At 70.8% G+C, this 53,929-nt stretch carries 60 protein-coding genes, 1 tRNA gene, 3 pseudogenes and 2 riboswitches (2 of these 66 running past the window's edge); of the genes and pseudogenes, 35 read left to right on the forward strand and 29 right to left on the reverse strand.

The features are described 5' to 3' along the window. Positions 1-30, forward strand: partial view of a LysE/ArgO family amino acid transporter gene (locus ACQ86L_RS06230; RefSeq protein WP_434318123.1) — the end only. 573 nt of this gene lie to the left of the window's left edge; 30 of the gene's 603 nt are visible here — the last part of the coding sequence; the start codon falls outside the window, past its left edge; it ends in the stop codon at positions 28-30. A gap of 57 nt (positions 31-87) precedes the next feature. On the opposite strand, the gene ACQ86L_RS06235 is transcribed toward ACQ86L_RS06230, so the two are convergent. The 4 genes and pseudogenes from ACQ86L_RS06235 to galU all read right to left on the reverse strand — a co-directional run bounded on the left by ACQ86L_RS06235 (position 88) and on the right by galU (position 3,089). Continuing rightward, a tRNA-Ala gene (locus ACQ86L_RS06235) sits at positions 88-160 on the reverse strand. Between the two features lie 58 nt (positions 161-218). Next, the gene (locus ACQ86L_RS06240) at positions 219-1,304 is read right to left on the reverse strand and encodes a hypothetical protein (RefSeq protein WP_434318124.1); all 1,086 of its coding nucleotides are present in this window, start codon (positions 1,302-1,304) and stop codon (positions 219-221) included. Positions 1,305-1,422: 118 nt separating this feature from the next. Continuing rightward, positions 1,423-2,084: pseudogene (locus ACQ86L_RS06245) on the reverse strand (GNAT family N-acetyltransferase). Positions 2,085-2,126: 42 nt separating this feature from the next. Further along, positions 2,127-3,089, reverse strand: coding sequence for a UTP--glucose-1-phosphate uridylyltransferase GalU (gene galU, locus ACQ86L_RS06250; RefSeq protein WP_434318125.1), 963 nt, complete (start codon positions 3,087-3,089; stop codon positions 2,127-2,129). A 59-nt stretch (positions 3,090-3,148) separates the two neighbouring features. Between galU and ACQ86L_RS06255 the strand changes: the two genes are divergently transcribed. From ACQ86L_RS06255 to mscL, 3 genes are all read left to right on the forward strand, one after another. Next, positions 3,149-3,733 carry a 5-formyltetrahydrofolate cyclo-ligase gene (locus ACQ86L_RS06255; RefSeq protein ID WP_434318126.1) on the forward strand — a complete coding sequence of 195 codons (585 nt, stop codon included), beginning with the start codon at positions 3,149-3,151 and terminating at the stop codon, positions 3,731-3,733. 23 nt (positions 3,734-3,756) lie between these two features. Next, the gene (locus ACQ86L_RS06260) at positions 3,757-4,089 is read left to right on the forward strand and encodes an FmdB family zinc ribbon protein (protein ID WP_434318127.1); all 333 of its coding nucleotides are present in this window, start codon (positions 3,757-3,759) and stop codon (positions 4,087-4,089) included. Positions 4,090-4,150: 61 nt separating this feature from the next. Further along, a complete protein-coding gene (gene mscL, locus ACQ86L_RS06265; protein WP_434318128.1) occupies positions 4,151-4,591 on the forward strand; it encodes a large conductance mechanosensitive channel protein MscL in 441 nt (146 codons plus the stop codon). Positions 4,592-4,600: 9 nt separating this feature from the next. On the opposite strand, the gene ACQ86L_RS06270 is transcribed toward mscL, so the two are convergent. From ACQ86L_RS06270 to ACQ86L_RS06300, 7 genes are all read right to left on the reverse strand, one after another. Continuing rightward, on the reverse strand, positions 4,601-4,771 hold the full coding sequence (locus tag ACQ86L_RS06270; RefSeq protein WP_434318129.1) for a hypothetical protein: 171 nt from the start codon (positions 4,769-4,771) through the stop codon (positions 4,601-4,603). Positions 4,772-4,790: 19 nt separating this feature from the next. Beyond that, positions 4,791-5,153, reverse strand: coding sequence for a type II toxin-antitoxin system PemK/MazF family toxin (locus ACQ86L_RS06275; protein ID WP_434318130.1), 363 nt, complete (start codon positions 5,151-5,153; stop codon positions 4,791-4,793). Continuing rightward, entirely contained in the window at positions 5,150-5,374 is a 225-nt protein-coding gene (locus ACQ86L_RS06280) for an antitoxin (RefSeq protein WP_434318131.1), read from the reverse strand. The genes ACQ86L_RS06275 and ACQ86L_RS06280 overlap by 4 nt, the downstream gene beginning before the upstream one ends. Before the next feature lie 94 nt (positions 5,375-5,468). Next, positions 5,469-9,233, reverse strand: coding sequence for an AAA family ATPase (locus ACQ86L_RS06285; protein ID WP_434318132.1), 3,765 nt, complete (start codon positions 9,231-9,233; stop codon positions 5,469-5,471). 79 nt (positions 9,234-9,312) lie between these two features. Then, complete coding sequence (locus ACQ86L_RS06290; RefSeq protein ID WP_434318133.1) at positions 9,313-9,567, reverse strand: hypothetical protein; 255 nt, start codon at positions 9,565-9,567, stop codon at positions 9,313-9,315. Then, entirely contained in the window at positions 9,528-10,583 is a 1,056-nt protein-coding gene (locus ACQ86L_RS06295; protein WP_434318134.1) for an MFS transporter, read from the reverse strand. The genes ACQ86L_RS06290 and ACQ86L_RS06295 overlap by 40 nt, the downstream gene beginning before the upstream one ends. Next, the gene (locus tag ACQ86L_RS06300; protein ID WP_434318135.1) at positions 10,580-11,194 is read right to left on the reverse strand and encodes an ArsR/SmtB family transcription factor; all 615 of its coding nucleotides are present in this window, start codon (positions 11,192-11,194) and stop codon (positions 10,580-10,582) included. Before ACQ86L_RS06300 ends, ACQ86L_RS06295 begins: the two co-directional genes overlap by 4 nt. 84 nt (positions 11,195-11,278) lie before the next feature. Between ACQ86L_RS06300 and ACQ86L_RS06305 the strand changes: the two genes are divergently transcribed. From ACQ86L_RS06305 to ACQ86L_RS06325, 5 genes are all read left to right on the forward strand, one after another. Beyond that, entirely contained in the window at positions 11,279-12,724 is a 1,446-nt protein-coding gene (locus ACQ86L_RS06305; RefSeq protein WP_434318136.1) for an MDR family MFS transporter, read from the forward strand. Positions 12,725-12,804: 80 nt separating this feature from the next. Next, positions 12,805-13,518 (forward strand): FadR/GntR family transcriptional regulator, encoded by a 714-nt coding sequence (locus ACQ86L_RS06310; RefSeq protein ID WP_434318137.1) that lies wholly within the window; start codon positions 12,805-12,807, stop codon positions 13,516-13,518. A 10-nt stretch (positions 13,519-13,528) separates the two neighbouring features. Next, entirely contained in the window at positions 13,529-14,785 is a 1,257-nt protein-coding gene (locus ACQ86L_RS06315) for an alpha-hydroxy acid oxidase (RefSeq protein WP_434318138.1), read from the forward strand. A gap of 162 nt (positions 14,786-14,947) precedes the next feature. Further along, positions 14,948-15,850 (forward strand): DsbA family protein, encoded by a 903-nt coding sequence (locus ACQ86L_RS06320; RefSeq protein WP_434318139.1) that lies wholly within the window; start codon positions 14,948-14,950, stop codon positions 15,848-15,850. Between the two features lie 85 nt (positions 15,851-15,935). Beyond that, on the forward strand, positions 15,936-16,265 hold the full coding sequence (locus ACQ86L_RS06325; RefSeq protein ID WP_434318140.1) for a hypothetical protein: 330 nt from the start codon (positions 15,936-15,938) through the stop codon (positions 16,263-16,265). Here the strand turns inward: ACQ86L_RS06325 and ACQ86L_RS06330 are convergent. Beyond that, positions 16,262-16,852: a TetR/AcrR family transcriptional regulator gene (locus ACQ86L_RS06330; RefSeq protein WP_345834326.1), complete on the reverse strand. Its 591-nt coding sequence runs from the start codon at positions 16,850-16,852 to the stop codon at positions 16,262-16,264. The two genes, ACQ86L_RS06325 and ACQ86L_RS06330, sit on opposite strands and share 4 nt — an antisense overlap. Before the next feature lie 165 nt (positions 16,853-17,017). Between ACQ86L_RS06330 and ACQ86L_RS06335 the strand changes: the two genes are divergently transcribed. Genes ACQ86L_RS06335 through ACQ86L_RS06345 form a run of 3 tightly spaced genes read left to right on the forward strand, consistent with a single transcriptional unit; the run spans position 17,018 to position 18,923 of the window. Beyond that, positions 17,018-17,614 carry a DUF6230 family protein gene (locus ACQ86L_RS06335; protein WP_434318141.1) on the forward strand — a complete coding sequence of 199 codons (597 nt, stop codon included), beginning with the start codon at positions 17,018-17,020 and terminating at the stop codon, positions 17,612-17,614. Continuing rightward, on the forward strand, positions 17,605-18,219 hold the full coding sequence (locus tag ACQ86L_RS06340) for a DUF6114 domain-containing protein (RefSeq protein ID WP_434318142.1): 615 nt from the start codon (positions 17,605-17,607) through the stop codon (positions 18,217-18,219). Before ACQ86L_RS06335 ends, ACQ86L_RS06340 begins: the two co-directional genes overlap by 10 nt. Beyond that, complete coding sequence (locus ACQ86L_RS06345) at positions 18,216-18,923, forward strand: hypothetical protein (RefSeq protein ID WP_434318143.1); 708 nt, start codon at positions 18,216-18,218, stop codon at positions 18,921-18,923. Before ACQ86L_RS06340 ends, ACQ86L_RS06345 begins: the two co-directional genes overlap by 4 nt. A 66-nt stretch (positions 18,924-18,989) precedes the next feature. On the opposite strand, the gene ACQ86L_RS06350 is transcribed toward ACQ86L_RS06345, so the two are convergent. After that, positions 18,990-19,589, reverse strand: a complete 600-nt coding sequence (locus ACQ86L_RS06350; RefSeq protein WP_434318144.1) for a DUF1992 domain-containing protein — start codon at positions 19,587-19,589, stop codon at positions 18,990-18,992. A 161-nt stretch (positions 19,590-19,750) separates the two neighbouring features. On the opposite strand from ACQ86L_RS06350, the gene ACQ86L_RS06355 reads away from it, so the two are divergent. Continuing rightward, positions 19,751-20,833: an epoxide hydrolase family protein gene (locus tag ACQ86L_RS06355; protein WP_434318145.1), complete on the forward strand. Its 1,083-nt coding sequence runs from the start codon at positions 19,751-19,753 to the stop codon at positions 20,831-20,833. Positions 20,834-21,030: 197 nt separating this feature from the next. Here the strand turns inward: ACQ86L_RS06355 and ACQ86L_RS06360 are convergent, their stop codons facing one another. Beyond that, positions 21,031-21,234: a cold-shock protein gene (locus ACQ86L_RS06360; protein WP_179605267.1), complete on the reverse strand. Its 204-nt coding sequence runs from the start codon at positions 21,232-21,234 to the stop codon at positions 21,031-21,033. 89 nt (positions 21,235-21,323) lie between these two features. Between ACQ86L_RS06360 and ACQ86L_RS06365 the strand changes: the two genes are divergently transcribed. Beyond that, positions 21,324-21,575, forward strand: coding sequence for a helix-turn-helix domain-containing protein (locus tag ACQ86L_RS06365; protein ID WP_434318146.1), 252 nt, complete (start codon positions 21,324-21,326; stop codon positions 21,573-21,575). 10 nt (positions 21,576-21,585) lie between these two features. On the opposite strand, the gene ACQ86L_RS06370 is transcribed toward ACQ86L_RS06365, so the two are convergent. The 8 genes and pseudogenes from ACQ86L_RS06370 to ACQ86L_RS06405 form a co-directional block, all read right to left on the reverse strand. Beyond that, positions 21,586-21,741: a hypothetical protein gene (locus ACQ86L_RS06370; protein WP_434318147.1), complete on the reverse strand. Its 156-nt coding sequence runs from the start codon at positions 21,739-21,741 to the stop codon at positions 21,586-21,588. 210 nt (positions 21,742-21,951) lie between these two features. Continuing rightward, positions 21,952-22,284: a hypothetical protein gene (locus ACQ86L_RS06375; RefSeq protein ID WP_434318148.1), complete on the reverse strand. Its 333-nt coding sequence runs from the start codon at positions 22,282-22,284 to the stop codon at positions 21,952-21,954. Between the two features lie 148 nt (positions 22,285-22,432). Further along, positions 22,433-22,774 carry a YciI family protein gene (locus ACQ86L_RS06380; RefSeq protein ID WP_382461028.1) on the reverse strand — a complete coding sequence of 114 codons (342 nt, stop codon included), beginning with the start codon at positions 22,772-22,774 and terminating at the stop codon, positions 22,433-22,435. Between the two features lie 53 nt (positions 22,775-22,827). Next, the gene (locus tag ACQ86L_RS06385) at positions 22,828-23,406 is read right to left on the reverse strand and encodes a hypothetical protein (protein ID WP_434318149.1); all 579 of its coding nucleotides are present in this window, start codon (positions 23,404-23,406) and stop codon (positions 22,828-22,830) included. A 103-nt stretch (positions 23,407-23,509) separates the two neighbouring features. Beyond that, positions 23,510-24,289 carry an SDR family NAD(P)-dependent oxidoreductase gene (locus ACQ86L_RS06390; RefSeq protein WP_434318150.1) on the reverse strand — a complete coding sequence of 260 codons (780 nt, stop codon included), beginning with the start codon at positions 24,287-24,289 and terminating at the stop codon, positions 23,510-23,512. A 73-nt stretch (positions 24,290-24,362) separates the two neighbouring features. Continuing rightward, positions 24,363-26,060, reverse strand: coding sequence for a cell wall-binding repeat-containing protein (locus ACQ86L_RS06395; RefSeq protein WP_434318151.1), 1,698 nt, complete (start codon positions 26,058-26,060; stop codon positions 24,363-24,365). Positions 26,061-26,198: 138 nt separating this feature from the next. Continuing rightward, positions 26,199-27,587, reverse strand: a complete 1,389-nt coding sequence (locus ACQ86L_RS06400; protein WP_434318852.1) for an FAD-dependent monooxygenase — start codon at positions 27,585-27,587, stop codon at positions 26,199-26,201. 59 nt (positions 27,588-27,646) lie between these two features. Further along, positions 27,647-28,563: pseudogene (locus ACQ86L_RS06405) on the reverse strand (patatin-like phospholipase family protein). A gap of 395 nt (positions 28,564-28,958) precedes the next feature. Here ACQ86L_RS06405 and ACQ86L_RS06410 point away from each other — a divergent pair. From ACQ86L_RS06410 to ACQ86L_RS06440, 7 genes are all read left to right on the forward strand, one after another. After that, positions 28,959-30,008, forward strand: a complete 1,050-nt coding sequence (locus tag ACQ86L_RS06410; protein ID WP_434318152.1) for a LacI family DNA-binding transcriptional regulator — start codon at positions 28,959-28,961, stop codon at positions 30,006-30,008. A gap of 137 nt (positions 30,009-30,145) precedes the next feature. Further along, on the forward strand, positions 30,146-31,411 hold the full coding sequence (locus tag ACQ86L_RS06415) for an ABC transporter substrate-binding protein (protein WP_434318153.1): 1,266 nt from the start codon (positions 30,146-30,148) through the stop codon (positions 31,409-31,411). Positions 31,412-31,490: 79 nt separating this feature from the next. After that, positions 31,491-32,396 carry a carbohydrate ABC transporter permease gene (locus ACQ86L_RS06420; RefSeq protein ID WP_434318154.1) on the forward strand — a complete coding sequence of 302 codons (906 nt, stop codon included), beginning with the start codon at positions 31,491-31,493 and terminating at the stop codon, positions 32,394-32,396. Next, a complete protein-coding gene (locus tag ACQ86L_RS06425; RefSeq protein WP_434318155.1) occupies positions 32,386-33,243 on the forward strand; it encodes a carbohydrate ABC transporter permease in 858 nt (285 codons plus the stop codon). The genes ACQ86L_RS06420 and ACQ86L_RS06425 overlap by 11 nt, the downstream gene beginning before the upstream one ends. After that, positions 33,240-34,598 carry a family 1 glycosylhydrolase gene (locus ACQ86L_RS06430; protein WP_434318156.1) on the forward strand — a complete coding sequence of 453 codons (1,359 nt, stop codon included), beginning with the start codon at positions 33,240-33,242 and terminating at the stop codon, positions 34,596-34,598. Before ACQ86L_RS06425 ends, ACQ86L_RS06430 begins: the two co-directional genes overlap by 4 nt. After that, positions 34,582-35,550 carry a glycoside hydrolase family 43 protein gene (locus ACQ86L_RS06435; RefSeq protein ID WP_434318157.1) on the forward strand — a complete coding sequence of 323 codons (969 nt, stop codon included), beginning with the start codon at positions 34,582-34,584 and terminating at the stop codon, positions 35,548-35,550. Before ACQ86L_RS06430 ends, ACQ86L_RS06435 begins: the two co-directional genes overlap by 17 nt. Then, positions 35,547-36,278, forward strand: a complete 732-nt coding sequence (locus ACQ86L_RS06440; protein ID WP_434318158.1) for an SDR family NAD(P)-dependent oxidoreductase — start codon at positions 35,547-35,549, stop codon at positions 36,276-36,278. The genes ACQ86L_RS06435 and ACQ86L_RS06440 overlap by 4 nt, the downstream gene beginning before the upstream one ends. 9 nt (positions 36,279-36,287) lie before the next feature. Here ACQ86L_RS06440 and ACQ86L_RS06445 read toward each other — a convergent pair whose 3' ends face one another. Further along, on the reverse strand, positions 36,288-36,464 hold the full coding sequence (locus ACQ86L_RS06445; protein WP_434318159.1) for a hypothetical protein: 177 nt from the start codon (positions 36,462-36,464) through the stop codon (positions 36,288-36,290). 252 nt (positions 36,465-36,716) lie between these two features. Between ACQ86L_RS06445 and ACQ86L_RS06450 the strand changes: the two genes are divergently transcribed. From ACQ86L_RS06450 to ACQ86L_RS06515, 14 genes are all read left to right on the forward strand, one after another. Next, positions 36,717-37,583: an alpha/beta fold hydrolase gene (locus tag ACQ86L_RS06450; protein WP_434318160.1), complete on the forward strand. Its 867-nt coding sequence runs from the start codon at positions 36,717-36,719 to the stop codon at positions 37,581-37,583. Then, complete coding sequence (locus ACQ86L_RS06455) at positions 37,580-37,774, forward strand: hypothetical protein (protein WP_434318161.1); 195 nt, start codon at positions 37,580-37,582, stop codon at positions 37,772-37,774. Before ACQ86L_RS06450 ends, ACQ86L_RS06455 begins: the two co-directional genes overlap by 4 nt. Before the next feature lie 4 nt (positions 37,775-37,778). After that, the gene (locus tag ACQ86L_RS06460) at positions 37,779-38,279 is read left to right on the forward strand and encodes a SixA phosphatase family protein (protein ID WP_434318162.1); all 501 of its coding nucleotides are present in this window, start codon (positions 37,779-37,781) and stop codon (positions 38,277-38,279) included. Positions 38,280-38,395: 116 nt separating this feature from the next. Further along, the gene (locus tag ACQ86L_RS06465; RefSeq protein ID WP_434318163.1) at positions 38,396-38,749 is read left to right on the forward strand and encodes an SPW repeat protein; all 354 of its coding nucleotides are present in this window, start codon (positions 38,396-38,398) and stop codon (positions 38,747-38,749) included. Between the two features lie 58 nt (positions 38,750-38,807). Continuing rightward, positions 38,808-39,275, forward strand: coding sequence for a TetR/AcrR family transcriptional regulator (locus tag ACQ86L_RS06470; RefSeq protein ID WP_434318164.1), 468 nt, complete (start codon positions 38,808-38,810; stop codon positions 39,273-39,275). 119 nt (positions 39,276-39,394) lie between these two features. Next, positions 39,395-40,762, forward strand: coding sequence for a hypothetical protein (locus tag ACQ86L_RS06475; RefSeq protein WP_434318165.1), 1,368 nt, complete (start codon positions 39,395-39,397; stop codon positions 40,760-40,762). A gap of 21 nt (positions 40,763-40,783) precedes the next feature. Further along, the gene (locus ACQ86L_RS06480) at positions 40,784-41,002 is read left to right on the forward strand and encodes a DUF1990 family protein (RefSeq protein ID WP_434318166.1); all 219 of its coding nucleotides are present in this window, start codon (positions 40,784-40,786) and stop codon (positions 41,000-41,002) included. Next, the gene (locus tag ACQ86L_RS06485) at positions 40,984-41,259 is read left to right on the forward strand and encodes a DUF1990 family protein (RefSeq protein ID WP_434318167.1); all 276 of its coding nucleotides are present in this window, start codon (positions 40,984-40,986) and stop codon (positions 41,257-41,259) included. Before ACQ86L_RS06480 ends, ACQ86L_RS06485 begins: the two co-directional genes overlap by 19 nt. Positions 41,260-41,298: 39 nt before the next feature. Then, on the forward strand, positions 41,299-41,736 hold the full coding sequence (gene arfB, locus ACQ86L_RS06490) for an alternative ribosome rescue aminoacyl-tRNA hydrolase ArfB (protein ID WP_434318168.1): 438 nt from the start codon (positions 41,299-41,301) through the stop codon (positions 41,734-41,736). A gap of 27 nt (positions 41,737-41,763) precedes the next feature. Continuing rightward, the gene (locus ACQ86L_RS06495; protein WP_434318169.1) at positions 41,764-42,324 is read left to right on the forward strand and encodes a dihydrofolate reductase family protein; all 561 of its coding nucleotides are present in this window, start codon (positions 41,764-41,766) and stop codon (positions 42,322-42,324) included. A 63-nt stretch (positions 42,325-42,387) separates the two neighbouring features. Beyond that, positions 42,388-42,488: riboswitch (TPP riboswitch) on the forward strand. Beyond that, positions 42,481-43,287: a hydroxyethylthiazole kinase gene (thiM, locus tag ACQ86L_RS06500; RefSeq protein ID WP_434318170.1), complete on the forward strand. Its 807-nt coding sequence runs from the start codon at positions 42,481-42,483 to the stop codon at positions 43,285-43,287. (Overlaps the previous riboswitch by 8 nt.) After that, complete coding sequence (gene thiE, locus ACQ86L_RS06505; protein ID WP_434318171.1) at positions 43,284-43,934, forward strand: thiamine phosphate synthase; 651 nt, start codon at positions 43,284-43,286, stop codon at positions 43,932-43,934. The genes thiM and thiE overlap by 4 nt, the downstream gene beginning before the upstream one ends. Further along, a complete protein-coding gene (gene thiD, locus ACQ86L_RS06510; RefSeq protein ID WP_434318172.1) occupies positions 43,931-44,740 on the forward strand; it encodes a bifunctional hydroxymethylpyrimidine kinase/phosphomethylpyrimidine kinase in 810 nt (269 codons plus the stop codon). The genes thiE and thiD overlap by 4 nt, the downstream gene beginning before the upstream one ends. After that, a complete protein-coding gene (locus ACQ86L_RS06515; RefSeq protein WP_434318173.1) occupies positions 44,737-45,384 on the forward strand; it encodes a TenA family protein in 648 nt (215 codons plus the stop codon). Before thiD ends, ACQ86L_RS06515 begins: the two co-directional genes overlap by 4 nt. A 19-nt stretch (positions 45,385-45,403) precedes the next feature. Here ACQ86L_RS06515 and ACQ86L_RS06520 read toward each other — a convergent pair whose 3' ends face one another. From ACQ86L_RS06520 to ACQ86L_RS06545, 6 genes and pseudogenes are all read right to left on the reverse strand, one after another. Continuing rightward, positions 45,404-47,293: an ATP-binding cassette domain-containing protein gene (locus ACQ86L_RS06520; RefSeq protein WP_434318174.1), complete on the reverse strand. Its 1,890-nt coding sequence runs from the start codon at positions 47,291-47,293 to the stop codon at positions 45,404-45,406. A 143-nt stretch (positions 47,294-47,436) separates the two neighbouring features. Beyond that, positions 47,437-47,658 (reverse strand): annotated as a pseudogene (locus ACQ86L_RS06525) (ATP-binding cassette domain-containing protein); the annotation flags it as partial. A 3-nt stretch (positions 47,659-47,661) separates the two neighbouring features. After that, positions 47,662-48,330: an ECF transporter S component gene (locus tag ACQ86L_RS06530; protein WP_434318175.1), complete on the reverse strand. Its 669-nt coding sequence runs from the start codon at positions 48,328-48,330 to the stop codon at positions 47,662-47,664. 82 nt (positions 48,331-48,412) lie between these two features. Continuing rightward, positions 48,413-48,518, reverse strand: a riboswitch (TPP riboswitch). Between the two features lie 645 nt (positions 48,519-49,163). Continuing rightward, positions 49,164-50,261, reverse strand: a complete 1,098-nt coding sequence (locus ACQ86L_RS06535; protein ID WP_434318176.1) for a DNA cytosine methyltransferase — start codon at positions 50,259-50,261, stop codon at positions 49,164-49,166. Between the two features lie 59 nt (positions 50,262-50,320). After that, positions 50,321-52,171, reverse strand: a complete 1,851-nt coding sequence (gene drmB / locus ACQ86L_RS06540; protein ID WP_434318177.1) for a DrmB family protein — start codon at positions 52,169-52,171, stop codon at positions 50,321-50,323. Next, on the reverse strand, positions 52,119-53,929 hold the 3' portion of the coding sequence (locus ACQ86L_RS06545) for a helicase-related protein (protein WP_434318178.1). The gene runs 1,357 nt beyond the window's last position; only the last 1,811 of its 3,168 coding nucleotides appear in the window; its start codon lies off the right edge, out of view; it ends in the stop codon at positions 52,119-52,121. The genes drmB and ACQ86L_RS06545 overlap by 53 nt, the downstream gene beginning before the upstream one ends.

Below are 53,929 nucleotides of genomic sequence, written 5' to 3' on the forward strand. Positions count from 1 at the left end.
CTCGTGCTGGCGATCATGTTGGTGGTCTGAGACAACACCGCCGCCAACGAAAAGGACCGCCATTCCTGGCGGTCCTTCTCCTTCCGGTGGAGCTAAGGAGATTCGAACTCCTGACCTCTTCGATGCGAACGAAGCGCGCTACCAACTGCGCCATAGCCCCGGGGGATTGCTTAGAAACAATAGCACCCTCGCGGTGCCGATTCGAAATCGAGCGGGGCTCAGCTGGCGGCCCGACGGCGGCGGAGGACGGCGTCCAGGTCGAGGGCGCCGTCGTCGACCGAGCCGACGATCCCCATGCTCGAGTACACGCTCTGGGCGGCCTCCGCGACCGGCACGGGAGCCGGGCGAGGTGCGGCGGCCACAGCGACCGGGACGGCCTCGACCGGGCGCAGCCGCACGGGCGCAGGTGCCGCGGGCGCGGCCTCGGCCACGGCGGTCGCCTTCCGCTCGAACTCCGCGCGGGCGGCCATGCGACGCAGCTCGGCGGCGGCGTCCACCGACGCCATCGCGGCCGCGGCCACGGTCCCGGGCGACAGGTGCAGGGGCTTCGGGAGCGGCCGCGGCGTCCAGCTCTGGCGCAGGGCCTCCTGCACCGGGAGGTCGTGCGTCGCGTCGTCGTACAGCGCCGGCGACGCGGGCGCGGCCGGGACGAACGGGACGGGCGCGGGCATGGCCTTCGCCGTGCGGGACAGCCGGCTCAGCATCCCGAGCGCGGCCACCGTGACTGTGGCGGACGCGGCGGCCAGCAGCCACGCGCCGGTCGCGAGCAGCAGCGCTCCGCCGGAGGCGACACCGACCAGTCCGGCGACCAGTAGCAGGGTGCAGAGGGCGCGGGAACGGCGCAGCCGGCGACGGCGCTGGGGCGAGAGCACCGGGCGCGCGTTCAGCGCCGCGAGCTCACGTGCCCGCTGGGCCGCTGCCGCGCGGGACGCGCGCTCCAGCGCGATGGCCTCGGCGGCGGCGCGCTCCGCCTCCTCCGCGGCCTGCCGTCGCTCCTCGGCGACGGCCAGCTCGCGACGTGCGTGGGCGGCGGCCTCCGCGCGCGCGGACGCCAGACGCCTCTCCTCCGCCCTGCGGAGGATCCGCTGCTGCTCCGCGACCGTCTTGGCGGTCGCCTCCATGCGGACCTCGTCCGGAAGCTCACTCGTCTCGGCCAGGATGCGCAGCGTCTGCTGCAGGCGCACAGCGTTTCGCTCGGTCGCCAGGTACTCGCGGCGACGCAGCCACACCGGGACGAGGTAGGCCAGCCAGAGGGCGGCCGCGATGGCGACGACGACCCCTCCGCCCATCACATCCCCAGTCATGCTCTAACGGTAGGGGTCCACTGGGCAGCGCCCCGGTCAGCGCCCGGGTGTGTCTTCGATGGAGAGGACTCTCAGCGTGCGTTCGACCGGCGTGCGGCACGCACCGAGCGACGCAGGCTCAGTGCCGCCGGGCCACCGGCAACGGGATGGCCGCAGCCGCACGGTCCTCCGCGGTCACCGCGGCGGCCTCCGCCGGCGCCTCGCCGTCCATCCAGCGCCGCAGCACCCCTGCGGCAGCTCCTCCGACACCAGGCCGAAGCAGTAGTGGTCGCGCCAGTCGCCGTTGATGTGGATGTAGCGCCGCCGCAGTCCCTCGTAGCGGAAGCCGAGCTTCTCGACCACGCGCAGGCTCGGCGCGTTCTCCGGGCGGATGCAGATCTCCATGCGGTGCAGGCCGAGCTGGTAGAAGCAGTAGTCGGTCGCCAGCGCCACGGCGGTCGGCGTGATGTTGCGGCCGGCGAACTCCTCCGCGATCCAGTAGCCGATCGTGGCACTGGAGAGCGAGCCGTAGGTCACCGACGACACGTTGAGCTGGCCGGCCAGCCGGCCGTCGTACTCCACGATGAACGGGAGGCCGTGCCCGGCCCGCGCGTTCGCGAGCAGGGAGCGGATGCTGGCGCGCGTGTCGAACGCGCCGGGAGCGTACGGGCTGGTGGCCTCCCACTGCCGCAGCCAGGACCGGTTGTCGAGCAGCGAGCGCTCCAGGGCGCGCGCGTCCCTCAGGCGGATCGGTCGCAGTCCGATGCGTCCCTCGCTCAGCGTGGGGATGACGAACGCCACGGCGTCCTCCTTCTGCGGCAACCGTTCGCCGCAGGTAGAACGCTAGCGGTTAACGCCCTCCGACGCGTCAGCCGCGTCGATCGGCATCTCGTCCAGGATCTCGCGGGGCTCGTCGTGGAGGCCGTCGGCGAACGCCTTCAGCCACGGCCGGAGCTCCGGGCCGAGGTCCTCGCGGTCGACCGCCAGCTGCACGATCGCCTTGATGTAGTCGAGGCGGTCGCCGGTGTCGTAGCGGCGTCCGCGGAAGACGACGCCGTAGACGCCGCCCGTCCAGTCCGGCGCCTGGGCCATGGCCTCCAGGGCGTCGGTGAGCTGGATCTCGCCGCCGCGGCCCGGCTGGGTGCGCTCCAGCACGTCGAAGACCTCCGGGCGCAGCACGTAGCGGCCGATGATCGCGTAGTTGGAGGGCGCCTTGTCGGCGTCCGGCTTCTCGACCAGGCCGGTGATGCGCACCACGTCGTCGTCGCCGGTCTCCTCGATCGCGGCGGCGCCGTACAGGTGGATGGACTCCCTCGGCACCTCCATCAGCGCGACGACGGTGGCGTTGTACTTGCGCTGGACGTCGAGCATGTGGTTCAGGAGGTCATCGCGCGCATCGATGATGTCGTCGCCGAGCAGCACGGCGAACGGCTCGCGGCCGACGTGCATCTTGGCGCGCAGCACGGCGTGGCCGAGCCCCTTCGGGTCGCCCTGGCGCACGTAGTGGAGGTCGGCGAGCGAGGTCGAGTAGTGCACCTTCTCGAGCCGGTCGGTGTCGCCCTTCCGCTCGAGCGTGTCCTCCAGCTCGGCGTTGCGGTCGAAGTGGTTCTCGAGCGCGTTCTTGTTGCGCCCCGTCACCATGAGCACGTCGTGGAGGCCCGCCGCGACGGCCTCCTCGACCACGTACTGGATGGCCGGCTTGTCGACGACCGGCAGCATCTCTTTCGGCATGGCCTTCGTGGCCGGGAGGAACCGGGTGCCGAGGCCTGCTGCGGGGATCACTGCTTTCGTCACGTGAGTAGCCATAGCGCCCACAGTATCCGCATTTCGACCGTGGTCCCGGGCGGATCTTCTAGGATTGCGCTATGGAGACCGACACAGCAGCCCATCGCAAGCGCGCCCTGCGCGCCGAGCTGCGTGAACGCCGGCAGAACCTCACGAGCACCGAGCGGCAGGCCGCCGCCGCCGGAATCACCCGGAACTTGGTCGACCTGACGACGGACCTCTCCGCCCGTTCCGTGGCCTGCTACCTGTCGACGACGATCGAGCCGGACACCCGCCCGTTCGTCAACTGGGCCGTCGCCCAGGGGCTGCGGGTGCTGCTCCCGGTCTCCCGCGAGGACGGCCTCCTCGACTGGACCACCGGCGACGGCGAGACCGAGACCGAGGGGCTGTTCGGGATGCCGGAGGCCGTCGGCGAGCTGCTCGGGCCGATCGCGATCAACGACGTCGACCTCATCCTCGTGCCGGCCGCGGCCGTCGACGCCACCGGGATGCGCATGGGCTGGGGCCGCGGCTATTTCGACAAGACGCTCGGCAGCATGGAAAAATGTCCCTCGGTGTACGCCGTCGTGTTCGACGGCGAGCTCGTGGACGAGGTCCCGCGCGAGCGGCACGATCAGCCGGTCGACGGCGCGGTCACCCCCACCCGCATCGTCCAGTTCACCTGACCCACCGAGCCACACGGAAGACCATGCCGACCTACTCCTACTCGTGCCGCGACTGCGGCCACGCCTTCGACATCCACCAGGCGTTCACCGACGACGCGCTCACGGTCTGCCCGAACTGCGGCGGCACGCTGCGCAAGGTGTTCGGGGCGGTCGGCGTGACGTTCAACGGGTCCGGGTTCTACCGGACCGACTCGCGCGGCGGGGCGAAGACGGGAGGGGCGTCGTCGGGGTCGTCGGGGTCGTCTTCGGGCTCGGGTTCGTCGTCGTCGTCGGGCTCGTCCTCCTCCGGCTCGTCCTCCTCCTCTTCCGGCTCGTCGGGCTCCGGCTCGTCGGCGTCGTCGGGCTCCGCAGCCTGATCCCGCGCCCTCCCGGGCGCACAGCACCACCAGTTCCATCCACCTGGCGAAAGGACCGGTCATGCTCAAAGGCTTCAGAGAGTTCATCCTCCGTGGGAACGTGCTCGACCTGGCGGTCGCGGTCGTCATCGGCGCCGCGTTCACCGCGGTCGTCACGGCGATCGTGACGAACCTGATCAACCCGGTGATCAGCGCGTTCTTCAAGCAGAGCGACCTCAGTCACGCGATGGTGGTCACCATCAACGGTTCGAGCATCAAGTTCGGGGCGATCCTCGGCGCGCTCATCAACTTCCTGATCGTCGCGGTCGTGGTCTACTTCGTCTTCGTCTTCCCGATCAACAAGATCAAGGAGCGCGCGGACCGCCTCCGCAAGAAGGGCGTCGTGGAGCCGGACGCCCCGGTCACCGACCTCGACCTGCTCACGGAGATCCGCGACCTCCTGAAGGCGCAGCAGGCGCCCCCGACGGCGAACGCGGGCAAGCACGCCGACCCGCTGCCGTAAGGCGCGCGCTCAGTAGTGCGGCGGGACGTCCCGCCGCAGCTGCTCGTCGTTGGGCGACCAGGAGCCCTCCTCGCGGTCGCGCTCCGGGACGTGCGGCGTGGGGTCGGCGCCCGGCGCGCCGGCGCGCTGCACGCGGCGGGAGCGGCGCGCGGGGCGTTCCGGGTCGGGCTTGTCGTTCACCATCCCAGGCTAACCGCGGTCAGAGGGAGAGGTGAAACCTCAGAGCTTCGTCGACCTGATGCATGATCCACGCGGGCGTGGTGCCGAGCGGCCGACCGATCCGCGAGAAGCCGACCGCCCGGACCTGCTCGACCTGCACCTTGGAGGGGATGCGCAGTCCCATCTGAGCTAGGTCTTCATTGTGGGTGACCTCGACCTGGAAATCGGGGTGCACGACATCGACATTGGACGTCAGCGGCACGAAGGTGATCACGCCACGCGACCGTTTCGTCACGGCCGCGTTCATCCCGGCCGAGCTGACGACGACGCACGGGCGTCGTTTACCCGCCTCGCCCTCGACGACCGGGTCGAGCAGGACCTCGAGAACGTCCCCGCGCCTCACTCGGACAGCCCATCGCCAGCAGTCTGATCCCACAGCGCCTGGTCTCCGGAAGCCTCCCACTCATCGAACGCCTGGGCGTAGGCGCCTTCTGCGTCGAGCTCGCGCTGGATTCGCAGGAGCTTGTGGATGGCCGCAGATCGATTGCCTTTGACGTCCGCCGCGATCTTGTCCAGGTAGACCAGATCCTCGTCGGAAAGACTCACACTCAGCTTCACGGTCATACCTCGATGCTACCAGGGTGCGACCCCGCCCGATTCGGCACGAATGTCGCGAATGACGGCGCCAGAGTCGACATTCGGCACGAATGTCGACGCGTTAGAGCTGCGGGAGAGTGATGGGGGCGGTTTCCGTGCTCGCCTCGTCGGCGGCCCCGATGAGCCGCGCGATGCGGGACGCGACCGTGTCCGGGTCGGCGAACAGCTCGAAGCTGTGCACCCGGAGGTAGTGCCAGCCCAAGCGGCGGAGCACGTCCGGGCGCAGGCGCAGCGACTCGCGGAGACTGCCGCGGTTCACGTCGTCGTCGGTCTCGACCACGACGGCGCGACCGGCGTTGGAGGCCACCAGCGTGAGCTTGCCCCGGTAGCCGATCTGCACGTCCAGGCCGCGTCGGGCCAGGCGCTTGGCGAGGTCGACCACCATCGGGTCGGCGTCCGGGCTCAGATACTCGGGCGCGGCGGCCTGGAGCTGGTCGGCCTCCCCCAGCACCTGCGCGAGCGCCGCGATGCCGTGGCGCATCCGGGACTCGTCGATGTCGTCGGGGCGGAAGCACGAGACGATGTCCATGCCGCGGCGGGCACGGGTCATGCCCACCGCGAGCAGGCGGTCGCCGCCCGGCTCGGCGAGCGCGCCGAAGTTGGAGAGCAGGCGGCCGTGCGGGGTGCGGCCGTAGCCGATGGAGAACACCACGCGGTCGCGGCTCTGGCCGACGGACTGCTCCAGCGTGACGACCGAGAACGGCTCCGGCCGGTCGCCCAGGATGAAGTCGGCCAGCTCGGTCCGCTTGGCGAACGCGGACAGCACGGCCTGGTTGACGCGCACCGCGTGGCGCTCGCTCGCCGTGATGACCATGAGGGACTCGCGCGGCCGGTCGGTCGCGTGCCGCAGCACGAGCTCGACGACCTTCGCCACCTCGGCGTCGGTGCTCTCCACCGCGCCGGTGTCGGTGTCGGGCATGCCCTGGCCGCCGGTGACGTAGTGGAGGGCGAGGCTGCCGTGACCGAGGTAGGTGCCGGCCCACGGGAGGGAGTCGATGTTGCCGCCGTAGAAGCGGCGGTTGACCAGTTCGGCCAGGTCCTCGCCGCCGGCGCGGTAGCTGCGGGCCAGCGTGAAGACGGGCAGCAGCTCGGAGAGCCGGGAGAGGGCGGAGTCGGCGTGCAGGGAGTCCACGTCCGCGGTCTCCACCGTCGTGCCGTACTCGTGAACGCCGACGTCGAAGCGGGACGGGGTCTGCGTCACCGGGTCACCGAACGCGACGACCTGACGGGCGCGGCGCAGCGCCGGGATGTTCTCGGCGAGGCTGGAGGCGCCGGCGTCGATGAGCACGACGGTGTCGAACGCGACCTCCGCGTCGATGCTCGGGACCTCGTAGGGCGAGACGAGCCAGACCGGCGCGAGCGGGCGGGCGAGGTGCGGGGCCGCGGCGTTGAGCGTCGCGGCGGTGGGGGCGGTCGTGGTGAGCAGCTTCTTGAGGGCCTTGGCCTCCTCCGGCCAGTCCACGATGCCGATCTTCCAGGTCTCGGCGAGCATCCAGGCGAGCTGCTTGCCGGTGGCGGAGGCGTGCGCCTCGTCCACCAGGCGGAAGTCGGCCTCCAGCCGGTCCAGCACGCTGGTGTTGCCGCTGAGGAGGGCGCGGTCGGAGGCCAGCAGCGCCTCCAGCACCGACTGCCACCAGGCCAGCTCCAGCTCGGCGCTCACCTGCGACTCCGGCACGTGGCGCACGGACAGGTCGGACAGCAGCGGGTCCAGCCCGCGCTCGCGGAGCTGCCCGAGCAGCGCGGTGCGCTCCTGCAGGTTGGCGAGCACTTCGGACTCGGCGGCGAGGCCCGCGACCTGGCGGGTCAGCTCCTCGACCGGGAGGGCCGCGAGCGACTGCGGTGTCCCGACCCGGCGCAGCGGGATGTCGAGCCGGGCGAGGTCCTCCGCGACGCGCTGGTAGGCGACCTGCACGTCCGCGATGCCGACGGGCACCTCGGGCACGACGCCGGCGACGGCGAACCGGTTCCAGAGGATGCGCTGCTGCTGGATGCGCCGCAGCGCCTCGTTGAGGTCGGTGACGTGCACGCCGGGGCGCACGTACTCCAGGGCGAGCTTGCGGAGCCGGCGGCGGTTCGCGCCCGACATCGCGGGCGACTCGCGGCGCGAGGAGGTGGCGGCGATCAGCTCGGCGATCGAGCGGTCGAATACGGCCGGCGTGAAGCGGTCGAGCGTCTCCCGCACGTCGAGCAGCAGCCGCAGGTAGACGCCGAGCTCGGCGATCGACTCGAACGGCCGCATCCGCGTCTGCCCGATCAGTGCCTTGGCGCGGTCCAGGAGGCGTGGCAGCTCGGCGCGGCTGAGCTTCTTGGCGAGGTCGTGGGCCGACTTGCCCTCCTCGGTGGTGCCGAAGGAGGCGCCGTACCAGGGCGAGTCGTTGGGGCCGTAGCGGAACTCGCCGAGGCGGGCGGCGCGGATCAGCGCGTCCGCCGCTCCGTCGCGCCCGGAGGCGAGCGCCTCGATGGAGGCCCTGCTGAGGCGAGCGGTCGTCGACGGCGGCGCCGGCAGCAGCGCGAGCCGGGACAGCTCGCGCAGCGCGTCGAGCACCGAGACGTGCAGGACGGGGTCGCGCCGGGCGAGCGCCGCGCGGTAGTCCAGCAGCACCTTGCGGAGGCGGACGAGCGCGTCGTCCACGTCGGTGACGCGCGGCTGCTCGGCCTTCTCGTTGCGGCCGATCGCCTGGATCAGGTCGCGACGCAGGCTCCGCGGGGTGACAGCGACGCCGGGCAGGCCGACCTTCGCAAACCGCTGCGCGATGTCCTCCAGGCTGGAGCGCCGGGGGCCGACGACCAGGACGCGCTTGTGCTGCGCGACCAGCGCGCCGACGGCGTTGACGACCGTCTGAGTGCCGCCCGTGCCGGGGAGGGTCTTCACGACGAGGGAGTTGCCCGCGGCGATCTGGGCGACGACGTTCTCCTGCGCCTCGTCGGCGTCGAGCAGGAGGGAGTCGGTGGCCGGCGGACGCTCGTCCTGGCGGACGGGCTGGGCGGGGCTGAAGGCGCTCTCGATCGTGGTGCGCGCGGTCGGGTTGCCGGCCAGCGCGTCGAGGATCGTGGTGTCCAGGTCGTCGGCCTCCGCACGCAGCGCGGGAGCGACGTCCACGAATGACGACACGACCAGACGGGGCTGGACGTTGAACCAGGGCAGGTGGGAGGTGAGCCCGCGCAGGCGGTCGATCACCGGCTGCGGCTTGAAGGCGCCGTTGTCCAGGGCGAGCGCCACGAACGCGCTCGCGTCGAGAGTGATCTGGAACTGCTCGGCCAGCGCACGCGACAGCTCGGGATTGAGGAACGGCTGGCCCTTGAGCTTCAGCTCGAAGTCCCGGCCGTAGCGGCGGATCGCCATCGGGCGCAGCAGGATCGGCGCCATGAACTCGTCGGTGCCGTGCCGCCACTGGGCGAGCCCGATCGCCAGATGTACGGATTCGATGCCGCGCACCGAGCGCAGCTCGATCCCCTTCGCCGTGATCGCGTTGGCCGCCGCCCGCGCCGTGCGCAGCGCGAGCTCGTCGCGGATCAGGCTGGAGAGCAGCGTGCTCTGGCCGGTGATGAACTGCGGGAGGCCGCCCGGATGCGTGGTGCTGAGCTCGATGCGCGTGCGCGGGCTGTCCTCGAAGTGCAGCAGCGGGGATTCGCCGCCGATCGCCGCGATCTCCTCGCGCCAGCGCGCCCACACCGGCTCGGCGATGTTGCCGGCCACGAGACCGGCCTCCCCGAGGCTGAGCGTGTGCGGAGAGGTGGTGTTGGCGGCCGGGCGCAGGGCGTCGCCTTCCAGCACGTCGGACGTCATGTCGTCGTCGTCCTCGCTCTTCCTATCCAGTCGCCACACACCGACACCCTACGTGCCGATGCGCGAAACGTCTGGCAATCGGCCGGGTTTCGCGCCAAGTCGCCGCGCCGGGCGGGCGTCAGGACGGCGTCGCGCGGGAGACGGCCGGCTCGGGCACGGCCTCTCGCCTCGTACGGCGGCCGCCGAGGAACAGCAGCGCGAGCACACCGCACAGGAGATAGAGGGACGCCTGCACGTCGAGCACGTGCACCGTGCCGGCCGAGGCCGCGACGAGCCCGGCCACCAGCAGGCCGACGCCCTGGGCCGCGCCGGAGACCGTCCTCACCGCCGCGATCACCCGGCCGAGGGCCGCGCGCGGTGTGACGGTCTGCACGAGGGTGATCTCCCCGTCTCCGTCGCGACCGCGGGCAGGCCCATCGCGATGAACAGCCCCGCGTACACCCAGACGGCCGTGGTGACCGGCGCCAGGTTCCAGGTCAGCAGCGAGAGCGCGCCGAACACCAGGTAGCCGGCGCCGATCAGCCACCGCGGGGCGACCCGGTGCACGAGCAGTCCGGCGACGAGGCCGCCGAGCACGCCGCCGATCGCCTGCACGCCGCGCAGGATGCCGACCTCGGTGTCCCCGGCGTGCAGGTTCTCGGTGACGTAGACGATGAAGACGACGAGGAAGACGCCCTGCGCGACGCTGCCGATCACGGCGATGAGCGCGACGGTCGCGAGCTCGCGGCTGCGGACGATGGTGGCGAGGCCCTCCACCCACTCCCGCAGCAGGCGCCGCTCGACGGCGGGAGCGGACTCCTCCCCCGGCTCCGGCACACGTGGCGGCAGCGGGCGGGTGAAGGCCACGAGCACGGCGGTCACGACGAACGACACGGCATCCACGATCACGACGCCGGGGAGGCCGGACACCGCGAACGCGAGACCGCCGAGCGGCGAGCCGACCAGCCGGGCGAGGTTGTCGCTGATCGCGAGCAGCGCGTTGCCGCGGCCGAGCTCGTCGGGCTTCAGCAGGCGCGGGACCATCGACTGCCGCGCCGGGTTCATCACGGCGCCGAGGCAGGCCTCCACCGCCGCGACCGCGTACACGATGCCCATGCGGTCGGGGCCGGCGGCGAGCAGCGGCAGCAGCGCGAGCCCCTGCAGGACCGCCGTCACGATCATGGTGCGCCGCGGGTCCCAGCGGTCGACCAGCACGCCGAGGAAGGTGCCGGCGAGCAGCATCGGGATGAGCTCGGCGAGGAAGACGGTCGAGGCGCCGAGCGCGGAGCCGGTCGCGGAGAACGCGAACAGCGGCAGGGCGATCATGAGCAGCCAGTCGCCGGTGTCGGAGACGAGGCCCGCCGACCAGATCAGGGCGTAGTCGCGGCGGAGGAGCGGGGAGCGGCTCATGATTCCGGCGCCTCGTCCTTCTCATCCGGGTGCCGGAACGCGTTGAGGTTCAGCACGACCACGGCGCTGTCGTCCGGGGCGTCGGAGCGGGTGAGCGCGATGTACGGGCGGATGAGCGCGTCCAGCCGCTCCCCCAGCTTGCGGAGCTCGTCCGGCGCGATCCGCAGCGCGTAGCCGGACAGGATGCTCGCCTCCCGCCAGGCGGGCGGCACGCTGTCGCGCTGCGCGATCGCCCGGTGCAGCCGGGCGGCGTCCTCGTCGATCTGGTGATCGGCGAAGAAGCGCTCGACGGTGTCGACGCCGAACTGCGCGGCCGGGTCCTCCGTGCGGCCGAGCGTGAGCCCGGTGGCGGTGGACTGCCAGGGGCGCTCGCGGCCGTCGTCGGCCTCCACCCGCTCCACGAGCCCGAACCTGGCGAGAGCGCGCAGGTGGTAGCTGCAGTTGGAGGGCGTCGAGCCGACGGCCTCGGCACAGTCGCTCGCGGTGCTCGCGCCGAACGACATCAGGTGGTCGAGCAGCGCGAGCCGGAGCGGGTGGGCGAGCGCCCGGAGCGCCCGCGGGTCGGTGACCGTGCGGCGGTTCTCCGGGCGACCGTCCGATGTGAAAGACATGTTTCAGATTGTGCGCCCTGCTTTCTTTCACGTCAAGTCGGGCGTGAGGGGAATGATCCCGACCGGGGGCTGTTGTTCACAGAGATGAACGAAATCTCCCGGGCGAGCGTCGGCTTCCGTTCCGAACGCGGGCCGATCCTGATCGCACTCATGCTGACGACCGGACTGGTCGCGATCGACGCGACCATCCTCGCCACCGCCGTCCCCTCGATCGTGCGCGACCTGGGCGGCTTCGCGCAGTTCCCGTGGCTGTTCTCCATCTACCTGCTGGCGCAGGCGGTCTCCGTGCCGGTCTACGCCAAGCTGTCCGACACCGTCGGGCGCAAGCCCATCGTCCTCGCGGGCATCAGCCTGTTCTTCCTGGGCTCGGTGCTCTGCGGCTTCGCGTGGAGCATGCCGGCGCTCATCGCGTTCCGCGCCCTGCAGGGGCTCGGCGCCGGCGCCATCCAGCCGATGTCGATGACGATCGCCGGCGACATCTACACGGTGGCCGAGCGCGCCAAGACCCAGGGCTACCTCGCGAGCGTGTGGGCGATCTCCTCGGTCGTCGGCCCGACCCTCGGCGGGCTGTTCTCGCAGTTCCTGACCTGGCGGTGGATCTTCTTCGTCAACGTGCCGCTCTGCATCCTGGCAGCGTGGATGCTGATCCGCAGCTTCCACGAGAGCATCGAGCCCAAGAAGCACCGGATCGACTACGCCGGGTCCGTGCTGCTGACCGCCGGGATGTCGTTGCTCATCCTCGCGGTGCTGGAGGGCGGCCAGGCCTGGGCGTGGGACTCGGTCTGGAGCATCGGCGCGTTCGCGCTCGGCGCCCTCCTGCTGGTCGCTTTCGCCCTCGTCGAGCGCCGCGCCGCCGAGCCGGTCATGCCGCTGTGGGTGTTCTCGCGCAGGCTGCTGGTGACGACGACGCTCATCTCGCTCGGCATCGGCGCCATCCTGATCGGGCTCACCTCGTACGTGCCGACCTACCTGGAGGCCACGGTCGGCGCTCCCCCGCTGGTCGCCGGCCTCGCGGTCGCGGCGCTGACGCTCGGCTGGCCGATCGCGGCGAGCATCTCCGGCCGGTTCTACCTGCGGATCGGCTTCCGCAGCACCGCCCTGCTCGGCACGAGCATCGCGATCCTCGGCACGATCATCCTGGCGGTGACGAGCGTGCACCCGAGCGTGCTCTTCGTCGCGGTGAGCTGCTTCGTCGTCGGCCTCGGGATGGGCCTCGTCGCGACGCCGACGCTGATCGCGGCGCAGTCCAGCGTCGCCTGGAGCGAGCGCGGCGTGGTCACCGGGACCAACATGTTCGCCCGGTCGATCGGCAGCGCGGTGGGCGTGGCGGTCTTCGGCGCGATCGCGAACGCGATCATCCTCTCCAGCACGGGCGGGGCGCACTCACCCACGGCCGTGCAGGGCGCGTCGACCGCGGTGTTCACGGCGGTGGCCGTCGTCGCGGCGCTGACCATCGTGGCGGGCGTCGCGATGCCGCGCTCGCGCGTGGAGGACGTGGAGTTCGGGCGCACGCCCGCCGCCGCCGACTGATCGCCCCTCCCCTCGACGCTCTCCGAACGCGTGCTATCGTGTGGTCTGACCATATGGTCTGACCACATGAGGAGCCGACGATGACGACCGAGCCGAAGGCGTGGGAGAGCGTGCTCGCCCGCATCGAGGAGCGCCTGGTCGACGGCCGGCTGCGGCCCGGCGACCACCTGCCTCCCGAGCGCGCGCTGGCCGTCGAGTTCGGCGTCGCGCGCTCCAGCGTCCGCGAGGCCATCCGCGTGCTGGAGGCGATGGGCCTCGTGCGCACCCAGACCGGCTCGGGGCCGAGCTCCGGTGCGATCATCGTCGCGCGGCCGCTCGGCGGGATGCAGGCGCTGATGCGCCTCCAGGTCGCCGCAAGCGGGTTCCCGGTCGCGGATGTGGTCAGCACGCGACTGCTGCTGGAGTCGTCGGTCGCGGGCGAGCTCGCCGAGCGCCGTCCCGCCGGCCTCGCCGATGCCCGCCAGCTCCTCGACGCGATGGACGACCCCGCCCTCACGGCGCAGGAGTTCCTGGCGCTCGACGCGCAGTTCCACCTCGCGCTCGCGGAGGCGGCGGGCAACACCGTCGTCGCCACGATGATGGCCGGGCTCCGCAGCTCGATCGAGGGCTACGTGCTCGCCGGGGCCGAGCGCATCCCGGGGTGGGAGGCCATGGCCGCCCGGCTCCGTGCCGAGCACCGCGGCGTGATCGACGCCATCGACGCCGGCGACCCGGCGGCGGCGCGCGCCCGCATCCACGACCACATCAGCGGCTACTACCGCGACGCACCCACCCCGTCCACCGACGCACGTTAGGCACACGAACATGGTCACCCGCCAACTCCCCAAGCCCGCCGAGCTGTTCGAGCTCCTGTCGTTCAAGAAGCCGGAGCTCGACGCGAAGAAGCGCCGGCTGAGCGCCGCGCTCACGATCGAGGACCTCCGCACGATCGCGAAGCGCCGCACGCCGAAGGCCGCCTTCGACTACACCGAGGGCGCTGCGGAGGGCGAGCTGTCGCTGGCCCGCGCGCGCCAGGCGTTCCAGGACATCGAGTTCCACCCCTCGATCCTGCGCGACGTGTCCCAGGTCGACACCTCGTGCGAGATCTGGGGCGGCCGGTCGGCGATGCCGTTCGGGATCGCGCCCACCGGCTTCACCCGCCTCATGCAGACCGAGGGCGAGGTCGCCGGTGCGGGAGCCGCCGGCGCCGCGGGCATCCCGTTCACGCTCTCGACGCTCGGCACGACCTCCATCGAGGGCGTGAAGGCCGCCAACCCGACCGGCCGCAACTGGTTCCAGCTCTACGTGATGCGCGATCGGGAGATCTCCTACGAGCTCGTCCGCCGCGCCGCCGCGAACGGCTTCGACACCCTCTTCTTCACCGTCGACACCCCGGTCGCCGGCGCGCGGCTGCGCGACAAGCGCAACGGGTTCTCCATCCCGCCGCAGCTCACCCTCGGCACCATCGTCAACGCCATCCCGCGGCCGTGGTGGTGGTACGACTTCCTCACCACGCCGAAGCTGGAGTTCGCGTCGCTGTCCTCCACCGGCGGCACCGTGGGCGAGTTGCTCGACGCGGCGATGGACCCGTCGATCAGCTTCGCGGACCTGGACGTCATCCGGAGCATGTGGCCGGGCAAGATCGTCGTCAAGGGCGTTCAGAACGTCGAGGACTCGAAGAAGCTGGTCGACCTCGGCGTCGACGGGATCGTGCTCTCCAACCACGGCGGCCGCCAGCTCGACCGCGCGCCCATCCCCTTCCACCTGCTGCCGAAGGTCGTGGAGGCCGTCGGCGACCGCACCGAGGTCGCGATCGACACCGGCATCATGAACGGCGCCGACATCGTCGCCGCCTACGCGCTCGGCGCGAAGTTCACCCTGATCGGCCGCGCGTACCTGTACGGGCTGATGGCGGGAGGCCGCGCAGGAGTCGACCGCACCATCCAGATCCTCAGCGACCAGGTCGTGCGCACCATGAAGCTGCTGGAGGTGCCGACGCTCGCCGACCTCACGCCCGCACACGTGACCCAGCTGCAGCGGCTGGTGCCGGTCGCGTCGAGCGCCGCGAACGCCCGAGTCTGACACTCCATCCAGCTGACAGGACACGCCGCCTCCGCGCGCCCTGAGGCGGCGTGTCCTGTCAGATAGGTGCTGCGCTCCAGCGGGTGCTCGGCGCATCCAAAGCTTTTGCCAATACGCTTGCTTCTCGGATACCGTCCCCCTTTCTCGAATGGAATGACCTGAATGGCTGCTACGGGCAGAGGCGCCACGACCCCGACGAAGAACGATCGCCGCGCCGAGGCACGCGAGACCGCTCGCCGGATGCGCGAGGAGGCCGCGAAGAAGGCCAAGCGGCGCAAGATCGTCGTGCAGAGCTCGGTGATCGTCGGCGTGATCGCGGTGCTCACGGTCATCGGCGTCATCATCTTCACCAGCGTCGGCGGAAGCACCAGCGTCGCCAACCCGAAGAACATGCTCAGCGGCGGCCTCCTGCTCACCGCGTCCGACAAGGCGGTCACCACCCCGGCGATCGCGCCGGGCGCCAAGCCGACGCCGACAAAGCAGACGCTCGATGGCAAGACCGCGCACATCCAGATCTGGCTCGACTACCAGTGCCCCTACTGCGACCAGTTCGAGACCACGAACTCCCCGCAGATGAAGCAGTGGATGGCGGACGGCTCGGCGACGCTCGAGATCCACCCGATCGCGATCCTCGACTCCAGCACGAACAACAAGTATTCGACCCGTGCCGCGGCGGCGATGTCGTGCGTGGCGAACTACGAGCCGGACAAGTACTTCGACCTCAACAGCGCGCTGTTCGCCAACCAGCCCGACGAGCAGACCGGCTCCGGCCTCACCAACGCCAAGATGCTGTCGCTGTTCAAGAGCGGGGGCGTCAGCTCCTCCGCCGTCACGGACTGCGTGAACAAGCAGACGTTCTCGAAGTTCGTCACCGACCGCACGAACGAGGCGGTCGCGAACTCCCAGCTCAAGAACCCGTCGACCGGCAGCTTCGGCACCCCGACCGTGTTCGTGAACGGCGAGCGCTACCAGGGCGGCTTCACCGACGCGTCCCAGTTCGCGGCCTTCGTCGCGGCGGCGGTCAAGGACGCCGGCTCCAGCGGCACCTACAGCTTCCCGAAGTAGTCGCCCTTCTGTCCCCTCTCCTGCGGCGCCCGCGCGCGGGTGTAGGTTCGGCCCGAACAGCCGGACCGCAGGAGAGGGGACGAGGATGGACGACCGCATTCCGGAGGACGGCGCGGACGAGCCGGAGATCGGCGACTCCGACGCCGGTGACACGGCCGGCTGGGTGGACCCCGGCGACGGCGAGGTCGACTACGCGCTGGACGACCCGATCGCGGAGGCCGACTTCGCCGACGAGCTGGTGACGACCGACGGCGTGGCAGGCGAGACCGTCTGGGACGGGCCGGGCGACGGCAACGACGGGCCGACCGGTGGACAGCCCCGCGAGGCCGAGCCGTATTACGACGAGCACGATCCGGAGGGGAACCCGGAGGACGGCGTGCTCACCCAGGACGACCTGGACGAGGAAGGGATCTAGCGGGGAACGGCCTCCACCACCCCGTTCGCGCTGCGCTCCAGGAACGCGACGATGTCGCCGGACGGGATGTCGGTGCCGATCGCACTCGACACCAGCACGTCCTCCGCGAACGCGATCCAGGAGCGCAGGCCGATCCGCAGCAGCGGGGTGTCCGTCGCGCCGAGTTCGAGGAAGACGGCGAGGATGCGGTCGGCCTGCTCGGCCCTGGCCTCCTCGATCACGACGCGCACCTCCTCGTCGCCGCTCGCGACGCCGCGGACCAGCGAGTAGAACGTGCCGCTGTGGTCGCGCACGAACGCGACGATACGGGTCAGCGTGTCGCGCAGGCGCTCGCGCGGCGGCAGGGCGGGCACGGGTTCCGTGGCGTGCAGCATGCTGTCGCGCGCGGTCCGGACGACCTCCCGGTGCAGCCCCTGCTTCGACCCGAAGTAGTGGAACAGGAGCGCGCGCGACACCCCGGCCCGCGCCGACAGCTCCTCGATGGTGAGGGTGTCCAGCGGCTGGTCGGCGAGGTGCGCCACCCCGAGCGCGACGAGCTGGGCACGGCGCTCCTCCGGGGTCAGCCGGGTGCGCCGATCGGTGTCCATGGATCGAGCCTAGGCGCCCTCCACCGCGCTGGCACCCGCGGCGCGACGACCGGAACGTTCAGTCCGTCCCCCTTTCGGCCGACTATTGACAATCGGTCAATAGCGTCTACTCTCGACGTGGGAACGACCGCACAGTCGCTGTCAAGCCCCCGAACAGGAGGATCGATGAAGTTCCGCAAGCTCGCCGGCTCCCACGCCGGACGCATCGTGCTCGCCGCCGTGCCCGTCGCGCTGGTCTCCACCGTGCTGATGGCCGGGGTCGCTCAGGGGGCCGTCCCGGTCTCGTTCGCCGTCTCCGGCAGCCAGTTCCAGATCAGCGCGTCCAAGCTCGACGGCACCGGCTTCTCGCAGTACGCCGGCGTCGCCCCCGACACCTCGGGCAAGCAGCACCAGGTCGCGATCGCCAACATCAAGTCGGCCACGCTCGCCGACCTCTGCCAGTCCGTCGTCTCGGACACGCCGCTCGGCAAGGTCGGCATCCTGATCACGGCGGGTGGCGGCGGCAACCCGGCCAGCGCGTCCGACCTCCAGATCGGCATGACCGACCTCGCCGGCGACGCGGAGTTCCACAACATCCGCATCGGCGTCGACGCCTCGACGGTCAACACGACCGCCAAGGGCAGCGCGGGCGACTTCGCGCAGGACTCCGACACGGTGACCATCTCGCACCTGCAGCAGACCGCGTGGAGCACGCAGGCCTCGGTCTTCACGCTCACCGGCATGCACGTGCAGCTCACGGACGGATCGAAGGGATGCTTCTGAGCCGCCCGGGGACGAGGCACGCGATGATCGAGCCGGAGGCGGGCATGCCCGAGGATCGGGAGACCGCGGAGCCGATGTCGGCGTTCGAGCCGGTGGCGGCCGAGTCCTCCGCGTCCGATGTGTCGGCACTGCTGACGCCGTCCGAGGACGCCGAGGAAGCCCGCCCCTCCGACGACCGGAGCGCTTGGGAGCGGTTCCGCGACTGGCGGCAGCATCGCCCGTTCGTCGGCGGACTGCTGACCGCGCTCGGCGGCATCGAGATGTTCTTCTCCGGACAGCTCGACATCGGCCGCATCCACGTGCAGCTCGGCATCGAGGGGCTGCAGGCGACGATCATCCCGATTCTGCTCGTGCTGCTCGGCATCCTGGCCGTCGCGATGCCCGCGCACCGGATCTTCTACGGCGTGATCGCGCTCGCCATCGCGGTGTACTCGCTCGTCGGCGTCAACCTCGGCGGCTTCTTCATCGGGATGCTGCTGAGCACGGTCGGCGGCGTGCTGACGGTGGCGTGGATGCCGCCGGAGCAGCGCGGCGAACGGCGTCCGCGTCGCCGCCGCCGAGCGGGCACGCCCGCCGCCGACGACGCGGCGGAGGAGACCGCGTGACGGCCCGCAGAGGACCCGGCGGCGTCGCCCTGGCGGCCGGTCTCGCGCTGGCCGGCGCGCTGACCGGGATCGGCGCGACCCCGGCGCCGGCCTCGCACGCCGCGGCGCCCGCCTCCCTCTGCCTCCCGATCTTCGCCTCGTGCGACCCGTCGTCCCCGACGCCGTCGCCGTCGTCGGGCGCGCCCTCCCCCGGACTGCCGCTGCCCGGCCTCCCGAGCGCGCCGGGCACCCCCGTGACCGGCACCGCGACCCCGACCCCGGCGCCGACGCCCGCCTCGCCGGACGGCGCGGCGCCCGTCTTCACCCAGCCGCCCGCGCAGCTCGGCAGCAACTCGCTGTCGTTCACCGGGCTCAAGGGCGCAACGGTCGTGACGGTCCCGATGGCGGACGGCAGCCGCATCCCGGTGATCAAGATCTCGGCGGACACCATCACGATCCAGGGCTTCAGCCTCAACGTCCGCAAGCAGACCGGACCGGTGCTGCTCACGACCGCGGACACGATGACGCTGAGCGGGAACGTCCAGGTCTACCTCGACTCGGCGACCGCCACCCTCCCGGACGGCACACCGCTCACCCTCGGCGCGTCGACGCCGCCGCCGAACAGCGGCCTGCCGCCCCAGCTGCTGCGGGTCACGCTCGGCCTCGTCGGCGCCACCGCGGACTCGATCGTCTACACGAACACGAAGCAGCACCTCTCGGAGTAGAGGCTGCGGGGTCGCGACACGCCGCTTCACGGGTCGCGGAGCGGCGTCTTGCGACCCCGCTTCGGGTCAGCGGGCCTTGCGGAGACGCCGCCGCTCGCGGCGGGTGAGGGCGGCGAGCGCCTCGGCCTCGGCGCGGCGGGTCGCCTCGGCGTCGCGGAGGCGCGCGTCGCGTCGCTCGGTCCAGCGCGCGACCTCCTCGTCGGCGTCGCGGGTCGGCGTGACCACCGGAGGGCCGCCCTGGAGCTGCCGCCTCGCGTTCACCACCCGGCGGTTGAAGTCGGCGACGTGGTCGCGCACCGCGCGCTCGGAGCCGAGCCGGTCGAGCGTCGCGTCGAACTCGGCGTGCTCGGTGCGCAGCGTGAGGGCGGGAGGGCCGAGGCCGGTGAGCTGCTCGCGCTCGATCTTGCGGCGGATCCACCAGTCGGGGTCGTGCGTGCCGGTGAGCCCGGGCAGCGGCTTGCCCGCGCCGGGGAGGTCGTCGAAGTCGCCGCGCCGGATCGCCTGCTGGATCGCGTTCTCGATCACGTGCGCGCGCTGGTCCATCGTCGGCTGACCGGCGTTGGCCTCCTCGACCTCCTCGCCGCGCGCCTCGGCCTCGCGGCGCAGGCGGTAGCGCGCGGCCTCCACCTTCGCGTCGGGGTCGGGGCGCAGGCGGTCGTCGGCCATACCGCCAGCCTACGACGGCGCCCGCTCCCCTCCAGCGGCGGCTCCACCCGTCGAGGGGCACGTAAACGCCCCTAAGACCGCGTTTCAGGGGCGTTTACCTGCCCCTCGACGGTGGTTCGGACGCCGGGGAGGGTGTCGGCGGGTGGGGATAGCGTGGCCGCATGGAGCCGTTCCGGATCGCTGTGCCCGACGAAGTCCTGTCCGACCTCGACCGGCGCCTGCGGGCGACCATCCTGCCCGGGAGGACGCCGGGGCCGGACTGGTCCAACGGCATCCCGCCCGAGGTGCTGGGCGGCCTGGTCGACCGGTGGCGGCACGGGTACGACTGGCGGGAGGCCGAGCGGCGGCTGAACCGCTTCGAGCAGTTCGTCGTGCCGATCGACGGCTGCGACATCCACGTCGTCGTCGCCCGCGGACGCCGGCCCGGCCGCCTCCCGGTCGTGGTCACGCACGGCTGGCCGTACTCGTTCGCTACGATGCTGCCGCTGGTCGACGCGCTCGACGGCGAGCTGGACGTCGTGGTGCCGTCCCTGCCGGGCTACGGCTTCTCGGGTGTCCTCCTGTCCGGCTTCTCGTCCGCCGGCGTCGCCGACCGGTGGGACGCCCTCATGACGACCCACCTCGGCTACGAGCGCTACCTGACCTACGGGGAGGACGTCGGTGCGGGTGTGAGCGACTGGCTCGCCGGCGCGCACCCCGCGGTCGCGGGCATCGTGGCCAGCCACGCGTCCTTCTCCGGGCGCAGCCGGCCCGGTGTGGAGCTCGACGACGCCGAGCGGGCCTTCCTCGCCTCAGTGGCGACGCCTGCCGAGTCCGGGTACGCGCACCAGATGGGCACCCGGCCGGACACGCTCGCGGCGGCGCTCATCGACTCCCCCAGCGGGCTCCTGGCGTGGATCGCCGAGAAGGTCGCGGCCTGGAGCGACGGCGACGGCCTGACGGCGTTCGACCCGGACGACGTCCTCACGAACGTCATGGTGTACTGGGTCACCCGCTCGATCGGCACGAGCTTCCGGCCGTACTGCGAGTCGCCGGACGAGGACGACCTCCACCCGGTCGTCCAGGTGCCGGCGAGCATCCTCATCCAGACCCACGAGGCCGCATACCCGGGCTCACTGGCCGAGAAGAGCTACGCCGACATCCGCTCGTTCGCGAGGCTGACGCAGGGCGGGCACTTCACTGCATGGGAGAACCCCGCCGCCGTCGCGGAGGCGATCCTGGCGCTGGAGGCCGAGGTCCGCTGAAATCCGCGCCGCAACCCGGTTGACAACCGGTAGGGCACGCATAATGTGTGCACTAAGCAACCGGATGGCAGGCCGAACCGTAAGGGGACGGGCGGCAGTACTGCATTCCCGGTGGGCGATGGCCCGGCCTGTGGCAGGCCGGGCCATCGCCTGGCTTCCCGCTCAGCGGGAATCCGGATCTCTGGGTCTGACGGGCGTCAGAGCGGGCGGATGTTGGAGGCCTGCATCCCCTTCGGCCCCTGGGTCAGGTCGTACTCGACCTTCTGGTTCTCCTCGAGCGTGCGGTAGCCCTGCGAGGAGATCTCGCTGAAGTGGGCGAAGACGTCGGCACTGCCGTCATCCGGGGCGATGAACCCGTACCCCTTCTCTGCGTTGAACCATTTGACGGTGCCTGTAGCCATCGTTTCTTCCTTCGTTGTCTTCTCCGAGCGCTCGATCGAGCGCACGGCACTGCCAGGCTACTCTTCGACGGCTTGTTAGCATTCATCGCGTGCACTCGGAAAGTAACGCAGTGGCCGGCCGGATCGGCGAGAACATCCGCGGACGGCGGGAACGGCTGCTCTTCACGCTGGACGAGCTGGCCCGGCGCGCCGAGCTCCAGGAGCACACGCTCTGGCGGATCGAGCGGGGCACGACCATGCCCACTGTGCTGAATCTCGTGCACCTGGCGGACGTGCTGGAGTGCCGGCCGGGCGAACTGCTGCACGGCGTGTCCGCGACGATGGACGACGAGGCCTCCTGAGCGGGCCGGCTCAGTCGTAGCCGAGGATGACGACGTCGGCGTCGCTGCGGAAGCCGCCGCCGAGTCCGCCCATCCCGAGCGCGCCGCCGAGGCCGAGGGGCGCACCGGCGTGCGTTCCCTCTGCGGGGTGAACCCGGGTCCGGTCTTCGTCGACGATGGCGGTCATGTCAAGGATGCTAGGCGCGCGGCCACAGCGTCAGAATCGACACCGCGTCCAATGTTCGCGCGCGGATCGACACCGCGTCCATCCACTCGCGGCTTCTCGGTCGCCAACCTGGAGACCGCCGGGGGCCGGCGACGGACAGGAACTGTTCCCCCAGAGTTTGCCGACATTCCCGATTGCCCCCTTCCTGGGGGTGGTCCGCTCGTGCCAGAATCACGGAACCCGCTGCCGGTCGGCGGTGCACCGAGGCCCGAACACGCTGACAACGACGCCACGAAGGAGAGCCTTATGACGGACATCATCGCCCCAGCCGCTGTGCGCGCCGCCCTCGACCACGCGGTCGCCGCGGCAGGCGAACGGCATCGCTACGCGTTCCCGGCCGACGGTCTGGTCCGGTTCACCTGGGACGCCGAGGGGACCGAGCGCGGGGACCTGATCGGCGAGGCGCTGCGCGAGCTCGCGCCCGACGTCTACGAGCACCTCGCCAGCGTCGAGACGGAGGACCCCGGCCAGCCGGTCGAGTCGGTGCTCGACCTGGCCGAGCACGGACTGGCCGTCCCGCTCGCCACCGTGGCGGCGCTGGACGAGGCGCGGGCCATCGAGGACGCCGGGGGACCTGGGGCGAGGCGCTCGCCCACTTCAACGAGAGCTACTTCGACTCGGAGGCGCTGGCGGGCTGACGCCGGCAGCGCCGCTACGACATCGGGTCGTACTGGAACTCGCGGACCTCCTGGTCGCACCGGCACGCCGCCGCGATCTTCGCCGCCCACTCCAGCGCCGCGTCGCGGGTCGGCAGGTCGAGGATGGTGAACCCGCCGTCCAGCAGCCGCGTCTCGGGATACGTCCCCGGCGAGACCGTGCCGTCGCCGGACACCATCACCGGGCCGACCGCCTCGTCGATGCCGCCGCCGAAGACGTAGACGCCGGCCTCCTGCGCGTCCCGGATCACCGCGTGGGAGGCGTCGGACACCGCCGGCAGCTCCTCCTCGGTGATGTGCATCGCCCCACTGGGGAACGAGATCATGAATTTGGTCATCGCACGACTCCCTCGCGGTCGGGACTACGGGCGCGACTCTACTCGCGGTGCGCTCAGGCGCGCGACTCCCGGGAGGCACGGCGGAGGGTCGTGAAGCAGCCGAGCACGGCGAACAGCAGGGCCAGCAGCACCGAGGGCAGGAGGGACTGCCACATGTCCCCGTTGGTGAACAGGTTGTCCCAGAACAGGCCCCACACCCGGTCGTCGGCGAGGGCGTCACCGAGCGGGATCTTCAGGGCGGCGACGAGGTCGGTGAAGATCCCGGCGAGCAGGGACAGCACGATGGTCACGGCGACGATCGCGATGATGCCCCAGAACGCCGCGCGGGTGACCCGTGCCTTCGACCCCACCCGGTAGAGCCAGACGGCGCCGATCGCGACACCCCAGGTGACGATCGAGGCGATGAAGCCGATGTTCCAGAGGACGGTCCAGACGATGACCCCGGCCGGGATGATGAGCAGCGCGAGCGCGATGCCGCGGCCGACGCGCTCGGACTGGGTGAAGGGCTGGGGCGCGGGCGTGGCGAAGGGCTCGGACGACGCGAAAGGCTCGGACGAGGCGAAGGAGGCAGGCACGGACGGCTCGGCGCCCTCCGGAGCAGGCTGGACTCGGTCGTCGGTCGCGTCGGTCACGCTGGTTCCCCCTTCGCGCGCCACCGTGGCGCGCTGGACAGCCTGGCACAGCGGTCCGGCGGAATCGATCGCGCGGCGGCCCCCAGTTCGGGGCGCGGCGTCGTCACATCGTCGGCCGCATCCCGCCGTCGATCACGACGTCCGATCCGGTCAGGTTGCCGAGGACGGGGCTCGCGAGCATCGCCACCAGCGCGCCGACCTCCTCGGGAGTCGTGAAGCGGCCGGTGACCATCGCCTGCTCCGCGCCGTGCCGCACCTCCTCCGGGGTGCCGCCGCCGGCCGCCGACACCGTCTGCGCGACGCCGCCGTCGCCCAGCCAGAGCGCCGTGGCGACCGGACCGGGGCTCGCCGAGTTCACCCGGATCCCGCGCGGCCCGAGCTCCTTCGAGAGCGACTTGGTGAAGCTCAGCAGCGCCGCCTTGGCCGCGCTGTAGTCCATCACCAGCGGATCGGCGAGGATCGCGTTCTCGCTCACGACGTTCACCACGGCCCCGCCGTCCGGGATCAGGTCGAGCAGCGCCCGGGTGACACGCACCGCGGCGAGCGCGTTCAGCTCGTAGGTGCGCAGCCAGTCGTCGTCCGTGATGGAGGCGAACCCGCCGGGCCGCGGCGGCGCGGAGCCGACGTTGTTGACCAGGATGTCGACCCGGCCTCCGTCGCCCAGCTCGTCACGGAACTTCGCGATCCCGTCCGGGCCGGAGAGGTCGGCGGGGTGGAAGCGGAAGCCGGCCGAGGCCTCCAGCGCCCGGGACTCGTCGGTCGGGGTGCGCGCGACGCCGATCACGGTCGCCCCCTCGTCGAGGAGGGCGCTGGCGGCGGCCAGCCCGATGCCGCGGCTGGCACCGGTGACGATGGCGCGGGTGTCGTTCAGTCTGAGGTCCACGGGCCGAACCTACTGCCTCGGCGGCGCGTGCCGCTAGGAGCGTCGGCGGGGATCGTCGTCGGGGCCTCCCGGCTCAGCAGCCGTAGTCGAGCACCTGGTAATCCTGCACCGCAGGGCCGCCGACGATCACGGCGTGCGTCGCATGGCTGTCGCTGAACCCGGAGAACGACGCCGTGGGAGCGCAGTACCCGAGGGTCAGGAGGAGCGGTCCCGGCTGGGTCGCGGCGAGGACCGCCGTCGAGAGGGCGTCGGGGAACATGAGTCCGTTGACGAAGTAGGCCGTGTGCGAGACGAAGGTACGGGCGAGAGCGGCGGCGGTCCCGAAACGGTCCGCCCCTGCCGTCCGGGTCACCGCGATCCCGGCGGCGGCGAGGCTGCCCTCGATGCCGGTCGAGACGCTCGCCGGTCCGCCCACGATGGTGACGTGCGTCGTCCCCCAGTCGTGCAGGGCCGTGGCCGTCCCCGGGTCGAGCGCGCCGGCTCTGCCGTCGGTGAGCAGGACGGGGCGTCCTGTGGAGGCAGCGGCCGCGGCTGCGGCGAGCGCGTCGGGGAACGCCGCGCCGGTCACCAGGTAGAGGTCGGGGATGCTCGCGCCGAAGGCGTCGGCCACGACCTGCCGGGAGACCGAGTAGCGGTCGGCGCCGGAGATGCGGTCGACGGTGGTGGCGAACGGCAGCGCCTTCAGGTCGGTGACGACCTGGTCGGACAGGGCCGTCGTCCCGCCCACCACGACGATCCTCGCCGGGTGGAGGCGGACGAGCTCGGCGGCGACGCGCGTGTCGAGGCCGCCCGGCGGCGTCAGCAGGAGCGTCCCGCGCAGCTTCGCCGCGGCGGCGCCGGCCGAGAGGGCGTCGGGGAAGTCGCCTCCGGACGCGATGTAGGCGACGGGCACGGCTGCCGACCCGTCCGGGTGGGCCTTCTGCGACGCCGCGACGGAGGTCGCGTACCGGTCGGTGGAGGCGACCCGCTCCGAGCTCAGGATCGGCGGCGTGACCTGGAGCTCCGCCGACGACTGCTCGATCACGATCCCCGGGAGGACGGTCCTGACCAGCGCGCGGACGGAGTGCCCGATGAGGTCGAGGGTGGTCGTGAACGAGGTGCCGGCCGGGCCGGGATTCCACCAGTTGTGCGGGTTCGGGGCGCTCGTCCCCACGACCTGGTAGCTCCCCCACGAGTAGCTGTCGGACCCGCCGCTCGGGGAGGACAGGGCGACGGACAGTGTCGAGCCCACCCGGGCTGATCCGGTGAGGACCGGGTGGTACGCCGGGCGCGTCGCCGGGACGTTCACGGTGGCGCAGGACAGCCCGCTCGTGCTCTCGGGGTAGGTGTAGAAGCTGTAGAGGCGCAGGCAGACGGTGACGGGTCCCGTCTGCGGCGCGAGAGCGTGCACTTCGAAGCCCTGGTTCGGCCCCAACCCGTAGCGGGCCGCGATGTCGGGCCGCGGGTAGTCGAACAGCCAGTTCTCGGCCCAGGCGAGCGTCGTGGTGGACCCTCCCGCCCCCGGAAGGTAGAGCTCGAGGCCCACAGGTTCGGAGGCGTCGCCGTTCGATCCCGGCTGGTTGAGGTCTCCCGCCCAGCCGACGATGTGCAGGCCGGGGCGGTCGTCACCATCGCTGTACTCGACCGCGATGGATTCGATGGACCCGATCGCCGCGAGCGGGTGGAGGGTGCCGTCGGCGGACGCGGGCGGCGCCGCCACCCCTGCGACGGTCAGCGTCGCGGCGACCGCGGCCAGCCCGACGATGGAAACGAGACGTGTGCGGAAGCTCATGGCCCGGCCTTCTGCGACGCCGACCACCGGCTCCCCCTCGCACACCCAGTCGTGCGCGTCCTGTCGCTCCGGCACATCCTATGGGCATGGCGCGGGACTCCGCGAGCGGCGCCACGCCGGATCGCGCCGGGCCACGCGCTACGCAGGTGGTCCGAACCAGCGCAGCAACGCGTCCGCCGGCTCCTCCCGGCCGTCGCCGATCCACGCGACGTGGCCGTCCGGCCGCAGCAGCAGCGCGGGCTCGCCGATCGGGAGGTCCGCGTCCGCGACGAGGCCGACCCGGTCGCCCCAGCCCACGACGCTCAGCCGTCCCGTCCGGTCGAGCAGGAGTCCGCGGCCGTCGCGCAGGCGCTCGTAGAGCCGGCCGCCCGGCAGCGGGAGGTCGCGGAGCCGCCGGCCGAGGAGCGCCGGCCCGTCGCCGAGGTCGTAGTGGATGCCGAGGCCGCTGACCTGTTCGGCGAGGTACAGGGCGACCCCGTCGACGCCCATCAGCTCGGTGAGCAGCCGCCGCACGGCCTGCGGCCCCGGATCGGGGTCGATGAGCACGCTCTGCGCTCGCGTGAGGGTGAGCACCTGTTCCGCCACCGGCCGCCGCTCGCTCTCGTAGCTGTCCAGGAGGCCGTCCGGCGCGCGTCCGGAGACCTCCGTCGCGAGCTTCCAGCCGAGGTTGAACGCGTCCTGGATGCCGAGGTTCAGTCCCTGCCCGCCGAGCGGCGGGTGCACGTGCGCGGCGTCTCCGGCGAGCAGGACGCGGCCGTCCCGGTAGCGGTCCGCGAGCCGGGTGGCGTCGGTGAACCGGGACAGTGCCCGGGGCGAGTGCGCGCCGAAGTCGGTCCCCGCATACGCGCGCAGCTGCGTGCGGAACTCGTCGAGCGTCGGCGGGACCGTGCGGTCCTCGGCGACGGAGGCTGCGGGCACGACGGCGCGGAACAGCCCGTCCGCGGCCGGGCCGATGCCGAAGCCGCGGTGCGTCTTCCGGACCTCCTCGGAGATCGCCGCCACCTCCTCCGCGGGCGTGGTCACCTCCACCTCGCCGAGCAGCCACTCGGTGCGGGCCGGCTCGCCGGGGAAGGCGACGCCGAGCAGCCGGCGCACCAGGCTGCGGCCGCCGTCGCAGCCGACCAGCCAGCGCGACCGCAGCCGGGTGCCGTCCGCGAGATCGACCGTGACCGAGGCTGGGTCCTGCTCGAAACCGACCACCTCGGCCCCGCGCCGCACCTGCGCCCCCAGCTCGACGGCGCGCTCCTCCAGCAGCCGGTCGGTGACGGTCTGCGGGATGCCGAGGATGTACGCATGGTCGCTGTCCAGCGCGACCGGCCGCGGGGACGCGATCCCCGCGAACCGGCCCACACCTTCGGGATGCCGCCGGCCCAGCGCCAGGAAGCGCTCCAGCAACCCGCGCATGTCGAGGATCTCCACGCTGCGCGGGTGCAGCCCGAGCGACCGGACGAGTGGGCTGCGCTCGTGCTCGCGCTCCAGGACGACGACGTCGACGCCGCGCAGGCGGAGTTCGGCGGCGAGCATCATCCCGGTCAGGCCGCCGCCGGCGATGGTGACGTCGTGGGTGTGCGGTTCTCTCTGCGAACTCACGCCGCGCCTCCCCAGAACCCGCTGAGCCCTGCGGCGGCGGCCCTCCCCTGGTCGAAGCCGGCCCGCGCCGACGCCGGCCGGCGCGAGAGGTCCATCATGCTGTCGCCGAACGCGTCGAGGGACGCCTGGCCGGGGAGGATCGTCTCGACCTCGCTGCCGCCGGCGCGGAGCTCCCCGACCTGCGCCGAGAGCTGCATCCCCCACGCCTCCGGATGCCGGCTGCGGCCGCCGAAGGGTGAGAGCACCAGGACGCGCCCGTAGCCGGCCGCGAGGTCGGCGTTCTCGTTGCGCCGGTAGCCGCCGTCGATGTACTGCTCGTCGCCGAGTGCGTACGCGAAGCCGCTGGAGCAGCTCGCCGCGACGGCGTCCGCCAGCGCGACGCCGCTGTCCCGGTCGAAGGTCACTCCTCGCCGGTGCGCGCGTCGACGGCGGTGAGGAGGACGCGCTGCTCCGGCCACTCCTGGCGGGGCAGCCGGGAGGCGACGGTCGCGCGCCACTGCGCCTGGCGGCCGGGGCCTGCCTCCTCCGCGAGCCCGATCGCCCAGGCGCCCATCCGGCGGCGCATGTCGGCGGCGTCCGACGATTCGGCGATGATGCGGCCGGTGACCTCCAGCTGGCTGGAGACGGAGCCGGCGACGCCGCGCGCGACGCCCTCACAGCCGGGACGGCCTCCATTTGGCCGCTGCGGTGTCGGGGCGGCGAGGATAGCGGCGAACAGCTCGCCGGGCGGCGCGCTCGTGATCTGGGCGGCCGCGGTCGATCCGGCCGACGTGCCGACGATGAGGTCGGCGCGCGCGACGTCCACCCCGCCGTCGAGGAGGCCGGCGATCACGCCGAGCTCCCAGGCGTTGCCGGAGGACCCACCGCCGTGGAGGACGAGCGCGCGGGAGGAAGAAGAAGTGTGAGCGTTCATGGGAGTGCCTTTCGCGAAGATGCCTTCGGGCGCTCCGGCGACGGTTACCGGCGTCGCGCGATCGTGCACTGCAGGGGAGCACCCACTGCGGATGTTGCGTTCATGGGTCTCACCTCCTGCGTCCGGATCACGATCGGGAGAACGTTAGCACGCCCGCCGCGGCAGGAGTCCGAATATTCTGCTTGCGCTTTCGGGCGGCTTGGTTCTATGGTGTGCTTTATCGATTGAGCATCCATTCGGTTCAGCGAATCGCCCGATGGTCAATCGATAAAGCGACCACCGACACACAGTCAGATCCTGCTGCATCGTTCAAGCGAGTGCTTTATCGTTTGAACACCTGCTTCATCGTTTGAGCATCCGCTCCGACGAGACCAGCGAACGACACGGAGGCACCGATGCCGAAGACCCGGGACGCACGTTCGGCCGTCACCCTGAAGGACGTCGCCGAGCGCGTCGGCATCACGTCCTCCGCCGCGTCGATGGCACTCGCCGACCACGCCCGGATCAGCTCCAAGACCAAGGCGGCCGTGCGGCAGGCGGCGCAGGAGCTCGGCTACGTCCCCAGCTCGGCCGGCCGGGCGCTCCGCAATCAGCGGGCGGGCGCCGTCGCGCTCATCGTGCCGAACACCTCCCAGCATGTCTTCGGGCACAGCTACTTCATGCACGTGCTCACCGGGGTTTCCGACGCCGCCAACGCGCACGACAGCCAGGTGATCGTCTCCACCAACTCCGACACCGAGAACGGCGTCGCCGCCTACGAGCGGGTGGTGCGCTCCCGCAGCGCGGACGGCGCGATCGTCACCAGCTCGGCGGTGGACGACTTCCACGTCGAGGAGCTCGTCGCCTCCGGCCTCCCGGTCGTGCTGATCGGCAACTTCCCGTACCTGCCCGGCTCGGTCAGCATCGGCATCGACGACGTCGCCGCCACGCGCCTGCTGACCGAGCACCTGATCGACGTGCACGGCCGCCGCCGGCTCGTGCACGTGACCGGCCCGCTCGACCACCAGACCGGTCTCGACCGGCGGGAGGGCTTCCTCGCCGCCGTGCGCTCGCACCGACTGGAGGCCGACGCGCAGGTCGTCCGCGGCGAGTTCAACGAGGAGTCCGGCGCCGCCGCGGTCGTCGAGGCCCTGGCGGACGGCCGGGAGGTCGACGGCATCGTGTTCGCCAACGACGACATGGCGTTCGGCGGCCTCCAGGAGCTCAAGCGCGCCGGGCTCCGCGTGCCGGAGGACATCTCCATCGTCGGCTTCGACGACTTCGGGCTCGCCCGTGTCACCACACCCGGGATCACGACCATCGCCGTGCCCGCCGAGGAGATGGCCCGCCGCGCCACCGAACGGCTGTTCGACTTGGTCGAGGGCCGGTTCGACGGGCCGGCCCACGAGGAGCTCGGCGTGACCTTCGTGCCGCGCCGCTCGTGCGGCTGCCCCGACGCGACGTGAGCGGCGCCACCTGACCCGCTCCACTCCCCCTGACCCACCCCGATACCGCTCCACCCGCCCCACCGCACCATCCCCACCCCACCCCACCCACAGCACCGCCCCTCCCCTCATCTGCACTGCTCAAAGGAGAACACTCGATGAAAATCCGCAGATCCCTCGTCGTCGCCGCCGGTGTGGCCGCGTCGATGCTGGCGCTCACCGCCTGCTCCGGCACGTCCGGCGCGTCCGGCGGCAAGGTCGACCTCACCGTCTGGACCGGCTTCACCGGCGGCGACCGTCCCGGCTACGACACCATCGTCAAGGACTTCAACGCCTCGCACCCGAACATCCACGTCACCATGAACGTGCAGCCCTGGGACACCATCGCCCAGAAGCTGCCGTCCGCGTGGCTGACCGGGCAGGGCCCCGACATCGCGGCGCCCTCCAGCGACCCGAACGCCATCGCCCAGTACGTGAAGACCAACTCGGTCCTCGCACTCACGAACACCGGCTCGGGCGACACGAAGATCAACACCGACAAGCTCGCGCCCGGCACGGTGAAGGAGTTCACCTACGACGGCAAGCTCTACGCCGTCCCCGCGAACTTCGCGACGCTCAGCCTGTACTACAACAAGAAGGCGTTCGCCGCGGCCGGGATCGCCGGCGCTCCGACCACGGTCGCCGAGCTCCAGGCCGACGCGAAGAAGCTGACGATCAACGGCGGTCAGACCCAGTACGGCCTGTCCCTCGCCGACAACCAGACCATCCAGATGTGGCCCATCCTGCAGTGGCTGGAGGGCGGCGACATCGTCGACGCGAAGGGCTGCAGCGTCGTGCAGACCAGCGCAGGTCAGAAGAGCCTGTCGACGTGGAGCGACCTGGTCGTCCAGGACAAGATCTCGCCCGTCGGGCAGACCGGCGCACAGGCCGACTCGCTGTTCTCCGCCGGCAAGGCCGCGATGGAGATCAACGGGCCGTGGGCCGCCCCCGGCTACAAGTCGGCAGGCATCGACCTCGGCATCGCGAAGGTCCCGGTCGGCGTGGACGGTTCGAGCGTGACGCTCGGCTCCACCGCGCCGCTCGCTGTCTCGGCCAAGACGAAGCACCCGCAGGAGGCGCAGGAGTTCCTCGCCTACTGGACCAGCAAGACCGCCCAGGAGAAGTTCTCGCTGCAGACCGGCTTCCCGCCGCTGCGCACCGACCTCGCCGACGACGCCAAGCTGAAGGCCGACCCGACCGTGTCGATCTTCACCTCGCAGGTCCCGGACTCGCGGCTCTACCTGCCGCACGTCACCAACGCGACGCAGGTCGACGCCAACGCGTACGTGCCGCTGATCGGGCAGATCACCCGCGGGACCTCCGTCGCCTCCGCCACCGCCGACGCCGCCAAGACGATCGACAGCCTGACGGGGTGCAGCAAGTAGTGAGCACCCACACCACCGAGCCCGCCCTGTCCCGCCCCGCGCGGGACGGGGCGGGTCCCCTCCCCGGAACGCGGAGCCGGTGCGACCCGGCCCGCGCGGTGACGGGAGCACGCGCCGCCGCCGGCGCAGGTTCCAGCCGGCCTGGCTGTTCATGGCGCCGAGCCTGATCATCCTGGGCGTGTTCGTCCTGTTCCCGATCCTGCAGACGCTGTACTACAGCGTCTTCGACTGGACGATCGGGGCCTCGACCCAGACGTTCCTCGGGTTCGGCAACTACATCAAGCTCTTCCAGGACCCGCAGTTCTGGAACGCCCTCGGCGTCACCCTGGTCTTCACCGCGTTCGCCGTAGTCCTCCAGATCACCCTCGGCTTCGGCTCCGCGCTGCTGCTGCTGAAGGACAACCTGATCACCCGGATCGTCCGCTCGGTGTACTTCTTCCCGACGATCGTGTCGTTCGTCACCATCGGCCTGGTCTGGAAGTTCCTGCTGGACCCGAGCATCGGCCTGGTCGGCGGGCTCACCCAGCTCCTCGGACTCCACCCGGTCGCCTGGCTGACCTCGACCTCCCTCGCGCTGCCGAGCGTCATCTTCGTGGCCGTGTGGCGCAGCGTCGGCTTCGCCATGATCCTGTTCGTCGCCGCCCTGAAGGCCGTGCCCGCGGAGCGCTATGAGGCCGGACGCCTGGACGGCGCGAACAACCGGCAGCTCACGCTGCACATCACCATCCCGAGCGTGCGGCCCACCCTGCTGTTCGCGACGATGATCCTCACCATCCAGTCGCTGCAGGTGTTCGACCTGGTCTACGTGATGACCGACGGCGGCCCGGTGTTCCGCACGGACAGCCTCGTGAACCTCATCTACCGCGACGGCTTCGTGAACTACCAGACCGGCTACGCGTCGGCGGTCTCGTGGGTCCTCTTCGCCCTCATCATGCTCCTCTCGCTCCTCCAGCTCAGATTGTTCAGGTACAACGATGTCGACTGAAACCGGTGTCCGCGTCAGGCGCCCCGGCGCGATGACAGCGCTGGCCGCCTCGTCCAAATGGATCCTCCTCGGGATCGGCCTGGTCTTCGCGATCGTGCCGTTCATCTGGATGGTGTCCGGATCGTTCCGAAGCGAGAGCGACCTGTTCGGCAACCCGGCGTCGCTGTTCCCGACCTCGATCACGCTGCACGGCTACCTCGGCGTGTGGGAACAGCTCCCGTTCCTCAGGCTGCTCGGCAACACCTTCCTCTTCGCGGGCGTGACCACCGCCGCGACGCTGCTGTTCGACTCGCTGTGCGCGTACGCGCTGGCCCGGCTGAAGTTCCGCGGCAGGAACCTCGCGTTCATCCTGGTCATCGCCACGCTGATGGTGCCGTTCCAGGTGACGCTCATCCCGGTGTTCATCGAGCTGTTCCACTTCGGCTGGCTGAACACCTACCAAGGGCTGATCGTGCCGCGGGCGACGAGCGCCTTCGGCATCTTCCTGTTCCGGCAGTTCTTCATCAGCATCCCCACCGAGCTGGACGAGGCGGCCAGGATCGACGGCGCAGGCCACTTCCGCATCTACTGGAGGATCATCCTGCCGCTGGCCAAGCCCGCGATCGCGACCGTCGCGATCCTCAACTTCATGAACCTGTGGAACGACCTGCTCTGGCCGCTCGTCGTCACCAGCGACCCGAACATGCTCACCCTGCCCGCGGGGCTCACGCTGTTCGGCGGACAGCACGTGACCGACCACGCCGTGCTGCTCGCGGGCGCCACCATCTCGCTCATCCCGATCGCCGTCGCGTTCTTCTTCGCGCAGAAGTACTTCGTGGCCGGCGTCGCGACGACGGGGCTCAAGTGACGGGCGCGGGGCTCGGGCCCGGCGAGTTCGCCTGGGCGGCCGGGATCGAGGACACCTGCGTCTACCCGCCGGAGCACTTCGCGATGGCGGACCTGGACGAGTACGACCTCACCGACCACACCGGCAACTGGCGGGAGGACCTCCGGTCGGTCCGCGACCTGGGCGCGACCGTCCTGCGCTACGGCGTGAACTGGCCGCTCGTCCACACCGCGTCGGGCGTGTTCGACTGGTCGATGCTGGACGAGCGCCTCCACTACGCCTCGGCGGAGCTCGGGCTGACCGTGGTCGCGGACCTCGTGCACTACGGGACGCCCACATGGCTGCGCGCGTCGTTCGCCGACGCGCTGTACCCGCAGACGGTCGCGGAGTTCGCCGGTGCGTTCGCGGAGCGCTACCGCGGGATCGTGGACCACGTGACGCCGCTCAACGAGCCGCTCACCACGGCGTCGTTCTGCGGCCTGCGCGGCGTCTGGCCGCCGTCCCTCACCGGCTGGGACGGCTGGACCGCCGTGACCCTCGGCGTCGTGGAGGGAATGGCGGAGACGATCCGCGCTGTCCGCGCCGCGAACCCGGACGCAGTCGTCGTGCACGTGGAGGCCTCCTCGCTGTACCGCACGGACGATGCCGGGCTCGCCGAGCACGCGGCGCTGCTGGAGTCGGTGGGAATGCTGCCGACCGACCTCCTGCTCGGCCGCGTAGACCCGGCCCACCCGCTGCACGGTTGGCTGCTGGAGCAGGGCGCCGACCCCGAGCGCCTGGAGCGCCTGACGGCCTCCCCGCCGACCGTCGACCTGCTGGGCGTCAACTACTACCCCGACCTCTCCCCGCGCACCCTCGTGCAGCGCGGCGACGAGGTGGCGCAGGTGGCGACCAACCGCTGGAGCGACGGCCTCGCCGACAGCCTCCGCGCGTTCTCCGCCCGGTACGGCCTCCCGATGCTGATCACCGAGACGAGCATCGAGGGCGACGACGACGTGCGGTCCGCGTGGCTGGACGACTCGGTCCGGTCGATCGGCGAGCTGCGCGCGGAAGGGCTGGACATCCGCGGCTACACCTGGTGGCCGGTCTTCGACTTCGTGGACTGGTCGTATGCGTCCGGCGGCCGCAACGTCGAGGAGTTCGTGGTGGACGACGACATCGTGGCCGCCCGCCAGCACTCCGGCGACGGGGCGGCGGACGGGCGGCGCGCGAAGTCGCCCTTCCTGCGGCGCATGGGCGTTATCCGGCTGGACGAGCAGGAGGACGGCCGGCTGGCGCGCGTCCCCACGGCTGCGGCGGAGCTCTACACGCGGCTGGCCTCCGAGTCCGCCGCCGAGCGCACGGGAACGGAGGTCGCCGATGAGCTCGCGAGCTGAGCCGGTCTACGACGGCTACTTCGCCGACCCGTTCCTCGCCCGCTTCGGCGGCGAGTACATCGCCTACGGCTCCGGGGACGACCGGGTGCTCGACGGCACCGAGACGCACGCGTTCGAGGCCCTCCGCTCCCCCGACCTCGTCCACTGGACGAGCGCCGGCGGCGTCCTGGAGCGGCCGGACCCCGCGCTCGGCGACGCCTACTGGGCGCCGGAGGTCGTGGCCGCCGACGGCGCCTACTGGATGTTCTTCTCGGTCGGCCACGGCATCGCCGGCCACCACCTGCGCGTCGCCCGGGCGGACTCCCCGCTCGGCCCGTTCGCCGACCTGGGCGTGAACCTCACCCCGGGCGAGTCGTTCGCGATCGACGCGCACCCGTTCCGGGACGTGGACGGCAGCTGGTACCTGTTCTTCGCCCGCGACGTGCTCACCGGCGCCCGGCCCGGCACGCACCTCGCGGTGATGCGCCTCGACTCCCCCACGCGCCCCGGCTCCGACCCGGTCGCGGTTCTCGCCCCGGACGCCGACTGGCAGCTCTTCGAGCGGGGCCGCACGATGTACGGCCGCACCTTCGACTGGCACACGCTGGAGGGCCCGGCGGTCGTGCGGCATGGCGACCGGTACGTCCTGTTCTTCTCCGCGGGCCGCTGGGAGGGCGACGGCTACGGCGTCTCGGCGGCGACGGCGCCGCACCCGCTCGGCCCGTGGACCCACGAGGTGCGCCCGGCCGCCGACGTGCTGAGCACGGAGCTCACCGGCCTCCTCGGCCCCGGCCACAACTCGGTGCTGCGGCTGGACGACGGCGCCGACGTGATCGCCTTCCACGCCTGGGACACCGTGGGCGGAAAGCGGCGGATGTTCATCGAGCCGCTGGCGTGGGACGCCGGCGGCCCGAAGGTGGTACTCCCCGGGCCTGGTTCGCCGGCGACGGCCGGCACAGGATGGAGGGCGTGAACACCACCACCCCCACCACCGCACTCGTCACCGGAGCCACCAGCGGAATCGGGAAGGAGATCGCCCGCCAGCTCGCCGCGCGGGGCTGGAACGTCCTGCTCGGCGCCCGCGACCGCGCACGCGGCGAGGGGGTCGCCGCCGAGGTCGGCGGCACCGTCCTCCCGCTCGACGTGACGGACGCCGACAGCGTGGCCGCCGCCGCGGCCTCCGTGCCGGCCCTGGACGTGCTGGTCAACAACGCCGGCATCTCGCTCGACATCGCGGACGTCGTCACCGAGGTGGACGTGGACGTCTTCCGGCGCACCTACGAGACGAACGTGTTCGGCGTGGTCGCCGTCACCAACGCGTTCCTCCCGGCGCTGCGGGGCTCCGCGCATCCCCGGATCGTCAACATCTCCAGCGGCACCGGCTCGCTCACCTGGAGCACCGGGCCGAACCCGCAGTTCGACCACGTCGCCGCCTCGTCCGGCCGCGGCGCCGCCTACCGGTCGTCGAAGGCCGCGCTGGACGGCCTGACCATCTTCTACGCGCACGCCCTCGCGGCGGACGGTGTCAAGGTCAATGCGTTGGCTCCCGGCCTGCGCGCCACCAACCTGAACCCGCGCGCCGCGGGCGCGGGCGGCGACCCGGCCGAGGCGGCGGAGGGCGCCGTGCGGCTCGCGACGCTGCCCGACGACGGGCCGAGCGGGCTGCTGTTCTCGTGGGACGGGACCGTCGCGCCCTGGTGAGGCGCTGCGTCAGCGCACGTCGTACTGGGAGCGCCCGAACAGCCCCACCCACTCCGCGTACGTGTGGTCGTGCCCGATCGGGCACCAGCACCGGACGCTGACCGCGCGGCTGTCGCCGGTGCCCTGGATCGTCTCGACGTGCGCGACGGGCGCGGGCCTCCGGATGGGGGTAATCGCTGCACCCATGATCGTTTCCTGTCTCGTTCGGTTTCCCCCACCTCTCGAAGAAGCGTAGGTCGGCGACCTGTGCTGGACGGCCCGGATCAGCGAACTCGAAGCCTGGCGGCCGCCCCAGTTCTCGGGTAGACGGAAGCGCTCATCCTCGGCCGGGCGGCGTCCCGATCGGCGGCGCCCGCCGGTGCGCCGCGGGTGGCCGGGCCGTGGCCCAGCGCGTACGATCCACACCATCACCCGTTCGCCGACCGAGACGAGTCCGTCATGGAAACGCGCACCATCCACACGCCAGGAGCCGAGATCGTCTACGACGTCGCGGACGCGGAGGCCGGCGAGGGAGGTCATCCCCCGCTCGTCATGATCGGCCAGCCGATGGACGCGAGCGGCTTCCGCGCCCTGGCCTCCTACCTCCCCGACCGCGTCGTGGTCACCTACGACCCGCGCGGCCTCGGCCGGAGCACGCGCAGCGACGGCGAGGTGACCAACACCCCGACGACGCAGGCCGAGGATGTCCACGCCGTCATCGAGGCGCTCGGGGCCGGCCCCGTGGACCTGTTCGCGAGCAGCGGCGGCGCCGTGACCGCACTGGCCCTGGTGACCGCCCATCCCGGGGATGTCCGCACCCTCGTCGCGCACGAGCCCCCGCTGCCTGCCGTGCTCCCGGACGCGGAGGCCGCCGAGCGCGGCCTCGACGCCGTGCACGCCGCCTACGACGCCAACGGCTTCGGCGCGGGCATGGCCGCGTTCGTGATGATGACCTCGTGGCGCGGCGAGTTCACCGACGACTACTTCGCCCTCCCGGCGCCCGACCCCGCGATGTTCGGGATGCCCACCGCCGACGACGGCGACCGCACCGATCCCCTCCTGTCGCAACGCTCGGTCGCGATCACCGGTTACCGCCCCGACATCGCCGCCCTGAAGGCCTCCCCGACCCGCATCGTGGTCGCCGTCGGCGAGGAGTCCGAGGGCGTCTTCACCGGCCGCACCTCCACCGCTCTGGCCGGCCTGCTCGGGACGTCTCCGGTCGTCTTCCCCAGCCACCACGGCGGCTTCGCGGCCGAGGACTCCGGCTACCCGGGCAAGCCCCGGGAGTTCGCCGCCCGGCTCCGCGACGTGCTCGACGGGTCGTGAGGAGCGACTTCGCCGGAACCACCGCCCGGTACTACGCCGGATTCCGCCGCGACCTCCCCGCCGACCAGACCGAGCGGCTGGTCGCGGCCACCGGCCTGCGCGCCGGCGACATCGCCCTGGACCTCGGCTGCGGCACCGGCCGCCCCGGAGTGAGCGGCGATGCCAACACCCCGGATCGTGCGCCACACTGACAGCGTGACCACTTCCGAGCGCACCCTCGTCCTCCTGCGCCACGCCAAATCCGACTGGTCCGGCGCGCTGCCCGACGTCGAGCGTCCGCTGGCCGAGCGCGGCCACGCCCAGGCTCCGCTCGCGGGTCGCTGGCTCGCCGGCCACGTCGGCGCGATCGACCTCGCGGTCGTGTCGCCCGCACGGCGCGCCCGCGAGACCTGGGAGCTGGTGTCCGCCGAGCTCGCTCCCGCCCCTCCGGCGGTCTTCGACGATCGCGTGTACGCGGCCTCCGCCGACCGGCTCCTCGACGTCGTGCGGGAGGCGCCGGCCGACGTCCGCACGCTGATCCTGGTCGGCCACAATCCCGGCATGGAGCAGCTCGCCTCGCTGCTCGCCGGCGAGGACGTGATCCTGCCCACCTCCGGAATCGCCGAGCTCGGCGTCGACGGGTCGTGGTCCGTGCTCGACGCCGCGTCCGCCGTACTGCGCGCTGCGGGACGAGCGGACGGGCGCGACCTGAGCTGACCCTCCCGACCCGTGCTTCACCGCGTCACAACTGCATTGACCGGGCGGTCAATCAATTCTACAATCAGATCCGACCCCCAGATCGGGAGCCGACTGACGAAGGGATGTTGGTGTCGATGAAGAAGTGGACTCGCTGGCAGGACTGGGTGGCCGTCGCCGCCGGTCTCTATGTCGCATTGTCGACGATCTGGATCGCCCCCACGGGCGCGTCCTTGCCGATCATGCTCGTCCTCGGTGTGCTGCTGGTCGCCGCGGGAGTGTGGAGCCTGGCCATGCCGGGCCTCGTCTCGATGGAGTGGATCCACGTCGCACTCGGCGTCCTGCTCATCGCCTCCCCGTGGGTGGGCAACTACACCTCGAACGCCGCGGCCGCCTGGACCTCCTGGATCGCGGGAGTCGTCGCCCTGGCCGCCGGCCTCCTGGCCGTGCAACCGGCGATGAAGATGCATCACCCGCAGGCCACGCACTAACTCGACCGTGTGCGAGGGGTCGGTCTCCGGCCCCTCGCACACCACGGAAAGGACACACGTGGACCAGCCGGCGGACGCGCGCACGCGGATCCTCGACGCGGCAGAGACCCTCTTCGCCGAACGCGGGTTCGACGCGACCGCGACCTCCGCCATCGCCCACGCAGCGGCGGTCCCCAAGGGCCTCCTGTTCTACTACTTCCCGTCCAAGAAGGACATCCTCGCCTCCCTGGTCGGCGAACGCCTGGGGCCGGGCCGGATCGACCCCGACCCGCTCATCGAACCGGGCAACCCCGTCCGCTCGCTGCTGAACCTGAGCCAGAAGCTGTTCCGGGTGCAGGCGGACTCCGACGTGCTGAGGGTGATCGTCTGGCGCGAGCAGCACTCGCACCCGGAGGTCAAGGCCAAGCTGGCGGCGCACCGGCGGGCACTGCACTCGACCATCGAGAAGGTGCTGGCGGGGAGTCTGCGCATCCCGGTCGGGGGAAGCGGCTGCGGGCTGCTGCGTTGGCGTGGGGCGCGATCGTGACGACGCCGCCACTGGAGGACGGCGTGGGCGAGACGCGGCCCGAAGACCTCACGGCGCTGGCGGAGATCGTCTGCGCGGGGTTGCAGGCCGACTGAGAGCTCGCGCCCTAAAGTGTGAGCGTGGCGCCCCCTCACCTGAATCCGTTGCCCGCCGTCGAGGTGGGCGGAGTGCGTTTCCTCATCGACAGGGAGCGGCCGGTCGCCGTCCTCCGCGGCGACGACTCCGAACGCGTCGTGACGTGGCCCGACGCGCCGCTGCCCTCGCGCGCTTCGACCGCCCGCCTGGTCCCTGCGCCTGACGCGGTGTGGGTCGTGTACGAGGCGTACGTCCCCGATTCGGCGGGCCTAGTGTGGTCCACGGCGGTCCGGATCGGTGTGGACGGTTCGGCGGTCGGCGTGGACATCGGCCGGATGTCTGTGATCGGCGCCGACTCCGAGGGGATCTGGGCCAGTCCCGCTCCGTGGCCGGCCCCCGAGCCGTATCCGGGCTCCGACGACGTCGAGGCGCCCGCATCCATCGACAGCGAGGACCTTCCGGTGGAGTCGTGGGAGGACTTCCAGAAGGATGAGGACGACTGGCGGCGGGACGTGCTGTCGCGGCACAGGAACCGCCGGCTCCACGGCGTCTACACTCTCTCGCAGCTCGCCGAACTCGGCGACGAGGATGAAGGCGAGCACTCGTACGGCTGGTTCGCGTCCGCGCCCGGCGATGACGCCGGAGAACCCGCGACGCGACTCGCTCCGCCTCCCGCGCCCGGGCCGTCCGCACCCGTCGAGCTCGTCCGGTTCGGCCGCGGCGGCCGGGTCGAGCCGATCACGGTCGACCGCGCTGTCGCCGAGGTCGCGCAGGACGGCTCCCGGACCGTCTTCACCTTCTTCCCGACCAACCCGGTCGGGACGGTCGACCCCGAGACCGACTCGATCGGCTACTCCTACCCCCAGAGCCGGATCTCGGTCGACCTCACCGGTGGTGTGCCCGCTGCGCTGGCAGTCGGCGACCACGAAGCCGCAGCGGTCCCGATGGATGACGAGGAGTGCTGGGACGACGACGACGCCGCCGGCGAGGCCACGGAGCCCGACGCGCGCGACCGTGTCGACCTGGCGACCGTGAGCGGGATCGATTGGGCGCCCGCAGGGCTCAGCGCGGAGGACATCGAGGCCGCCGTGCGCGACGTGGTGGAACAGCTCGAATGGCTGGCGCGGCCGAACACCATCTGGACGCGCCGCGACGACCGGCTCCACCGCGTCGAGAGCCCCTACCGCGAGCTGGCGGTCCGCGCGAGCGGCGACTGGCCGGAGACACTGGTCACCGTGGAGTTCCGGCACCGGGAGTACGCGGATGCCCTGTACCGCCGCCGCTACCGCATTTTCGACACGGCCGGGCGACCGATCGACCGGCAATACCTGACGGTCTACCTCGAGGCGGACATCGCCACGGCTCACCATCCCGCCGCGCGTGACGGCGTGATCGAGTTCCCCGATGAGTGACGCCGAGCCACTGAGCGCACCATGACGATGCCCGAAGCACCCACCTGGGCGTCGACCGACCCGGCCTTCCGCCGTTCCGAGGTCTCCGCCGTCGTCGGCCGCGGAGAGGACGCCTGGCGGCGCGCCGCCGGGGACGTCCTCCGCTGGCGGGTGAAGACGCGCAGCGGCTTCCTGGTCGACTCCGATGCACCGGTCCGCGAAGGCCGGCGCGAGGGATCCGCGTGCGCGTGCTCGGCGTGACCGTCGTCGAGCCGGTGGAGGTCGTCGCCGTCGTCGAGGAGGACGACCGGGTCGGCTTCGCGTACCGGACGCTGCCCGGGCATCCCGTCGACGGCGAGGAGGCGTTCGTCGTGCATCGCGACACCGGCGGCGACATCGTGCTCACCGTACGCTCGCTCACCCGTCCGGCGCCGCAGCAGCCGTGGCGCATCCTGCATCCGCTGCTCCGCGTCGCACAGGTCGTGGCGCGGCGGCGGTACCTGCGCGCGCTGCGGTGACCCGCCCGGCACCACCACGAGTGAGAGGATGATGGACCCATGCCCGCCGTCCACCGCCCCGGCCTCCGCGTCGACTCCGGACTCACCATCCCCGAGTCCGAGCTGTCCTGGCGGTTCTCGCGGTCGTCCGGTCCCGGCGGGCAGGGTGTGAACACCGCCGACTCCCGGGTGGAGCTCGTCTGGGATGTGGGCGCCTCCGCCGTCCTCTCGACGGCCCAGCGCGACCGGCTGCTGGATCGCCTGAGCGGTCGCATCGTGGACGGGGTGCTGACGATCGCCGCATCCGAGCACCGCGCGCAGGTGCGCAACCGGGAGGCCGCGCGCCTCCGGCTGGCCGAGCTCGTGGCCGACGCCCTCCGGCCTCCCGCGCCACCGCGACGCCCGACCCGGCCCACCCTCGGCTCCAGCCGGCGGCGCCTGGAGGCGAAGAAGCGCCGCACCGACGTCAAGCGGCTGCGCCGGCCTCCCACGGACTGAGCCCGCGCGCCGATCGAAAGGAACGGGATGAGACCCCTCCGCTACGCCATCAACGTCACGCTCGACGGCTGCGTCCACCACGAGGCGGGACTCCCGCCCGACGAGGACTCGATGCGCTTCTGGACCGCCGAGCTGGAGCGGGCCGACGCGCTGATCTTCGGCCGGGTGACCTACCAGATGATGGAGTCCGCGTGGCGCCGCCCGGCCACCGGCGCGTGGCCCGAGTGGATGGACGAGACGCAAGTCCCGTTCGCCGAGGCCATCGACCAGGCGAGGAAGCACGTGGTGTCCAGCACGCTGACCGAGGTCGACTGGAATGCCGCGCTGCTGAGCGGCGACCTGCGGCGCGCGGTCGAACGCCTCAAGCAGGAACCGGGAGAGGGCCTGTTCGTCGGCGGGGTGACCCTTCCCCTCGCGCTGGCGAACCTGGGCCTGATCGACGAGTACGTGTTCGTGGTGCAGCCGGTCCTCGCCGGCCACGGGCCGACGCTGCTCGCCGGGCTGAGCGAGAGCATCCGGCTCGAACTCGTGGAGCGGCGGGAGTTCGGGTCGGGGGTGACGGTGCTGCGGTTCCGGCCGCGCGCGTAGTCCGGCGGCAGCACTCCACAACGGGGCCGCTCCGCGGTCCGCCGCTTCGCCCTCGCTAGACTGGCCGATGACGCGGGGTGCCTCCCTCTCGAGGGCTGGCTGAGAACACACCCGTCGAACCTGATCTGGTTAGCACTAGCGAAGGGACGTCATTCCATGACTTCTTCCTCCCCTGCCATCGACGCGCCCGAGATCGGCGCCGCTCTGAGCGGGCTGCGTGCCCAACCGCCGCTCGTGCAGTGCTTGACGAACATCGTCGTCGCCCAGTGGACCGCCAACGTCCTGCTCGCGGTCGGGGCGGCCCCCGCGATGGTCGACAACCCGCGCGAAGCGGCCGAGTTCGCGCCGATCGCCAGCGGTGTCCTGGTGAACCTCGGCACCCCGTACGACGACACCTCCGAGGCGATGACGGCGGCCGCCAGCGCTGCGGCAGCGGCGGGGACGCCGTGGGTGCTGGATCCCGTCGCCGCGGGAGGCCTGCGCTGGCGCACCGGGCTCGCGCTCGAACTGCTGCGCTCCTCGCCCACCATCGTCCGCGGGAACGCCTCCGAGATCATGGCCCTCGCCGGCGGTGCCGGCGGCAAGGGCGTGGACTCGACCGACAGTCCGGAGGCGGCGCTGGCGGCGGCCCAGGAGATCGCCCGCACCTTCGGCACCGTCGTGGCGGTGAGCGGCCCCGTCGACCACCTCACCGACGGCGAGCGCACCGTCCGGATCGCCAACGGGCACCCGTGGATGACGCAGGTCACCGGCGTCGGCTGCGCCCTCGGCGCCCTGATGGCCGCCTTCGCCGGCAGCGCCGACCCTCTGACCGCGGCCGCCTCCGCGACCGCGGTGCTCACGGTCGCAGCCGATCGGGCAGCCGCCGTGAGCCAGGGGCCGGGAAGCTTCGCCGTGAGCCTGCTCGACGAGCTGGCCACCCTGACGCCCGACACCCTGGTCGCCGCGGTCCGCGTCGCATGACTGCCCGCCCGCCGCTCGACCTGTCCCTCTACCTGGTGACCGACACCCGGCTGTGCGGGGACCGCGGCGTGGCGGCCACGGTCGGGGAGGCCATCGCGGCCGGGGTCAGCGTGGTCCAGCTCCGCGATCCGGACGCGACCGATGACGAGTTCGTCGCCCTGGGACGCGCGGTCGTCGCGGAGGTGCGCGGGCAGGTGCCGGTGCTGGTCGACGACCGCGTGCACCTCGTGGCCGCCATCGGCGCGGACGGCGCCCACGTGGGCCAGAGCGATCTCGCTCCGCTCGACGCCCGCGGGCTCCTGGGACCGGACGCCTACCTGGGCCTGTCCGTGCAGACCCTCGCGCACGTGGAGACCGCACACGCACTGCCGTCCGGCACGGTCGACTACCTCGGCGTCGGGCCGGTCTGGGCCCAGACCACCAAACCCGACGCGGCCGAGCCGTGCGGCGTGGACGGGCTGAGCGCGATCGTGCAGGCCAGCCCGTGGCGGTGCGTCGCGATCGGCGGTATCGGCGTCGACCGGGCGGCGGCCGTCAGCTCGACCGGAGCCGCCGGGATCGCCGTCGTGAGCGCGATCTGCGGGCAGCCCGAGGTCGGACGGGCGACGCAGGCCCTCCGAACCGCCTGGGATGAGGCGCGCGCATGAGACCTCCCGTCGCACTCAGCATCGCCGGCAGCGACCCGTCGGGCGGCGCCGGCATCCAGGCGGACCTCAAGACGTTCAGCGCCCTCGGAGCGTACGGCGCGTGCATCATCACCGCCCTGACCGCGCAGAACACGACCGGCGTCTACGGCATCCACGAGGTCCCCGCCCCGTTCGTCGCCGATCAGCTCCGCGTGCTCAGCGAGGATGTCCGGCTGGACGCGGTCAAGATCGGGATGCTGGCCAACGCCGCGATCATCGAGACGGTCGCCGCGTTCCTCGCCGAGACGCCACGCGACGTCGTCGTGCTCGACCCGGTGATGGTCGCCACCAGCGGCGACCTGCTGTTGCGCGACGACGCGGTCCGGGCGATGCGCGACCTCCTCCCGCTCGCCTCCGTCGTCACCCCGAACGCGCCGGAGCTGGCGGCCCTCCTGGACACGACGGAGGCCGGGAGCGTGGACGAACTGGCCGACCAGGCCCGCGAGCTCGTCCGCCGCGGCGCCCAGCGCGTGCTGGCGAAGGGCGGTCACCTCGACACCGGCGACGAGGTCGCGGACGTGCTGGCGGACCCCTCGGGCATCGAGCTGTTCCGCAGCCAGCGCGTCGTCACCGTCAACACCCACGGCACCGGCTGCAGCCTCTCGTCGGCCCTGGCGGCGCTCCGGCCGCAGCGCCCATCGTGGAGCAGCACCGTCCGCGACGCCCGCAGCTGGCTCACCACCGCACTGGAGGCCGCGGACGGCCTCGACATCGGGCACGGCCACGGACCCGTCCACCACTTCGCGCAGCTGTGGGAGGGACGATGACCTTCACCGAACGGGCGTGGCAGACCATCCAGCCGATCCGCGCCGCCATCGACGCCCACCCCTTCCTCGACGGCCTGGAGCGCGGCACGCTGCCGGCCGAGACGTTCCTGCACTACCTCGCCCAGGACGCCGCCTATCTCGGCGCGTACTCGAAGGTCCTCGCGAGCGCGGCGGCGCGCGCGCACGATCCCGGGGCCCTCTCCTTCTGGAGCGCCGCCGCCGCCGACGCGATCGCGGTCGAGCGGCGCCTCCACGAATCGCACGGGGTCGACGCCGCGACTGTCGAGGCGTCGCCCACCTGTGCCGCGTACACCTCGTATCTGCTCGCGCTGACGGCGACGTCGTCCTATCCGGTCGTCGTGGCCGGTGTGCTGCCGTGCTTCTGGATCTACGACGACGTCGGGCGACGCCTCGCGGAGCGCGTGGGCGACCTCGACGGACATCCGTACGCGGACTGGATCGGCACGTACGGCGACCCCGCCTTCTCCGCCGCCACCGCGACCGCCCGGCAGTTGGTCGACGCCGCCGCCGAGGTCGCGTCCGCCGCCGATGTCGAGCGCATGCGGCGCGCCTTCACGACCGCGTCGCGCTACGAGTGGATGTTCTGGGACGCCGCCTGGCGGCGCGAGGAGTGGCCGGTCTGATCGTCCCGCTCCGCCCCGGTCAGGACACCGCGGCGACCAGGGCGGGGATGCACGCTACGACAGCCGCCGCGACGAGCAGGAGCGTATCGGCGGCCCGCCACGGTGCCGGCTCGGCCCACGTGCGGCGATAGCCGCGCTCGTGCGCCGCCGAGAACCCGCGCGCATCCATCGCCAGCGCCATCCGCTCGGCCGTGCGCAGCGACTGCACCAGGACGCCGAAGGTCAGCCCGGCCAGCTCGCGCACGCGGGCGACCGGGTTCCTGCCGGCGGCGACGCCTCGTATCCTCCGCACGCTCCGCAGCCGGCCCCAGTCGGCGGTCAGCCGGTCGAACTGCTGCACGGCCGCCGTCGCCGCCACGACCGGGCGCGCGGGAAGCCGCAGGCGCTGCGCCAGGTGGTCGCCCAACTCGGACGGGTGGACGAGCCCGGCCAACGCCACGCTCGGGAACACGAAGAACGCGATGCGCAGGCCCGCGGTCACGGCCACGTCCAGGCTCTGCGACGGGCTCAGCAGCCAGGACGAGAAGCCGACGGACGCCACCGCGATGAGGCCGGGGATCAGCCGCCGCACCGGGATCCGCACCCCGCGCAGGACCAGCGGGGCCAGGACGAGCCACGCCACGATCCCGGCCGCAGCGGACAGCGCCGACGAGACGCCGACCGCGCCGATGACCAGGAGGACCGCGGCTCCGAGCAGCGACAGCGGCCCGCAGCGGGCCGCCCAGCCGCGGCCCGCTCCGGAGCGCGCCGGCCGGTCGGGCGCGAGCGACGGCCGGCCCGGCTCGCCGCCCCCCTGGGTCATCCGGTGTGCGCTCCCCGGCTCGATCGTCAGCGTGCGGTCGGCCAGGGCGATGAGGTGCCGGTCGTGGCTGGCGACGACCACTGCCACGCCGGCCTCCCGCGCGGCGGTGACGATCCCGGCGACCGCGCTCCAGGTCAGGCGGTCCTGCCCGACCGTCGGCTCGTCCAGCACGAGCACCGCGGGCCGGGCGCCGATCGCGCCGGCGATGGCCAGCCGCCGGAGCTGGCCGCCGGAGAGCCGGTGCGGGTCCGCTCCGCCCAGCGCGGCGAGCCCGAGCACGTCCAGGAGGTCGTCGGTCCGCGCCTCGACCTCCTCCGGGGTGCCGCCGCTGCGACCGGCGGCGATGCGGACGTCCTCGCGCACGGTGGCGCCGAGGACGGCGAGTTCCGCATCCTGCGGAGCCCAGCCGATCCGCCGGCTGATCTCCTCGGACGTCCAGGCGCCGGGACGGTCCTCCCCTGCGACGACGAGCGCTGTTCCCGCCCGCACCTCCCCGATCGCGGGCTCGTGCAGTCCCGCCAGGAGCGCGGCAAGGGTGGACTTGCCCGCGCCGCTCGGCCCGACGACGGCGAGCAGCTCGCCCGCGCGCACCTCGACGTCGAGCCCGGCGAGGTGTGCGCGCACGAGGACGTCCCCCGGCGTGGTGGGGAGCTGCGGTGCGAGGAGGTCCGCCGCGACCGGCGCGGGCGGAGGCGGCGGGGCGCCGGGGACCCAGATGGCGCGCTCGGTCGGCGCCGCGTCCCGGTCCGCGAGCGCGCCCCGCGCTCCGAAGACCTCGCCGGGCTCGCCGTCGGCGACCACGCGGCCGTCCGGGGCCAGGACGACGACCCGGTCGATGAACGGAAGCCAGTCCTCCGCATCGTGCTCCACCACCACGAGCGTAGAGCCGGCGGCCTCGACGCCCTCCAGGACGGCGAGGCGCACGGCACGCGCCGCCTCCGGGTCGAGCATCGAGGTCGGCTCGTCCAGCAGGACGACGCGCGGATCGAAGACGAGCGCGCCGGCCAGCGCCAGGCGCTGCGCCTCCCCGCCGGAGAGTGCGTGCGTCGGGTGGTCGAGCTCCCCGCCAGCCTCAGCCCGGAGAGCGCGGAGCGGACGCGATCCCACAACTCCGCCCGCGGGGTGCCGGTGTTCTCCAGTCCGAAGGCCGCGTCCCGGCCGATGGTCTCGGCGACGGTGGCGTCCCGGGGGTCCTGCATCAGCAGCCCCGTCATCATGGCGGCCGGCGCGGAGTCGTCGACCAGCACCGTCCCGTCCGCGCCGTCCAGGGAGTCCGGCGACAGGCCGGCCAGCGAGCCGGCGATCGCCCGGAGCAGCGTGGACTTCCCGCTGCCGCTCGGCCCGACGAGCAGGACCCGCTCGCCCGGTGCGATGTCCAGCGAGAAGTCCTCGAAGACGCTCTCGGAGCGCCCGACCGGGCGCCAGGAGAAGCTCTGGAACCGGATGCTGGCTCCCCGTGTGACGGTAACGATCGGTCAGGCCTTTCCGGCGCGACGCTCGAGCACCTCGTGCCCGGCGGGGAACGCGTTGAGCGCTCCGGCCCGCGCGAGCGCCCGGGTGAGTGCCCAGCCCCCGACGCCGGCGATCACGCCGCCGGAGAGGATCCCTGCCACCAGGTACACCAGCTTCCACGTCCAGGAGTACGACGGGACGTAGGCCCACCACTCGTAGCCCACGATCTCCAGCGCCGCCGAGAGCATCCCGCCGCCGATCGCCGCCGCCGGCCCGAAGGAGCGCCACAGCAGGATGGCGAAGACGATCTCCACGCCGACGCCCTGCAGGAACCCGGACAGCAGGACTCCGACGCCCCACTGGTTGCCCAGCAGAAGCTCGACGTTGGCCGCCACGAGCTCCGTGAGGACGGCGGCGCCCGGCCGGCGGATGACGAGCGCACCCACCACCGCCGGGATCAGCCACACGCCGAGCGCGAGCTCGCCCGCCGGCGGAAACGCAGCGGAGGCCAGCGACACACCCGGATAGACGAAGGTGTCGAACGCCCAGAACACGACCCCGAAGGCCACCGCGATCATCGCCGCGCTGATCAGGTCGACGGCCCGCCACTTCGCCAACGGCCTGCGCGCAAGGACGTACCTCCCGGCCGTCCGGGTCGCCGTGCTCGAACTCGTCGTCGTCTTGTCACTCATCTCGTGAGCGCTCCTCTTCCCGCAGTGTGGATGGGGACAGGAGGAGCGCAGCACGCGCGCGGTGATATCCGTCGTACGTCTCGCATGTCAGAATTCGACTCCCTTCGCCGGTGCTAACCGGAGCAGGTTCCGAGGGTCAGCGGCAAGCCGCACTCTCAGCGCTTTCGGGCGCTCCCCTGTCGTTCAGGACGATGGTAGCAGCGTGCGGCGGGGGCGGAGAACGCTGCTCCCGACGCGCGTCACGTAGAGGGCGATCACGCCCAGGACGGCCACGACGAGACAGTCGGATCCGGAGCGGCTCGGCGGAGTCATCCGCATTCCGCAGTCTCGATCCACGTGGACGAACGTGTCTACTTGCGGCCGCGCAACGGGCCGATGCAAGGTATGGCAGTACTGGCCCCGCATCGTGACCCGAGACGATGTCGGGGCCGCTTCGTGAGCGCGGGGCCGGGCGAGGGCTGGGCGAACGGCCGACGTGCCCCTGGAGGGACTCGAAAACTGCGACCACCCTTTAACCACCGTCAGGGAGGGCCCAAAATCCGCGGAATTATGCGCCTTTTGACCTCATAGAGATGACTACGATCTCATAGGATCTCACCCGATTGTGGGCAAATTGTGGGCAAAAACGAACTGCCGCACATTCATGCATTGAAATACTACATGCATACAACCACGATTGACTCTCTCGAGGGATAATCGATTTGGCGAGTCCCGTGCATCGTTTTCCTCACCGCGCCATGGCTGCCAGACTCAGCTCGACCCGCTTTTTAGGGCCTCGGAAGGAGCTGGCTGACCTGTCGTATTATCTCAACTCCGACACGGTGCATTTTGGGTCAGAGGGACGCCGCTAGCAGTCGTCCGATTGCGGTGCCGAGAGGGATCGGGACGGCATTGCCGATCTGTCGCGCGATGTCTGTCCGCGACCCCACGAATTTGTGCTTGGGCCCGAAGCCCTGCAGGAGGGCAGCTTCGTAATGCGTAATCGCGCGATGTTCCTCGGGATGAATGTAACGGCCCTTCTCCGGCTTGAAGAACTCCGTTCGGATTGTGACAGACGGGCGATCCCAGTGAAGTCGGCCCATTACGTCGCCAGATCCTGTCTTGTGCTTCGTCCAGCAAGGCGACATCAGATCCGGGTATGGCTCGAGGTCCCGTCGGTTGCCGCCCTTGGGAATCACAGCGAATCGCTTGAGCGAGAGCTCGCGGTACTGCCGGCTCCAGTGCAGGTCACGCGTGGTGAACGTGCCTGCGTACTCTCGTCCGAGAAATCGGGTGCGCCGTGACGAGAAGACGTGGTCCTTGTCAGGGTCGCGAGGCACATCCCGTAGGGCGTCGCCCACCGTCACATGAGACAAAAGGCCGTTAGCTTTGGGATCAGCCGAATGAGTGGCCTCGGGAAAACCGGGAAACCCTCGTTCACGGAGAAATCCGATGATCACGGTCCGGCGCCGCGCCTGCGGAGCTCCATAATCAGCGGCATTCAGCACGGCTGATCGAAAGTCGTACTCCGGCAGCATTCCGTCTACGGAAGTCTCGAATTTGAACTGCTGATACTGCGGAGACTTCTCGAATTCGGCGACGTTTTCGACGACGAAGTACTTCGGCCTAGCTTCGCGAATGGTGTTCGCGTACTCACGCCACAAGTCATTGCGCTCGTCCTCGACGTCCTGCTTTCCCAGGCTTGAGAACCCCTGGCAGGGCGGTCCGCCGATGATGACGTCGGCGCGAGGAATGTTACCGAGGCTCAACCACTCTTTGATGTCGCCCGCGAATACCGGGACATCCTCGTAAGTCGCCTTGTATGACGCTGCAGCAGATTTGTCCCACTCGACGGCACCGACCGTGCGGAAACGATTCGACGCGGCATGGATACCGGCCGTCAGACCTCCAGCTCCCGCAAAAAGGTCGAGGACGGTAATCTCTGATGCCATTTCCCCATTGTACGAAGACCGATCATCGGCCGATCGCCGGCGCGCCGGCTGAACGCTGCTCACCCTCCGACCATATTTCGCACCTCCGGCAAAACTGCCTGGAGAAGCCCGTCGACCTCGCTGCCGCCAAGTACCAGCTGCCTATCGAGCAGACGATTTCCAGACTCGCACGACGTCTCACTGACAAGCGCACACCCATGACAAGCCGAAAGGTTCAGCTGCGATGACCCTTGGCGATCGCTCTCGATGCACACGGGATCATTGGAGCAAACGTCACCGTCATCGAGGGCGGCGACCAGCAATGGAATCAATCGCAGCGGTTCGCCCAGACGAACGAGCCCGCCCAATGTGCCCTGTGCATCGCCTGCCGCTGTGTAAATCAGAATCCCTGCGGTTCTGTCAGCGCGGCCGGAGTTCGCGTAAATACGCTCCTGGAGCGAAGCGGACGAGTACCCGCTCGCGAATGCCAGGCGCCGAATAAGGAGATGAGCGAAGGTATGAAGCGCGATATACCGTGCTTCCGGGCGCTCGAGGCGCTGAGCCCAGTCAGAATTGGCCTGCCTATCGATCAACACTTGCGCTCGTGCTTGGACTGCCGGTAGCGCCTCCCACGCGCTCAAACGCTCCTCATCGAACTGAATGAAGATCCCCTCGCCGAAGACCTCGACCGCCGGGTAGACAGGACGGTGTTTCGGATCCTTGTCTAGATCAGCGCGTATGAAGTCAGCCGTCGCCGAGTGCCGGCGAAATCCGGTGAGGGCCCGGACCTCGCGCACCTTCCGGACTTGACCGATGCCACTCACCACATCAATGAGTGAACTCGGCCCGTGCTTCTGCTCGTAGGTGGACCATCCGTCCACCACGAATGCGTCAACCGATCGATCACGCCCGCGAGCGATCTTCTTCACAAAGGCCGCCCACTCTCCATCTTTAATGTCCAGAAGCGGTGACTCTGTGCCGTTATCCGCATCGCGAGCGACCGCGAGGACTTTCTCGGGAGTCGTTTTCAGCTCATCTGCGATCCAACCTGCAATCATGTCCGCCTTGGGACCCCCGTTATCGGCGACCATCCTCAAGTAGTCCGGATGTGCCTTGATGAGTTCGGTCAACTCAACGGATTCAGGCAGCTCTTCAGGGATGTCCAGTGCTGACACGCGCTCAGCGATGTAGTTGCCTGTTGCACCACGTTGCACCGCTACTAATCGGGACTCGCAAGCATTCGCAACTGAGTCCTCGTGCTCCCAGGGTTGCCGGCCTCCACACTGAATACCGTCACGAAAAAGGGCGTCCTTGCCCACGAGTTCTGACAGTGCCCGTGTCCGCTTGCACTTTCCGCAAACAACCTGGAGCGACGCAAGACCCTCACCTCGACCGCTCAAACGCTCGAATCGGATCTCTTTGTAGGCCCTGCAGAAACGAACCTCTTCCGTCACTCGATCGTCGTGACCGCGGTGCGCCCATTTGAACCATGGGATGTCTTGGATGTGGCTTCCGGTCTGGCACACGGCTACATACCGCATAGGCACCAACACGCCGCCACAACTACACGCGTTCAGGTACTTCCCCTTATCGCTGCGAGTGAACTGCGTCATTCGGCCACATCGCTCACAAAATCGCCAAACGGGAAATCGCCAGTACGGGAGACTCGCCGTGTCGGAGCCCGCCCGGTCCCCGTGAGCGGGTGGCTGCCTGAGCACACCGAATCCTCCCGGCAACCTGGATACAAGGCGATCACAGTGGATCTCTGGCGCAGTCTTCCGATCCCACCAGGAGGTATCTGGCGCGATGAGAGACTCACCCCGAACATCGACTATTGCACCAACCCCATAAGGGCTGAGTGTTTCCGAAAGGCGAAGGTCATGCCGGATCTTCCGCACTTCGCACCTCCTCCTGAACTTCAACAGTGACATTGGGTTCGACTGATCGCATGGAATCGCCCACTAACCAGCCAGGCCCCGGCTGCCCGAATCGCTTCAACAGGGCTTGTTCCGAACCGCGCCCCCGTTCGTAGGAGAGCGCACTTCCGTCTCGACGGGCGGCTCGCGCGTCGTAGTCCCAATCGCGCAGAAGGCGCCATGCCTCCTCCTCGACATCTGCGCGCTCCAAGCGATCTGCGGCCTCGACGAGCCGAAGGAGGGCTGAAACCACTGCATCAACACCTGAACGCATCGACGTGTCGTCCAGGTCGAAGTTCACGGCGTCTGGCCCTCCCGCTAGAGACGGGAGACTATGTCTCAGCAGCGCCACGAGTGCACCGGCAAGTGAGCGATCGCGCGAAGAAAGCGACCACGGAGTCACGCTCGTAGGCTCAACGCTTCTATACAGCGCGTCGTGGTACCCGCGGAACGTCTCGAAATGTGATCGATCACGAGCGCGATTGGATCGGAATAGTGTGACGACAATACCGTTGATGTCACCGCGGCCGACCCGGCTTGTGGCCTGAATGTACTCAGCAGTTGTCTTGGGTTGTCCGACCATGAGCATCAACGCCAGCCGTTGCACATCAATGCCCACGGAAAGCATGTTCGAGGAAAGCACTACATCTACAGCGTCTGTGGATTCGTCCTCACTCTGACGAAGACGCCGAAGGTCATTCGGTAGTTCCTCCGGACCGCGACGACTGGTCAGCTCAAGAACCGAGGATGCCCGGATCCTTCGCAGCGGGATGCTCAACCTGTCGGCTCTGGCCTCGATACGCCCGTTGATGTCATCGAGAAGCAAAGCACTGCTGCGGCCGAGCTCACGAAGACTGTTGTGATACATCACGGCGGTCCAGTAAGGGTCACGACGCCCGTCTATCCCCTTCGCGTCGACCACGGCGTCAGGAATCTCAATAAGCGGTGAAGCCGCCAGAACCAGTGCTGTTGCCTGAGAGACACTCTGCGGCATCAGCCCGATGTATAGCCTCCCTTCGCCGTTCTCGACGGGACGTGAGAAGAAGGTGGCATCCCCGCTCAGCCCAGCTGGCGGATATAGCGCTACGGAGCGACCGTAAAGTCCCTCAACCTGTTCGGCGGAAGATCGAATGGTCGCCGTAGACGCGATGATCTTCGGCCTGCTTCCGGCACGGCCGAGCAGGACCTGAATCACAGCATCGAACACCGCTACCGTCGTCCCGAGCGGCCCTGAGAGCAGGTGAAGCTCGTCCTGAATAATGAGCGACGGAGGACGGTACGGCATTCCGATTCCAAGGAGACGTCCCGCAGCCGAGTCGAACTGCAGCCTCGCGAACTTGTCAACGGTCGCAAGCAGAATGGTGGGCGGATGCTCGTAGAGGACATCATCCACCACCGCCATCGGGAGTTCTCGCGCCGAGAACGGGCAATCCTTATTGAGGCAGAAGAAGACGACGTCATTGCCGACTGGTTGAGCTCCGTAGTCGCTACCGCTGTCATCTCGATCTTCCGGTACAAGTTCAGTCAGACACCACGGGCACTCGGTGATCTGGAACTCGTTCGCTTCACGCGGTCGGCGAGCCTTGTATAAGCGGTCCAGTGAGTGCTTTGCATCGTCTCGGGTGTTAGGCGTGGCGCCCGAGCCGACCCACAACCCGATAGTGAATCGCGCCATTCCCGCGGCCCGAACATCGGTCTCGCGCAGCAACTCCATTGCGCAGACCAATGCTGCCGCCCGCTGAAACTGTTGGGAAGTCAGCAACCGCAGCGTGT

The organism is Leifsonia sp. P73 (genome assembly GCF_051059105.1).
GTDB lineage: Bacteria > Actinomycetota > Actinomycetes > Actinomycetales > Microbacteriaceae > Leifsonia.

What these genes read in the sequence shown, in the direction of transcription:
- ACQ86L_RS06435 (WP_434318157.1), top strand. Translation starts at nt 34,582, where the DNA reads ATGAGCTCGCGAGCTGAGCCGGTCTACGACGGCTACTTCGCCGACCCG.
- thiE (WP_434318171.1), top strand. Translation starts at nt 43,284, where the DNA reads ATGACTGCCCGCCCGCCGCTCGACCTGTCCCTCTACCTGGTGACCGAC.
- ACQ86L_RS06480 (WP_434318166.1), top strand. Translation starts at nt 40,784, where the DNA reads ATGACGATGCCCGAAGCACCCACCTGGGCGTCGACCGACCCGGCCTTC.
- ACQ86L_RS06355 (WP_434318145.1), top strand. Translation starts at nt 19,751, where the DNA reads ATGGAGCCGTTCCGGATCGCTGTGCCCGACGAAGTCCTGTCCGACCTC.
- ACQ86L_RS06370 (WP_434318147.1), bottom strand. Translation starts at nt 21,741, where the DNA reads ATGACCGCCATCGTCGACGAAGACCGGACCCGGGTTCACCCCGCAGAG.
- ACQ86L_RS06445 (WP_434318159.1), bottom strand. Translation starts at nt 36,464, where the DNA reads ATGGGTGCAGCGATTACCCCCATCCGGAGGCCCGCGCCCGTCGCGCAC.
- ACQ86L_RS06425 (WP_434318155.1), top strand. Translation starts at nt 32,386, where the DNA reads ATGTCGACTGAAACCGGTGTCCGCGTCAGGCGCCCCGGCGCGATGACA.
- ACQ86L_RS06315 (WP_434318138.1), top strand. Translation starts at nt 13,529, where the DNA reads ATGGTCACCCGCCAACTCCCCAAGCCCGCCGAGCTGTTCGAGCTCCTG.
- ACQ86L_RS06340 (WP_434318142.1), top strand. Translation starts at nt 17,605, where the DNA reads ATGCTTCTGAGCCGCCCGGGGACGAGGCACGCGATGATCGAGCCGGAG.
- ACQ86L_RS06310 (WP_434318137.1), top strand. Translation starts at nt 12,805, where the DNA reads ATGACGACCGAGCCGAAGGCGTGGGAGAGCGTGCTCGCCCGCATCGAG.
- ACQ86L_RS06495 (WP_434318169.1), top strand. Translation starts at nt 41,764, where the DNA reads ATGAGACCCCTCCGCTACGCCATCAACGTCACGCTCGACGGCTGCGTC.
- ACQ86L_RS06260 (WP_434318127.1), top strand. Translation starts at nt 3,757, where the DNA reads ATGCCGACCTACTCCTACTCGTGCCGCGACTGCGGCCACGCCTTCGAC.
- ACQ86L_RS06400 (WP_434318852.1), bottom strand. Translation starts at nt 27,587, where the DNA reads ATGATGCTCGCCGCCGAACTCCGCCTGCGCGGCGTCGACGTCGTCGTC.
- ACQ86L_RS06350 (WP_434318144.1), bottom strand. Translation starts at nt 19,589, where the DNA reads ATGGCCGACGACCGCCTGCGCCCCGACCCCGACGCGAAGGTGGAGGCC.
- ACQ86L_RS06465 (WP_434318163.1), top strand. Translation starts at nt 38,396, where the DNA reads ATGAAGAAGTGGACTCGCTGGCAGGACTGGGTGGCCGTCGCCGCCGGT.
- ACQ86L_RS06410 (WP_434318152.1), top strand. Translation starts at nt 28,959, where the DNA reads ATGCCGAAGACCCGGGACGCACGTTCGGCCGTCACCCTGAAGGACGTC.
- ACQ86L_RS06380 (WP_382461028.1), bottom strand. Translation starts at nt 22,774, where the DNA reads ATGACCAAATTCATGATCTCGTTCCCCAGTGGGGCGATGCACATCACC.
- ACQ86L_RS06325 (WP_434318140.1), top strand. Translation starts at nt 15,936, where the DNA reads ATGGACGACCGCATTCCGGAGGACGGCGCGGACGAGCCGGAGATCGGC.
- ACQ86L_RS06255 (WP_434318126.1), top strand. Translation starts at nt 3,149, where the DNA reads ATGGAGACCGACACAGCAGCCCATCGCAAGCGCGCCCTGCGCGCCGAG.
- ACQ86L_RS06240 (WP_434318124.1), bottom strand. Translation starts at nt 1,304, where the DNA reads ATGACTGGGGATGTGATGGGCGGAGGGGTCGTCGTCGCCATCGCGGCC.
- ACQ86L_RS06535 (WP_434318176.1), bottom strand. Translation starts at nt 50,261, where the DNA reads ATGGCATCAGAGATTACCGTCCTCGACCTTTTTGCGGGAGCTGGAGGT.
- ACQ86L_RS06280 (WP_434318131.1), bottom strand. Translation starts at nt 5,374, where the DNA reads ATGACCGTGAAGCTGAGTGTGAGTCTTTCCGACGAGGATCTGGTCTAC.
- mscL (WP_434318128.1), top strand. Translation starts at nt 4,151, where the DNA reads ATGCTCAAAGGCTTCAGAGAGTTCATCCTCCGTGGGAACGTGCTCGAC.
- ACQ86L_RS06415 (WP_434318153.1), top strand. Translation starts at nt 30,146, where the DNA reads ATGAAAATCCGCAGATCCCTCGTCGTCGCCGCCGGTGTGGCCGCGTCG.
- galU (WP_434318125.1), bottom strand. Translation starts at nt 3,089, where the DNA reads ATGGCTACTCACGTGACGAAAGCAGTGATCCCCGCAGCAGGCCTCGGC.
- ACQ86L_RS06320 (WP_434318139.1), top strand. Translation starts at nt 14,948, where the DNA reads ATGGCTGCTACGGGCAGAGGCGCCACGACCCCGACGAAGAACGATCGC.
- drmB (WP_434318177.1), bottom strand. Translation starts at nt 52,171, where the DNA reads ATGTCACTGTTGAAGTTCAGGAGGAGGTGCGAAGTGCGGAAGATCCGG.
- thiD (WP_434318172.1), top strand. Translation starts at nt 43,931, where the DNA reads ATGAGACCTCCCGTCGCACTCAGCATCGCCGGCAGCGACCCGTCGGGC.
- ACQ86L_RS06450 (WP_434318160.1), top strand. Translation starts at nt 36,717, where the DNA reads ATGGAAACGCGCACCATCCACACGCCAGGAGCCGAGATCGTCTACGAC.
- ACQ86L_RS06515 (WP_434318173.1), top strand. Translation starts at nt 44,737, where the DNA reads ATGACCTTCACCGAACGGGCGTGGCAGACCATCCAGCCGATCCGCGCC.
- ACQ86L_RS06335 (WP_434318141.1), top strand. Translation starts at nt 17,018, where the DNA reads ATGAAGTTCCGCAAGCTCGCCGGCTCCCACGCCGGACGCATCGTGCTC.
- ACQ86L_RS06530 (WP_434318175.1), bottom strand. Translation starts at nt 48,330, where the DNA reads ATGAGTGACAAGACGACGACGAGTTCGAGCACGGCGACCCGGACGGCC.
- ACQ86L_RS06300 (WP_434318135.1), bottom strand. Translation starts at nt 11,194, where the DNA reads ATGTCTTTCACATCGGACGGTCGCCCGGAGAACCGCCGCACGGTCACC.
- ACQ86L_RS06395 (WP_434318151.1), bottom strand. Translation starts at nt 26,060, where the DNA reads ATGAGCTTCCGCACACGTCTCGTTTCCATCGTCGGGCTGGCCGCGGTC.
- ACQ86L_RS06360 (WP_179605267.1), bottom strand. Translation starts at nt 21,234, where the DNA reads ATGGCTACAGGCACCGTCAAATGGTTCAACGCAGAGAAGGGGTACGGG.
- ACQ86L_RS06295 (WP_434318134.1), bottom strand. Translation starts at nt 10,583, where the DNA reads ATGAGCCGCTCCCCGCTCCTCCGCCGCGACTACGCCCTGATCTGGTCG.
- ACQ86L_RS06330 (WP_345834326.1), bottom strand. Translation starts at nt 16,852, where the DNA reads ATGGACACCGATCGGCGCACCCGGCTGACCCCGGAGGAGCGCCGTGCC.
- thiM (WP_434318170.1), top strand. Translation starts at nt 42,481, where the DNA reads ATGACTTCTTCCTCCCCTGCCATCGACGCGCCCGAGATCGGCGCCGCT.
- ACQ86L_RS06305 (WP_434318136.1), top strand. Translation starts at nt 11,279, where the DNA reads ATGAACGAAATCTCCCGGGCGAGCGTCGGCTTCCGTTCCGAACGCGGG.
- arfB (WP_434318168.1), top strand. Translation starts at nt 41,299, where the DNA reads ATGCCCGCCGTCCACCGCCCCGGCCTCCGCGTCGACTCCGGACTCACC.